62 protein-coding genes and 4 tRNA genes (1 of these 66 cut by a window edge) are annotated in these 54,454 nt (G+C 61.8%); 14 read left to right on the plus strand and 52 right to left on the minus strand.

The annotated features are described in order from the left end of the window. From rplX to rpsL, 17 genes are all read right to left on the minus strand, one after another. Positions 1–117, minus strand: partial view of a 50S ribosomal protein L24 gene (gene rplX / locus O7B34_RS23780; protein WP_006205456.1) — the 5' portion only. Its footprint begins 198 nt before the window's first position; the window shows 117 of its 315 coding nt (coding positions 1–117); its start codon is at positions 115–117; its stop codon lies beyond the left edge, outside the window. A gap of 12 nt (positions 118–129) precedes the next feature. Next, complete coding sequence (gene rplN / locus O7B34_RS23785; RefSeq protein WP_006205457.1) at positions 130–498, minus strand: 50S ribosomal protein L14; 369 nt, start codon at positions 496–498, stop codon at positions 130–132. An 84-nt stretch (positions 499–582) separates the two neighbouring features. Further along, complete coding sequence (gene rpsQ / locus O7B34_RS23790) at positions 583–822, minus strand: 30S ribosomal protein S17 (protein ID WP_010909280.1); 240 nt, start codon at positions 820–822, stop codon at positions 583–585. A gap of 11 nt (positions 823–833) precedes the next feature. Then, positions 834–1,034, minus strand: a complete 201-nt coding sequence (rpmC, locus tag O7B34_RS23795; protein WP_006205459.1) for a 50S ribosomal protein L29 — start codon at positions 1,032–1,034, stop codon at positions 834–836. A 13-nt stretch (positions 1,035–1,047) separates the two neighbouring features. Further along, the gene (gene rplP / locus O7B34_RS23800; protein ID WP_006205460.1) at positions 1,048–1,461 is read right to left on the minus strand and encodes a 50S ribosomal protein L16; all 414 of its coding nucleotides are present in this window, start codon (positions 1,459–1,461) and stop codon (positions 1,048–1,050) included. 27 nt (positions 1,462–1,488) lie between these two features. Beyond that, positions 1,489–2,214 carry a 30S ribosomal protein S3 gene (gene rpsC, locus O7B34_RS23805; RefSeq protein ID WP_013895697.1) on the minus strand — a complete coding sequence of 242 codons (726 nt, stop codon included), beginning with the start codon at positions 2,212–2,214 and terminating at the stop codon, positions 1,489–1,491. After that, the gene (gene rplV, locus O7B34_RS23810) at positions 2,214–2,603 is read right to left on the minus strand and encodes a 50S ribosomal protein L22 (protein WP_006205462.1); all 390 of its coding nucleotides are present in this window, start codon (positions 2,601–2,603) and stop codon (positions 2,214–2,216) included. Before rplV ends, rpsC begins: the two co-directional genes overlap by 1 nt. A 2-nt stretch (positions 2,604–2,605) precedes the next feature. Then, complete coding sequence (rpsS, locus tag O7B34_RS23815; RefSeq protein ID WP_006205463.1) at positions 2,606–2,884, minus strand: 30S ribosomal protein S19; 279 nt, start codon at positions 2,882–2,884, stop codon at positions 2,606–2,608. A gap of 16 nt (positions 2,885–2,900) precedes the next feature. Continuing rightward, entirely contained in the window at positions 2,901–3,734 is an 834-nt protein-coding gene (gene rplB, locus O7B34_RS23820; protein ID WP_027145574.1) for a 50S ribosomal protein L2, read from the minus strand. A gap of 22 nt (positions 3,735–3,756) precedes the next feature. Then, complete coding sequence (locus tag O7B34_RS23825; protein WP_010909275.1) at positions 3,757–4,050, minus strand: 50S ribosomal protein L23; 294 nt, start codon at positions 4,048–4,050, stop codon at positions 3,757–3,759. Then, positions 4,047–4,667 carry a 50S ribosomal protein L4 gene (rplD, locus tag O7B34_RS23830; protein WP_015317984.1) on the minus strand — a complete coding sequence of 207 codons (621 nt, stop codon included), beginning with the start codon at positions 4,665–4,667 and terminating at the stop codon, positions 4,047–4,049. The genes O7B34_RS23825 and rplD overlap by 4 nt, the downstream gene beginning before the upstream one ends. Then, complete coding sequence (gene rplC, locus O7B34_RS23835) at positions 4,667–5,389, minus strand: 50S ribosomal protein L3 (protein ID WP_023757978.1); 723 nt, start codon at positions 5,387–5,389, stop codon at positions 4,667–4,669. Before rplC ends, rplD begins: the two co-directional genes overlap by 1 nt. A gap of 61 nt (positions 5,390–5,450) precedes the next feature. Then, the gene (gene rpsJ / locus O7B34_RS23840; protein WP_010909272.1) at positions 5,451–5,759 is read right to left on the minus strand and encodes a 30S ribosomal protein S10; all 309 of its coding nucleotides are present in this window, start codon (positions 5,757–5,759) and stop codon (positions 5,451–5,453) included. 69 nt (positions 5,760–5,828) lie between these two features. Continuing rightward, positions 5,829–7,004, minus strand: a complete 1,176-nt coding sequence (gene tuf / locus O7B34_RS23845; RefSeq protein ID WP_013895701.1) for an elongation factor Tu — start codon at positions 7,002–7,004, stop codon at positions 5,829–5,831. Between the two features lie 67 nt (positions 7,005–7,071). Then, positions 7,072–9,162: an elongation factor G gene (gene fusA, locus O7B34_RS23850; RefSeq protein ID WP_027146624.1), complete on the minus strand. Its 2,091-nt coding sequence runs from the start codon at positions 9,160–9,162 to the stop codon at positions 7,072–7,074. A gap of 29 nt (positions 9,163–9,191) precedes the next feature. After that, complete coding sequence (rpsG, locus tag O7B34_RS23855) at positions 9,192–9,662, minus strand: 30S ribosomal protein S7 (RefSeq protein ID WP_008875664.1); 471 nt, start codon at positions 9,660–9,662, stop codon at positions 9,192–9,194. A 73-nt stretch (positions 9,663–9,735) separates the two neighbouring features. Next, positions 9,736–10,107 carry a 30S ribosomal protein S12 gene (gene rpsL, locus O7B34_RS23860; protein WP_006333356.1) on the minus strand — a complete coding sequence of 124 codons (372 nt, stop codon included), beginning with the start codon at positions 10,105–10,107 and terminating at the stop codon, positions 9,736–9,738. Positions 10,108–10,572: 465 nt separating this feature from the next. Here rpsL and O7B34_RS23865 point away from each other — a divergent pair, with 465 nt between their 5' ends. Together O7B34_RS23865 and O7B34_RS23870 are read left to right on the plus strand one after the other, a co-directional pair. Beyond that, positions 10,573–10,854: a transcriptional regulator gene (locus tag O7B34_RS23865; RefSeq protein ID WP_127277968.1), complete on the plus strand. Its 282-nt coding sequence runs from the start codon at positions 10,573–10,575 to the stop codon at positions 10,852–10,854. Positions 10,855–10,996: 142 nt separating this feature from the next. Next, positions 10,997–11,920, plus strand: coding sequence for a Gfo/Idh/MocA family protein (locus tag O7B34_RS23870; RefSeq protein ID WP_337148433.1), 924 nt, complete (start codon positions 10,997–10,999; stop codon positions 11,918–11,920). Positions 11,921–11,980: 60 nt separating this feature from the next. On the opposite strand, the gene O7B34_RS23875 is transcribed toward O7B34_RS23870, so the two are convergent. Then, complete coding sequence (locus O7B34_RS23875; protein ID WP_337148362.1) at positions 11,981–12,412, minus strand: chlorophyllide reductase; 432 nt, start codon at positions 12,410–12,412, stop codon at positions 11,981–11,983. 59 nt (positions 12,413–12,471) lie between these two features. Between O7B34_RS23875 and O7B34_RS23880 the strand changes: the two genes are divergently transcribed. Next, positions 12,472–13,044: a DUF2975 domain-containing protein gene (locus tag O7B34_RS23880; protein WP_337148363.1), complete on the plus strand. Its 573-nt coding sequence runs from the start codon at positions 12,472–12,474 to the stop codon at positions 13,042–13,044. Positions 13,045–13,054: 10 nt separating this feature from the next. Then, entirely contained in the window at positions 13,055–13,267 is a 213-nt protein-coding gene (locus tag O7B34_RS23885; RefSeq protein WP_337140605.1) for a helix-turn-helix domain-containing protein, read from the plus strand. Positions 13,268–13,370: 103 nt separating this feature from the next. On the opposite strand, the gene O7B34_RS23890 is transcribed toward O7B34_RS23885, so the two are convergent. From O7B34_RS23890 to tuf (O7B34_RS23950), 13 genes are all read right to left on the minus strand, one after another. After that, on the minus strand, positions 13,371–14,036 hold the full coding sequence (locus tag O7B34_RS23890; RefSeq protein WP_337148364.1) for an O-methyltransferase: 666 nt from the start codon (positions 14,034–14,036) through the stop codon (positions 13,371–13,373). 82 nt (positions 14,037–14,118) lie between these two features. Next, a complete protein-coding gene (gene rpoC / locus O7B34_RS23895; protein WP_027146628.1) occupies positions 14,119–18,315 on the minus strand; it encodes a DNA-directed RNA polymerase subunit beta' in 4,197 nt (1,398 codons plus the stop codon). Between the two features lie 130 nt (positions 18,316–18,445). Beyond that, on the minus strand, positions 18,446–22,582 hold the full coding sequence (gene rpoB / locus O7B34_RS23900; protein WP_027146629.1) for a DNA-directed RNA polymerase subunit beta: 4,137 nt from the start codon (positions 22,580–22,582) through the stop codon (positions 18,446–18,448). A 265-nt stretch (positions 22,583–22,847) separates the two neighbouring features. Then, complete coding sequence (gene rplL, locus O7B34_RS23905; protein ID WP_027146630.1) at positions 22,848–23,225, minus strand: 50S ribosomal protein L7/L12; 378 nt, start codon at positions 23,223–23,225, stop codon at positions 22,848–22,850. A gap of 54 nt (positions 23,226–23,279) precedes the next feature. Beyond that, on the minus strand, positions 23,280–23,798 hold the full coding sequence (gene rplJ / locus O7B34_RS23910) for a 50S ribosomal protein L10 (RefSeq protein ID WP_027146631.1): 519 nt from the start codon (positions 23,796–23,798) through the stop codon (positions 23,280–23,282). A 411-nt stretch (positions 23,799–24,209) separates the two neighbouring features. Then, complete coding sequence (gene rplA, locus O7B34_RS23915; RefSeq protein WP_027146632.1) at positions 24,210–24,908, minus strand: 50S ribosomal protein L1; 699 nt, start codon at positions 24,906–24,908, stop codon at positions 24,210–24,212. 4 nt (positions 24,909–24,912) lie between these two features. Continuing rightward, positions 24,913–25,341, minus strand: coding sequence for a 50S ribosomal protein L11 (rplK, locus tag O7B34_RS23920; RefSeq protein WP_010909262.1), 429 nt, complete (start codon positions 25,339–25,341; stop codon positions 24,913–24,915). A 175-nt stretch (positions 25,342–25,516) separates the two neighbouring features. Next, positions 25,517–26,044, minus strand: coding sequence for a transcription termination/antitermination protein NusG (gene nusG, locus O7B34_RS23925; protein WP_015317996.1), 528 nt, complete (start codon positions 26,042–26,044; stop codon positions 25,517–25,519). A gap of 27 nt (positions 26,045–26,071) precedes the next feature. Then, positions 26,072–26,275, minus strand: a complete 204-nt coding sequence (gene secE, locus O7B34_RS23930; RefSeq protein WP_027146633.1) for a preprotein translocase subunit SecE — start codon at positions 26,273–26,275, stop codon at positions 26,072–26,074. Positions 26,276–26,632: 357 nt separating this feature from the next. After that, positions 26,633–26,708, minus strand: a tRNA-Trp gene (locus O7B34_RS23935). 240 nt (positions 26,709–26,948) lie between these two features. Continuing rightward, entirely contained in the window at positions 26,949–27,431 is a 483-nt protein-coding gene (locus O7B34_RS23940; RefSeq protein ID WP_337148366.1) for a group II truncated hemoglobin, read from the minus strand. A gap of 93 nt (positions 27,432–27,524) precedes the next feature. Further along, positions 27,525–29,177 carry a hypothetical protein gene (locus O7B34_RS23945; RefSeq protein WP_337148369.1) on the minus strand — a complete coding sequence of 551 codons (1,653 nt, stop codon included), beginning with the start codon at positions 29,175–29,177 and terminating at the stop codon, positions 27,525–27,527. Between the two features lie 165 nt (positions 29,178–29,342). Further along, the gene (tuf, locus tag O7B34_RS23950; RefSeq protein WP_013895701.1) at positions 29,343–30,518 is read right to left on the minus strand and encodes an elongation factor Tu; all 1,176 of its coding nucleotides are present in this window, start codon (positions 30,516–30,518) and stop codon (positions 29,343–29,345) included. 294 nt (positions 30,519–30,812) lie between these two features. Here tuf (O7B34_RS23950) and O7B34_RS23955 point away from each other — a divergent pair, with 294 nt between their 5' ends. Continuing rightward, a complete protein-coding gene (locus tag O7B34_RS23955; RefSeq protein ID WP_337107168.1) occupies positions 30,813–31,700 on the plus strand; it encodes a DMT family transporter in 888 nt (295 codons plus the stop codon). Positions 31,701–31,811: 111 nt separating this feature from the next. Here O7B34_RS23955 and O7B34_RS23960 read toward each other — a convergent pair whose 3' ends face one another. After that, entirely contained in the window at positions 31,812–32,069 is a 258-nt protein-coding gene (locus tag O7B34_RS23960; protein WP_015318000.1) for a GlsB/YeaQ/YmgE family stress response membrane protein, read from the minus strand. A 129-nt stretch (positions 32,070–32,198) separates the two neighbouring features. Between O7B34_RS23960 and O7B34_RS23965 the strand changes: the two genes are divergently transcribed. Then, positions 32,199–32,663, plus strand: coding sequence for a YidB family protein (locus O7B34_RS23965; protein WP_337140612.1), 465 nt, complete (start codon positions 32,199–32,201; stop codon positions 32,661–32,663). A gap of 78 nt (positions 32,664–32,741) precedes the next feature. Here O7B34_RS23965 and O7B34_RS23970 read toward each other — a convergent pair. After that, a tRNA-Gly gene (locus O7B34_RS23970) sits at positions 32,742–32,815 on the minus strand. A gap of 123 nt (positions 32,816–32,938) precedes the next feature. On the opposite strand from O7B34_RS23970, the gene O7B34_RS23975 reads away from it, so the two are divergent. Beyond that, positions 32,939–33,358, plus strand: coding sequence for a GNAT family N-acetyltransferase (locus O7B34_RS23975; protein ID WP_337148371.1), 420 nt, complete (start codon positions 32,939–32,941; stop codon positions 33,356–33,358). Positions 33,359–33,480: 122 nt separating this feature from the next. On the opposite strand, the gene O7B34_RS23980 is transcribed toward O7B34_RS23975, so the two are convergent. Genes O7B34_RS23980 through O7B34_RS23990 form a run of 3 tightly spaced genes read right to left on the minus strand, consistent with a single transcriptional unit; the run spans position 33,481 to position 37,405 of the window. Continuing rightward, on the minus strand, positions 33,481–35,760 hold the full coding sequence (locus O7B34_RS23980) for a xanthine dehydrogenase family protein molybdopterin-binding subunit (RefSeq protein ID WP_337148372.1): 2,280 nt from the start codon (positions 35,758–35,760) through the stop codon (positions 33,481–33,483). A 3-nt stretch (positions 35,761–35,763) separates the two neighbouring features. Further along, positions 35,764–36,786 (minus strand): FAD binding domain-containing protein, encoded by a 1,023-nt coding sequence (locus tag O7B34_RS23985; protein WP_337148373.1) that lies wholly within the window; start codon positions 36,784–36,786, stop codon positions 35,764–35,766. A 1-nt stretch (position 36,787) separates the two neighbouring features. Further along, the gene (locus O7B34_RS23990) at positions 36,788–37,405 is read right to left on the minus strand and encodes a (2Fe-2S)-binding protein (protein ID WP_337148375.1); all 618 of its coding nucleotides are present in this window, start codon (positions 37,403–37,405) and stop codon (positions 36,788–36,790) included. Positions 37,406–37,570: 165 nt separating this feature from the next. Here O7B34_RS23990 and O7B34_RS23995 point away from each other — a divergent pair, with 165 nt between their 5' ends. From O7B34_RS23995 to O7B34_RS24005, 3 genes are read left to right on the plus strand one after another with little or no spacing between them, the layout of a single operon-like run. Continuing rightward, positions 37,571–37,753, plus strand: a complete 183-nt coding sequence (locus O7B34_RS23995) for a hypothetical protein (protein WP_337148377.1) — start codon at positions 37,571–37,573, stop codon at positions 37,751–37,753. Positions 37,754–37,779: 26 nt separating this feature from the next. Next, a complete protein-coding gene (locus tag O7B34_RS24000; protein WP_337148379.1) occupies positions 37,780–39,066 on the plus strand; it encodes an HlyD family secretion protein in 1,287 nt (428 codons plus the stop codon). Next, positions 39,063–40,664, plus strand: coding sequence for a DHA2 family efflux MFS transporter permease subunit (locus tag O7B34_RS24005; RefSeq protein WP_337148381.1), 1,602 nt, complete (start codon positions 39,063–39,065; stop codon positions 40,662–40,664). Before O7B34_RS24000 ends, O7B34_RS24005 begins: the two co-directional genes overlap by 4 nt. Positions 40,665–40,763: 99 nt before the next feature. Here O7B34_RS24005 and O7B34_RS24010 read toward each other — a convergent pair whose 3' ends face one another. The 8 genes from O7B34_RS24010 to O7B34_RS24045 form a co-directional block, all read right to left on the minus strand. After that, entirely contained in the window at positions 40,764–41,372 is a 609-nt protein-coding gene (locus tag O7B34_RS24010; protein ID WP_337148383.1) for a cysteine hydrolase family protein, read from the minus strand. 11 nt (positions 41,373–41,383) lie between these two features. Next, the gene (locus O7B34_RS24015) at positions 41,384–41,794 is read right to left on the minus strand and encodes a DUF427 domain-containing protein (RefSeq protein WP_337148384.1); all 411 of its coding nucleotides are present in this window, start codon (positions 41,792–41,794) and stop codon (positions 41,384–41,386) included. A gap of 116 nt (positions 41,795–41,910) precedes the next feature. After that, the gene (locus O7B34_RS24020) at positions 41,911–42,807 is read right to left on the minus strand and encodes an alpha/beta fold hydrolase (RefSeq protein ID WP_337148385.1); all 897 of its coding nucleotides are present in this window, start codon (positions 42,805–42,807) and stop codon (positions 41,911–41,913) included. Next, entirely contained in the window at positions 42,804–42,989 is a 186-nt protein-coding gene (locus tag O7B34_RS24025; protein ID WP_337148386.1) for a hypothetical protein, read from the minus strand. The genes O7B34_RS24020 and O7B34_RS24025 overlap by 4 nt, the downstream gene beginning before the upstream one ends. A gap of 79 nt (positions 42,990–43,068) precedes the next feature. Further along, a complete protein-coding gene (locus O7B34_RS24030) occupies positions 43,069–43,563 on the minus strand; it encodes a DUF1772 domain-containing protein (RefSeq protein WP_337148387.1) in 495 nt (164 codons plus the stop codon). Between the two features lie 205 nt (positions 43,564–43,768). Continuing rightward, a complete protein-coding gene (locus O7B34_RS24035) occupies positions 43,769–44,200 on the minus strand; it encodes a hypothetical protein (RefSeq protein WP_337148388.1) in 432 nt (143 codons plus the stop codon). Positions 44,201–44,423: 223 nt separating this feature from the next. After that, positions 44,424–44,636, minus strand: a complete 213-nt coding sequence (locus O7B34_RS24040; RefSeq protein ID WP_337148389.1) for a hypothetical protein — start codon at positions 44,634–44,636, stop codon at positions 44,424–44,426. 188 nt (positions 44,637–44,824) lie between these two features. Beyond that, positions 44,825–44,909: transfer RNA gene (locus O7B34_RS24045), tRNA-Tyr, on the minus strand. Between the two features lie 199 nt (positions 44,910–45,108). Here O7B34_RS24045 and O7B34_RS24050 point away from each other — a divergent pair. Continuing rightward, positions 45,109–45,957, plus strand: coding sequence for a TrmH family RNA methyltransferase (locus tag O7B34_RS24050; protein WP_337148390.1), 849 nt, complete (start codon positions 45,109–45,111; stop codon positions 45,955–45,957). Between the two features lie 120 nt (positions 45,958–46,077). Here the strand turns inward: O7B34_RS24050 and O7B34_RS24055 are convergent, their stop codons facing one another. Genes O7B34_RS24055 through gcl form a run of 3 tightly spaced genes read right to left on the minus strand, consistent with a single transcriptional unit; the run spans position 46,078 to position 49,667 of the window. After that, a complete protein-coding gene (locus O7B34_RS24055; protein WP_337148391.1) occupies positions 46,078–46,995 on the minus strand; it encodes a 2-hydroxy-3-oxopropionate reductase in 918 nt (305 codons plus the stop codon). Positions 46,996–47,045: 50 nt separating this feature from the next. After that, positions 47,046–47,843 (minus strand): 2-oxo-tetronate isomerase, encoded by a 798-nt coding sequence (otnI, locus tag O7B34_RS24060; RefSeq protein WP_337148392.1) that lies wholly within the window; start codon positions 47,841–47,843, stop codon positions 47,046–47,048. A gap of 42 nt (positions 47,844–47,885) precedes the next feature. Continuing rightward, complete coding sequence (gene gcl, locus O7B34_RS24065) at positions 47,886–49,667, minus strand: glyoxylate carboligase (RefSeq protein WP_337148393.1); 1,782 nt, start codon at positions 49,665–49,667, stop codon at positions 47,886–47,888. Positions 49,668–49,876: 209 nt separating this feature from the next. Here gcl and bhcR point away from each other — a divergent pair, with 209 nt between their 5' ends. Next, the gene (bhcR, locus tag O7B34_RS24070; RefSeq protein WP_337148395.1) at positions 49,877–50,698 is read left to right on the plus strand and encodes an HTH-type transcriptional regulator BhcR; all 822 of its coding nucleotides are present in this window, start codon (positions 49,877–49,879) and stop codon (positions 50,696–50,698) included. A gap of 107 nt (positions 50,699–50,805) precedes the next feature. Continuing rightward, positions 50,806–51,234: a hypothetical protein gene (locus O7B34_RS24075; protein ID WP_337148396.1), complete on the plus strand. Its 429-nt coding sequence runs from the start codon at positions 50,806–50,808 to the stop codon at positions 51,232–51,234. Positions 51,235–51,301: 67 nt separating this feature from the next. Here the strand turns inward: O7B34_RS24075 and O7B34_RS24080 are convergent, their stop codons facing one another. The 3 genes from O7B34_RS24080 to O7B34_RS24090 form a co-directional block, all read right to left on the minus strand. Further along, a complete protein-coding gene (locus O7B34_RS24080; RefSeq protein ID WP_337107188.1) occupies positions 51,302–51,607 on the minus strand; it encodes a BA14K family protein in 306 nt (101 codons plus the stop codon). Positions 51,608–51,894: 287 nt separating this feature from the next. After that, the gene (locus tag O7B34_RS24085; protein ID WP_337148397.1) at positions 51,895–52,116 is read right to left on the minus strand and encodes a hypothetical protein; all 222 of its coding nucleotides are present in this window, start codon (positions 52,114–52,116) and stop codon (positions 51,895–51,897) included. Positions 52,117–52,336: 220 nt separating this feature from the next. Then, positions 52,337–52,507: a hypothetical protein gene (locus O7B34_RS24090; RefSeq protein ID WP_337107190.1), complete on the minus strand. Its 171-nt coding sequence runs from the start codon at positions 52,505–52,507 to the stop codon at positions 52,337–52,339. Positions 52,508–52,660: 153 nt separating this feature from the next. Here O7B34_RS24090 and O7B34_RS24095 point away from each other — a divergent pair. Beyond that, positions 52,661–52,736: transfer RNA gene (locus O7B34_RS24095), tRNA-Thr, on the plus strand. Between the two features lie 99 nt (positions 52,737–52,835). Here the strand turns inward: O7B34_RS24095 and O7B34_RS24100 are convergent. After that, on the minus strand, positions 52,836–53,405 hold the full coding sequence (locus O7B34_RS24100) for a DUF2569 family protein (protein ID WP_337148398.1): 570 nt from the start codon (positions 53,403–53,405) through the stop codon (positions 52,836–52,838). 199 nt (positions 53,406–53,604) lie between these two features. Then, on the minus strand, positions 53,605–53,757 hold the full coding sequence (locus O7B34_RS24105; protein ID WP_337148400.1) for a hypothetical protein: 153 nt from the start codon (positions 53,755–53,757) through the stop codon (positions 53,605–53,607). Positions 53,758–54,454 lie beyond the last annotated feature (697 nt).

Consider the following 54,454-nt stretch of genomic DNA (forward strand, 5'->3'; position numbering starts at 1 on the left):
GACGCCGCGCACCAGTGCGGTGTCATCCTTCGGCTGAACCGAGAGGACTTCGCCCGAACGGCCCTTGTCCTTGCCGGCCAGCACGACGACCTTGTCGCCTTTTCTAATCTTTTGCATTGGTCCGGCTCCTTACAGCACTTCAGGCGCGAGCGAGATGATCTTCATGTGGTTCTTGGCGCGGAGTTCGCGCGGAACCGGTCCGAAGATACGCGTGCCGATCGGCTCTTTCTTGTTGTCGACGAGAACGGCCGCGTTCTTGTCGAAACGGATCACGCTGCCGTCCGGGCGGCGGATGTCCTTGGCCGTGCGAACCACGACCGCCTTCATCACATCGCCCTTCTTAACGCGGCCGCGCGGAATGGCTTCCTTGATCGACACCACGATGATGTCGCCCACGGAAGCGTATTTCCGCTTCGAGCCGCCCAGCACCTTGATGCACATGACACGACGCGCGCCGGAATTATCCGCCACGTCGAGGTTTGTTTGCATCTGAATCATGACTGGCCGCCTTCTTCTTTTCTAACGGGACGGGCTCGAAGCCCCTCCCCGGTCTGTCCAAAATTCGTTGTTTACGCCCGGAGGTCAGGCTTGGTCCGAGGACACGACGATCCAGCGCTTGTCCTTGGAAATCGGCTTCGATTCCTGGATGAACACCTGATCGCCGACCTTGTGGGCGTTGTTCTCGTCGTGCGCCTTGTACTTCTTGGTCATGCGCACGGTCTTCTTCATCACGGGATGCGTGAAGCGCCGTTCGACCTTGACGACAACCGTCTTCTCGTTCTTGTCGCTGACGACGGTGCCCTGCAGAATGCGCTTTGGCATGGTTTTCGTCCTTAAGCCTTCTTGGCCGCGGACTTTTCCGCAGCGATGGTCTTGATACGCGCAATGTCCTTGCGAACCTGCCTCACGCGCGCGGTCTTCTCGAGCTGGCCGGTGGCCTTCTGGAAGCGCAGGTTGAACTGCTCCTTCTTCAGGCTGGCCAGGTCGTCGGTCAGCTGGTCCTGGGTCTTGGTCCGGATGTCTTCGGCTTTCATGATCAGCCCGTCCTTATTCTGCGATGCGCTGTACGAAGCGCGTCCTGACCGAGAGCTTGGCCGCGCCGAGACGCAGCGCCTCACGGGCGGTTTCTTCATTGACGCCGTCGATCTCGAACATGATGCGGCCCGGCTTGACGCGCGCCGCCCAGTAGTCGACCGCGCCCTTGCCCTTGCCCATGCGGACTTCGGTCGGCTTCGACGTGACCGGCACATCCGGGAAAATACGGATCCAGACGCGGCCGGCGCGCTTCATTTCGCGAGTGATCGCGCGGCGGGCCGCCTCGATCTCACGCGCGGTGACACGGTTCGGCTCAAGCGCCTTCAGCCCGAAACCGCCGAAATCCAGGTTGGTGCCGCCCTTTGCGGTACCATGGATACGGCCCTTGAACTGCTTGCGGAACTTTGTGCGCTTTGGCTGCAGCATCGTTCTAACTCCAAATTCCTAAATGTCTCAGGCGTTTTCGCGACGACGACCGCGTTCGCGATCACCACCACCGCCATGCGCAGCATCACCCTCGGTCGCACGACGCTCCGAAGCCATCGGATCGTGCTCGAGGATCTCGCCCTTGAATACCCAGACCTTGACGCCGCAAATGCCGTAGGCCGTATTCGCCTCGGCCGTGCCGTAGTCGACATCGGCGCGCAGCGTATGCAGCGGCACGCGGCCTTCACGGTACCATTCCATGCGCGCGATCTCGGCGCCGCCAAGGCGGCCGGCGCAGTTGATGCGGATGCCTTCGGCACCGAGGCGCATGGCCGACTGCACGGCACGCTTCATGGCGCGGCGGAACGCGATGCGGCGCTCGAGCTGCTGGGCGATCGACTGGGCGACCAGGGTCGCGTCGATTTCCGGCTTGCGCACTTCGACGATGTTGAGGTGCGTCTCGGACTTCGTCATCTCCATCAGCTTCTTGCGAAGCTTCTCGATGTCGGCGCCCTTCTTGCCAATGATCAGGCCCGGGCGCGCGGCATGGATGGTGACACGGCACTTCTTGTGCGGACGCTCGATCACGACCTTCGAGATCGCGGCCTGCTTGAGCTCCTTCTCAAGATACTTGCGGATCTTGATGTCCTCATGCAGCAGCTTGCCGTACTCGCCGGTGTTCGCGAACCAGCGCGAATCCCAGGTGCGGTTGATGCCGAGGCGAAGACCGATCGGATTGACTTTCTGGCCCATTATGCGGCCTCCCCTTTTTCTTCGACTTCACGAACGACGATCGTGAGGTGCGAGAACGGCTTCTCGATACGGCTGGCGCGACCACGTCCACGAGCGTGGAACCGCTTCATGACGATCGACTTGCCGACATAGGCTTCCGCCACGATCAGCGCATCGACGTCGAGGTCGTGGTTGTTTTCCGCGTTGGCGATTGCCGATTCCAGCGTCTTCTTGACCGTGCCGGAAATCCGCTTGGCCGAGAATTCGAGATCGGAAAGCGCTGTCGCGACCTTCTTGCCGCGGATCAGCGCGGCAACCAGGTTCAGCTTCTGCGGGCTGATACGGATCGTGCGCAACACGGCGCGCGCTTCGTTGTCAGCAAGCCTGCGCGGAGCTTTGGCCTTGCCCATGATTATTTCCTCTTCGCCTTCTTATCCGCGCCGTGACCGTAATAGGTCCGCGTCGGAGCGAATTCACCGAACTTGTGACCGACCATGTCCTCGTTCACCGAGACGGGAACGTGCTTCTGGCCGTTGTAGACACCGAAGGTGAAGCCGACGAACTGCGGCAGGATGGTGGAGCGACGGCTCCACATCTTGATCACCTCATTGCGACCACCTTCACGAACCTTGTCCACCTTCTTGAGAAGGTAGCCGTCGATGAAGGGGCCTTTCCAAATAGAACGAGTCACTTGGCGTTACCTCTTCTTAGCTCTTGCGCTGATGGCGCGAGCGCAGGATGAACTTGTCGGTCGCCTTGTTGGACCGCGTCTTCTTGCCTTTGGTCGGCTTGCCCCACGGGCTGACCGGATGGCGGCCACCGGAGGTGCGGCCTTCGCCGCCGCCGTGCGGATGGTCGACCGGGTTCATGGTCACGCCGCGATTGTGCGGACGCTTGCCACGCCAAACCGTGCGGCCGGCCTTGCCATCGTTGATGTTGCCGTGGTCCGGATTGGACACGGCACCGACGGTGGCCATGCAGGAGCCGTGAACGACACGCTGTTCGCCCGAGTTGAGGCGCAGGATCGCCATACCCTGGTCGCGGCCGACCAGCTGGCCGTAACCACCTGCCGAACGGGCGACCTGGGCGCCCTTGCCCGGCTTCAGCTCGATGTTGTGGACGATGGTGCCGACCGGCATCGAGGCCAGCGGCATCGCATTGCCCGGCTTCACGTCGACCGCTTCGCCTGCCACGATCTTGTCGCCGGGAGCCAGACGCTGCGGAGCGATGATGTAGGACAGCTCACCATCATCATACTTGATCAGCGCGATGAAGGCGGTGCGGTTCGGATCATATTCGATGCGCTCGACCGTGCCGACAACGTCGAACTTGCGACGCTTGAAGTCGATGATGCGGTACGAACGCTTATGACCGCCGCCGATGAAGCGGGCCGTGATGCGGCCGTGATTGTTGCGGCCGCCCGATTTGGTCAGGCCTTCGGTCAGGCCCTTGACGGGCTTGCCCTTGTAGAGGCCCGAGCGGTCGACGATGACCAGCTGACGGGTGCTCGGCGTTATCGGGTTGAATTTCTTAAGTGCCATTGTCCTGTCCTCGCGGCCTTGCTCAGAGACCCGTCGCGACGTCGATCGACTGGCCGTCGGCCAGCGTCACGATCGCCTTCTTGACGTCGCTCTGGCGGCCGATCGTGCCGCGGAAGCGCTTGATCTTGCCCTTGCGGACAAGCGTGTTCACGGCCATCACCTTGACGCCGAACAGCGCTTCGACGGCGGCCTTGATTTCCGGCTTCGACGCCTTCTTGGCGACGTTGAAGACGACCTGGTTCTGCTCGGAGGCCATGGTCGACTTTTCGGTGATCGCCGGCGAGACGATCACGTCGTAGTGACGAAGGTCGGTCATTTAAAGCGCTCCTCGAGAGCCTCGACGGCGGCCTTCGAAAGGACCAGCGTGCCGCGGCGCAGAATGTCGTAGACGTTGATGCCCTGGATGGGCAGCACATCGATGTTGGGGATGTTGGTGGCTGCCAGCTTGAAGTTCTTGTCAAGCTCGGCACCGCCAATCACCAGGGCGTTGGTCAGGCCCAGCGTCGCGAAATTCGCGATCAGCGCCTTCGTCTTGGCCTCGGTCAGCTTCAGCTCGTCGATGATGATGATCGACGCGCTCTTGGCCTTGGCCGAGAGAGCATGCTTGAGGCCAAGCGCACGAACCTTCTTGGGCAGTTCATGCTCATGGCTGCGAACGACCGGGCCGTGGGCCTTGCCGCCGCCGCGGAACTGCGGAGCGCGTGCCGAGTGGTGACGGGCGCGGCCCGTACCCTTCTGCTTGTACATCTTGGCGCCGGTGCGCGCGATTTCGGCGCGGCCCTTTGCCTTGTGCGTGCCCTGCTGCTTCTTGGCAAGCTGCCAGCGCACGACGCGCTGCAGGATGTCTTCGCGCGGATCAAGGCCGAAAATTCCATCGGAAAGTTCCACCTTGCCGGCGTCTTTACCGCCGAGCGTTGTGATCTTGAGATCCATTATTCCGCTCCCTCTGTGGCCGGAGCCTCGTTCTTCGCAGCTGCCGCGACAGCGCGGATCGCGGCGGGCTTCGGCGCATTGGCCGGCAGCGCCACCTTGGCCGCGTCGCGGACCAGGATCCAGGCGCCCTTCGATCCAGGAACCGCACCGCGGATCAGGATCAGGCCGCGGTCGGCGTCGGTCGAGACGATCTCGACATTCTGCGTGGTGACGCGGGTGTCGCCCATGTGGCCAGCCATATGCTTGCCCTTGAACACCTTGCCCGGGTCCTGGCGCTGGCCAGTCGAACCGTGAGTACGGTGCGAGACCGAGTTACCGTGCGTCGCACGGCCACCACCCATGTGGTGGCGCTTGATGACGCCCTGGAAACCCTTGCCGATCGTCGTGCCCGTCACATCGACCTTCTGGCCGGCGACAAAGTGCTCGACGGTGATCTCGGCGCCGACATCGATCATGTTGTCGGCGGAGACGCGGAACTCGGCAACCTTCGCCTTCGGCTCGACGGAAGCGGTCGCGAAATGGCCGCGCATCGCCTTCGACGTGTTCTTCACCTTGGCGAGGCCAACGCCGAGCTGAACGGCGGTGTAGCCATTCTTCTCCTGCGTGCGCTGTGCCACGACCTGGCAGTTCTCCATCTGGAGAACGGTGACGGGAACATGTTCCCCGGCATCATTATAGATGCGGGTCATTCCCACCTTCTTTGCAATCACACCTGAACGCATCGGTTCAATTCCTTTAGAGTTCCGGGCCAGGGACACCGCCCCCTACCGCGCTCTCATTCCCTTAGAGCTTGATCTCGACGTCGACGCCGGCGGCCAGATCGAGCTTCATCAAAGCATCGACGGTCTGCGGGGTCGGATCGACGATGTCGAGCAGACGCTTGTGCGTGCGCATCTCGAACTGCTCGCGGCTCTTCTTGTCGACGTGAGGCGACCGGTTGACCGTGAACTTTTCGATCCGCGTCGGCAGCGGAATGGGGCCGCGGACGTTTGCACCAGTGCGCTTGGCCGTCGACACGATTTCCTTCGTCGAGGCGTCGAGCACGCGGTGGTCAAACGCCTTCAGGCGGATGCGGATATTCTGTCCGTTCATGCGTCACTTCCTTGTTCTGGCGCGGCGCGGGCAACTGCGGCGCCCGCGACAGATCGGTTTAAGTCCAAATTACTCTTTGATGGTGACGACGATGCCGGCACCGACGGTGCGGCCGCCTTCACGGATGGCGAAGCGCAGCTTCTCTTCCATGGCGATCGGCACGATCAGCTCGACATCGACCGTGATGTTGTCGCCGGGCATCACCATCTCGGTGCCTTCCGGCAGCGACACGATGCCGGTCACGTCGGTCGTGCGGAAGTAGAACTGCGGACGGTAGTTGGTGAAGAACGGCGTGTGACGGCCACCTTCGTCCTTGGTCAGGATGTAGGCTTCGGCCACGAACTTCTTGTGCGGCTTCACCGTGCCGGGCTTGGCCAGAACCTGGCCGCGCTCGACACCTTCACGGTCGACGCCGCGCAGCAGCGCGCCGATGTTGTCGCCGGCCTGGCCCTGATCGAGCAGCTTGCGGAACATCTCGACGCCCGTGCAGGTCGTCTTGGTCGTCGGACGGATGCCGATGATTTCCAGCTCCTCGCCGACCTTGACCACGCCGCGCTCGACGCGGCCGGTGACGACCGTGCCGCGGCCCGAGATCGAGAACACGTCCTCGATCGGCATCAGGAACGGCTTGTCGAGCGGACGAACCGGCGTCGGGATGTAGGCGTCGACCTGAGCCATCAGCTCGCGGATCGCGTCCTCGCCGATCGTCTTGTTCGAATCCTCGAGCGCCGCCAGCGCCGAACCCTTGACGATCGGAATGTCATCGCCGGGGAATTCGTTCTTCGACAAAAGTTCGCGAACCTCGAGCTCGACCAGTTCGAGCAGCTCGGCGTCGTCGACCTGGTCGACCTTGTTCAGGAACACCACGATCGACGGCACGCCGACCTGACGGGCAAGCAGGATGTGCTCGCGGGTCTGCGGCATCGGGCCGTCGGCGGCCGACACGACCAGGATCGCGCCGTCCATCTGCGCGGCACCGGTGATCATGTTCTTCACATAGTCGGCGTGGCCGGGGCAGTCGACATGCGCGTAGTGGCGGTTGGCCGTCTCGTATTCGACGTGAGCCGTCGAGATCGTGATGCCGCGCGCCTTCTCTTCCGGCGCCGCGTCGATCTGGTCATAGCGCTTGTATTCGCCAAAATACTTGGTGATCGCAGCCGTCAGCGACGTCTTGCCATGGTCGACGTGACCAATCGTGCCGATGTTCACATGAGGCTTAGTGCGCTCGAATTTACCTTTTGCCATGTGATGTCTCCATTTCCTGCTCGCCCATACGGGCTTTGAATTGCGTTACCGCGGCAGCTCTTTCGAGTTACGCGTATTTCTTCTGGACTTCCTGAGCGACCGCGGTCGGGACCGGCTCATAGTGATCGAACTGCATCGTGTAAGCCGCGCGGCCCTGGCTCATCGAGCGCAGGTTGTCGACGTACTTGAACATGTTGGCGAGCGGCACCATCGCGTTGATGACGACGGCCACGCCGCGCGCTTCCTGGCCCTGGATCTGGCCGCGACGGCCGTTCAGGTCACCGATGACGCTGCCGACGTAATCTTCCGGCGTCACCACCTCGACCTTCATGATCGGCTCGAGCAACTGCACGCCAAGCTTGGGAGCAGCTTCACGGAAGCAAGCACGGGACGCGATTTCGAAGGCAAGAACCGAGGAGTCGACATCGTGGTAGGCGCCGTCGATGAGCGTTGCCCTGACGCCGATCATCGGGAAGCCGGCGAACGGACCAGCGCCCATGACGCTCTGGATGCCCTTTTCAACGCCCGGAATGTATTCCTTCGGCACCGCGCCGCCGACGATCTTGGACTCGAATACGAAGTCCTCGCTCTCGGAATTCGGCTCGAACACAACCTTGACGCGCGCGAACTGGCCGGTACCGCCGGTCTGCTTCTTGTGCGTGTAGTCCTGCTCGTGCTTGCGGGTGATCGTCTCGCGATAAGCCACCTGCGGCGCGCCGACATTGGCTTCGACCTTGAACTCGCGACGCATGCGGTCGACGATGATGTCGAGGTGCAGTTCGCCCATGCCGGAGATGATGGTCTGGCCGCTTTCCTCGTCCGTCTTGACGCGGAAGGACGGGTCCTCGGCAGCCAGGCGGTGAAGGGCGAGGCCCATCTTTTCCTGGTCGTTCTTGGTCTTCGGCTCGATGGCGATCTGGATAACCGGATCGGGGAATTCCATGCGCTCGAGGATGACCGGGTGCAGCGGATCGCACAGCGTGTCGCCGGTGGTGGTGTCCTTGAGGCCGGCCAGGGCGACGATGTCGCCGGCGAAAGCCTCTTCGACGTCGGCGCGCGAATTCGCATGCATCTGCAGCATGCGGCCGATGCGCTCTTTCTTGCCCTTCACGGTGTTGTCGACAGAGACGCCCTTGGTGAGCTTGCCCGAATAAATGCGGGCAAAGGTCAGCGAACCAACGAACGGGTCGTTCATGATCTTGAAGGCGAGCATCGACAGCGGCTCGTTGTCATCCGCATGACGCTCGATCTCGGCGTCGGTCTTGGCATCGACACCCTTGATGGCCGGAACGTCGGCCGGCGACGGCAGGTATTCGACAACGGCGTCGAGCAGCGGCTGCACGCCCTTGTTCTTGAAGGCCGAGCCGCAGAACATCGGGTAGAACTTGACCGCGATCGTGCCCTTGCGGATCAGCGAACGGATCTCGTCATTCGACGGCATCTTGCCTTCGAGGTAGTTCTCGAGCGCCGTCTCGTCCATTTCGACGGCGGCTTCGATCATCTTCTCGCGATATTCCTCGGCACGCGCCTTGAGGTCGGCCGGGATCTCGACGACGTCCCAGGCAGCGCCCAGGGTTTCGTCGCGCCAGACGAGCGCGTTCATCTCGACGAGGTCGACGACGCCCTTGAATTCGGTCTCGGCGCCGATCGGCAGCTGCATGACGACAGCCTGCGCACCGAGGCGCGAGCCGATCATCTCGACCGAGCGGTAGAAGTCCGCGCCGATCTTGTCCATCTTGTTGCAGAAGATCATGCGCGGCACGCGGTACTTATCGGCCTGGCGCCAGACGGTTTCCGTCTGCGGCTCGACACCGGCATTGGCATCGAGCAACGCAATGGCGCCGTCGAGCACACGCAGCGAACGCTCGACCTCGATGGTGAAGTCGACGTGTCCGGGGGTGTCGATGATGTTGAAGCGGTGCATCTTGCCGTCACGAGCCTTCCAGAAGGTCGTGGTCGCGGCGGACGTGATGGTGATGCCGCGCTCCTGCTCCTGCTCCATCCAGTCCATGGTGGCAGCGCCGTCGTGCACTTCGCCGATCTTGTGCGACTTGCCCGTGTAATAGAGGACGCGCTCGGTAGTCGTCGTCTTGCCGGCGTCGATATGCGCCATGATACCGAAATTGCGGTAGTCTTCGATTTTGTATTCGCGGGCCATCGTAGCTGCCTCTCAGTCCTGTTCGCGCTTTACCAGCGGTAGTGTGCGAAAGCGCGGTTGGCTTCAGCCATCTTGTGGGTGTCTTCACGCTTCTTCACGGCAGTGCCGCGGTTGTTGGCCGCGTCCATCAGCTCGCCGGAGAGGCGGTCGACCATGGTGGTCTCGTTGCGGTTGCGGGCCGCGGCAATCAGCCAGCGGATCGCCAGCGCCTGGCGGCGCTCGGGGCGCACGTCGACCGGAACCTGGTAGGTGGCGCCGCCGACGCGACGCGAACGCACTTCCACATGCGGCGCGACATTGTCGAGCGCCTGGTGGAAGACGGTGACCGGCTCCTGCTTGGTCTTCGACTGGACCTGGTCCAGCGCGCCGTAGACGATGGTCTCGGCGACCGACTTCTTGCCGTCATACATGACGGCGTTCATGAACTTGGTGACGATCAGATCGCCGAACTTGGGATCCGGGTTGATCTCACGCTTTTCTGCACTGTGACGACGCGACATGGCTTTTGTCTCTCAATCTCGTAGCCTTGCGCCGGAAAGCGACAAGGCCGGAAAATCCTACTTCGGACGCCCCTTACTTCGGACGCTTGGCGCCGTACTTCGAACGGCGCTGCTTGCGGTTCTTCACGCCCTGCGTGTCGAGCACGCCGCGGATGATGTGATAGCGCACGCCCGGAAGATCCTTGACGCGGCCGCCGCGGATCATGACCACGGAGTGTTCCTGAAGGTTGTGACCTTCGCCGGGGATGTAACCGATCACTTCAAAACCATTGGTCAGGCGGATCTTGGCCACCTTGCGCAGCGCTGAGTTCGGCTTCTTCGGCGTCGTCGTATAGACGCGCGTGCAGACGCCCCGCTTTTGCGGGTTCTGCTGCATGGCCGGGACCTTGTTGCGCTTCACCGGCGCAATGCGCGGCTTGCGGATCAGCTGGTTGACGGTAGGCATTAAACCCTCTTGTCTCTCAATTCCGTGTCTCGTGCCGGTCAAGGCTCGCTCAAAGCGTCATTTCCATACGCAAATTCGGGCCACAAACCGCGCCTTGCGGTCTTGCCCGAACAAATCGCAGAGGAAGCGGAAACCGCTTCGTGCACGCCGGAGATGTCTTTTCGCTCGTAAAACGAACCCTGTTTGAGGCAAACTCCAAAGCGTGTCGCTTCGGAAGCAAGAGCCTCACATCGGTTCTGACTGGGCGGCTTCTACTCGTAAGCCCGCGAACCGTCAAGCCCGCAGTGGCAAATATTGCATTGAAGGCGGGGCTTGGCAGCAATGCGAAAACCGCAAGTAATTTTCTTTCGCCGTTTTGCAAGGGCGAGGAAGAAAGTGACCGGCATTTGGCTGTTGCGGGGCCTTGCTTCATGCGAAAAAGGCCGCATGAACACTGACAATCCCTCGCCGCGGAGGAATCGGCCCGTGAACGACAATGAAGAACGCCCGGTCACCATCATCACCGGCCGGGTGTGGAAGAAGAAAGGCGGCAAGCCGGAAGGCGTGCATGTCATGCTGGTGGCGCCCGATGACGATTCGGCGGTGCGCCGCGCGCTCGAATCGCTTGCGGCGGAAGGCTATGCCGAAGCCGAACTCGACCAGATCGGCGATATGGAAGGCGAGCCCGACGATGAGCCGCATCTTTCGGCCTTTCAGGGCGCGCTCGAAGGCGAAGTGTCGATCGTGACCTTCGACGTTCCGATCTGATCGCAAGCGTGATGCCCCTCACCTGCCCTGCGCGATGGCGCCAATTCGTTGAGACGAGGCCCGGCCGGTGCTTGCCCGTCATGTCCGATCTGCTAAGAGACGCGCAGTCGTCCAAACCCGGCGGAGCCTCATGTCCTCATCCATCTCGCCCATAAGAATCGGCATAGTCGGCGTCGGCAAGATCGTCCGCGACCAACACCTTCCGGCACTGGCCAAGGATCGGGACTACCAGCTGATCGCGGCGGCCAGCCGGCACGGCAAGGTCGACGGCATCGCGAATTTCCCCGATATTGAGACGATGCTTGGCGCGGTTCCCGAACTCGACGCCGTGTCGCTGTGCATGCCGCCGCAGTTCCGCTATGACACCGCGCGCAAGGCGCTCGAGGCCGGAAAGCACGTCTTCCTGGAAAAGCCGCCGGGTGCCACGGTCAGCGAAGTCGAGGACCTGAAGGCGTTCGCGACGAAACAAGGCATCTCTTTGTTCGCCAGCTGGCACTCGCGATACGCGCCGGCGGTCGAAGCCGCACGGACATTCCTGGCTTCGACCAAAATCAAATCGGCGGCGATCGTCTGGAAGGAAGATGTACGGCGCTGGCATCCGAATCAGGACTGGATCTGGCAGCCTGGCGGCTTTGGCGTCTTCGATCCCGGCATCAACGCGCTGTCGATCGCAACCTACATCCTGCCGGCCATGTACATCACTTCGGCCGTGCTCGATTTTCCGGAGAACCGTGATGCACCGATCGCGGCCCAGGTCGCCTTCCGCGCGGCGAACGGATCTGATGTGACGATGGATCTCGACTGGTTGCAGACCGGACCGCAGAGCTGGGACATCCTGGCCGACACGGATGCTGGACAGATGGTGCTCTCGGGTGGCGGCTCGAAGCTCGCGGTCGACGGCAATGTCGTACACCAGGAGCCGGAAGCGGAATATCCGATGCTCTACCGGCGTTTTGCCGAGATCGTGCACGCCGGCGTATCGGATGTGGATCTGGCGCCGCTCCAGCACGTGGCCGACGCGTTCATGCTGGGCAAGCGCAATGTAGTGGAAGCGTTTTTCGACTGAGCTGATCGTGGCACCCCGAACGTCGCGCGGTCACATGACCGCGCGACGATATCCGGTGGATCAGTCCTTGGCCCGGCAGCCGGCACGCTTGACCATATCGGCGACGATCAGTGGCGTCGCCGGCGTCCGCGACCAACTGGCCTGACGGGGCGCACCCGCTTCAAGCGCGGCGCGTAGCGACCCCGTGTCCAGAGTGAAAGATTTCCGGCAGGAGACGGTGCGCGAGCCGTCATCGCCGATCATGTCGACTATCGCGCCAGCGGTTTCACCGACCCCTGAGACGTAAGCGACGAGCGTTTGCCGGGCGATCGGGCTGGTATCGGCCTTTTCGATCATTTCCATCACCTGCCCCACCGATATGTGGCCTGTTTCAGTCGACGGAAGAGCAGCGGCTGCGAAAGGCGTCATGGACGCCGCGACGGTGGCAAGAACGATTTTGCGTTTGAACGAAGGCATGGGTTCTCCTGTTGAGAGGGCGTTGACAAGGATCATCATTGCGCATAAATAAATTATTGTAAAACGATAATTTCTTATCGCAAATGGGGCTATCGATGACTTTACCCGCCGTATCGGTCCTTGATCCCAATCGCCAGGCACGATTGGACCGCATCCGTTTCTTCAGCATGATCCTGGCACGAGGTTGCGTCCTCCTGGCCGGGCTGCTGACGGCAGCATTGCTGCTTTATTGGTTCGGCGCCCCCTCTGCCTCGATCGCCAAGGATGCCCAGATCCCCGAGGGCTGGCTGACGGATATTGGTCCTGGTCGAAGAGCACTGGCGTTTGGCATTTCGTTCGTGCCGCTCGGCTGCCTGATTCTAGCCCTGCTTGCCGCCAGGCGCTGCTTCAACGCCTTTGCGGCAGGGACTTTCTTCAGCCGGGAACCGGCCCGGGGTTTGCGCGACTTTGCCCTTGGCCTACTTGCATCCGCATTGCTCAAGCCATTTTCGATGGCAGCGATGTCCGTATTGTTGACCCTTGATGCACCCGCCGGCCAGCACCGGCTGACCCTGAGCTTCGGCAGCGACACGGTCCTGATGCTGTTGGCCGCCGGCACCATTGCGGTAATTGCCTGGGTTATGACCGAGGCGGCGGCGCTGGCCGAAGAAAACCAGCAGTTCGTTTGAGGATCCGCGCATGCCGATCAAAGTCAGGCTCAATGTCGTCCTCGCCGAACGAAACGTGAAGTCGAAGGACCTCGCCGAACATGTCGGCATCACGGAGGCTAACCTTTCCCTGCTGAAACAGGGAAAGGTGAAAGGCATCCGTTTCGACACGCTTGAACGAATCTGCGGCTACCTCGAGTGTCAACCCGGAGACCTACTTCGCTTCGAGACGCAGTCCGAATAAGCGAAAAGAGCCGCCGGATTGCCCCGACGGCTTCCATGCCTCAGACTCTTGCCGACCTCTTGCCGGTTCCCCGCATGGTTCTGGCGACGCCTCAGCCGTCAGTTCAGTCGACGATCGCGATGGCAAAGCCGTCATAGCCCTTGGCGCCCACGGTCTGGATGGCGGTGCCGTCCAGCCGTTTGTCGTCGCCGATGAAGGAAAACGCCGCGCGTGCGCCTTCGACATTGGCGTCGCGACCATCCTCATCCAGCACGGCGCCGTCACGGATGACGTTGTCGCAGATGATGACCGTTCCGGAGCGCGACAGCCGCAAGGCCCAGGACAGATAGTTCGGGTTGTTCGGCTTGTCGGCATCGATGAAGATGAGGTCGAACGGACCGGCGTTCTCGCCACCCAGTGCTGCAAGCGATTGGAGCGCCGGGCCGACGCGCAATTCCACGCGGTCCGCGACATCGGCCCGCTCGAAATTCGAACGCGCGACGCTGGCATGGTGCGGATCGAGTTCGAGCGTCACGACCTTGCCGTTAGCAGGCAATCCCCGCGCCATCCAGACGGTCGAATAGCCGCCCAGCGTGCCGATCTCGAGCACCTTCTTCGCGCCGCTGATGCGCACCAGCAGCGAGAGCAGTTTTCCTTGCGCCGCCGAGACGTCGATCGCCGGCAGGCCGTTATCACGGTTGGCCGCCAGAACCGCGTCGAGAACGGGATCCGCCTCGAAGAGCGAGGAGACGATGTAATTATCGACAGCCGTCCAGATCTTCGTGCTCATCTGCTTTCCTCCGATCGTAAAAAAGAAAAAGCCGCCGGGTTGCCCCGACGGCTTCTGTTACCTGAGATTTTTGCCGCCTCGCTTACTGCGCGGCGGTTGTCATGTCCGCCAGCATCGGCTCGGCGACTTCCACACCGGAGGCCTTGCGGCGCTCGTCGATGATGAGTTCGTCGCGCGAGGTGGCGATGCGCCGGATCTGGCTCATCGTGCCGCCGGTACCGGCCGGGATCAGCCGGCCGACGATGACGTTTTCCTTCAAGCCCTGCAGCATGTCGGTCTTGCCGGCAACCGCGGCTTCCGTCAGCACCCTGGTCGTCTCCTGGAAGGAGGCGGCCGAGATGAAGGACGGCGTCTGCAGCGATGCCTTGGTGATGCCGAGCAGCACCGGCTGGCCCTCGGCCGGCTTCTTGCCGTCCTCGACCAGACGCTCGTTGACCTCTTCCAGTTCGATCACGTCGACATGATCGCCCGGGATGTAGGTCGAGTCGCCCTGCACCGTGATCTCGACCTTCTGCAGCATCTGGCGAACGATCACCTCGATGTGCTTGTCGTTGATCGACACGCCCTGCAGGCGGTAGACTTCCTGGATCTCGTTGACGAGGTAGGAAGCAAGTGCCTCCACGCCCTTGATCGCCAGGATGTCGTGCGGCGCCGGATTGCCGTCGAGGATGTAGTCGCCCTTCTCGATGACGTCGCCGTCCTGGAGATGGAACGGCTTGCCCTTCGGGATCAGGTACTCGACCGGCTCAAGCGTCGAGTCGTGCGGTTCGATGATGATGCGGCGCTTGTTCTTGTAGTCGCGGCCGAAGCGGATCGTGCCATCGATCTCGGCGATGATGGCGTGATCCTTCGGACGACGTGCCTCGAACAGTTCGGCGACACGCGGCAGACCGCCGGTGATGTCCTTGGTCTTGGCGCTTTCCATCGGGATACGCGCCAGGACGTCGCCGGGGCGAACCTGGGAACCGGGCTCGACCGAGAGAATGGCCTCGACCGAGAGCAGGAAGCGGGCATCGCCGCCCTTCGACAGCTTGCCGACCTTGCCCTTGGAGTCCAGGATGGCAATCGCAGGCTTGAGGTCGTTGCCGCGCGGCGTCGACCGCCAGTCGATGACCTCACGCTTGGTGATGCCGGTCGACTCGTCGGCCGTTTCCTGAACGGAAATGCCGTCGACCAGATCCTCATACGACACCTTGCCCTCGATTTCAGTAAGGACAGGACGGGTATAGGGATCCCACTCGGCAATACGCTGACCGCGCTTCACCTTGTCGCCATCGTCCACGAAGATGCGTGAACCATAGGTGACACGGTGCGTCGCGCGCTCCTTGCCGGCTTCGTCGAGGATCAGCACCGCCATGTTGCGGCCCATGACCATCTGCTGGCCGTCCGAGTTGCGCACCACGTTGCGGTTGCGGATCTCGACCTTGCCCTCATAGGAGGCTTCAAGGAACGAGCTGTCCACCACCTGCGCGGTACCGCCCATGTGGAAGGTGCGCATGGTGAGCTGCGTGCCCGGCTCGCCGATCGACTGCGCCGCGATCACGCCGACGGCTTCGCCCTGGTTGACCGGGGTGCCGCGGGCCAGATCGCGTCCGTAGCAGACCGCGCAGACGCCGATCCTGACTTCACAGGTCAGGGCCGAGCGGATGCGGACCGACTGCACGCCGGCCTTTTCGATCTGCTCGACGTCACGCTCGTCCATGAGCGTTCCGGCCTTGACCAGAACCTCGCCCGACACCGGATGGGTGATATCGTCGAGCGATGTACGGCCCAGCACGCGCTGGCCGACAGAAGCGACGACCTGACCGGCATCGACGATCGGCTGCATGGTGAGGCCCTTGTCGGTGCCGCAATCCACGGAGTTGACGATGCAGTCCTGCGCCACGTCGACCAGACGACGGGTGAGGTAACCCGAGTTCGCCGTCTTCAAGGCGGTGTCGGCCAGACCCTTGCGGGCACCGTGGGTCGAGTTGAAGTACTCGAGCACGGTCAGGCCTTCCTTGAAGTTCGAGATGATCGGCGTCTCGATGATTTCCCCCGACGGCTTGGCCATCAGGCCGCGCATGCCGGCAAGCTGGCGCATCTGGGTGGGCGAGCCACGCGCACCGGAGTGCGACATCATGTAGATCGAGTTCATCGGCTTCTGACGGCCATTGTCTTCGAACTCGACCGCCTTGATGCGGGCCATCATTTCGTCGGCGACCTTTTCCGAGCACTTGGCCCAGGCGTCGACGACCTTGTTGTACTTTTCGCCCTGCGTGATCAGGCCGTCATTGTACTGCTGCTCGTACTCCTTGGCCAAGGCCTCGGTGTCCGACACCAGCTTGATCTTGGTGTCCGGGATCAGCATGTCGTCCTTGCCGAACGAGATGCCGGCACGGCACGCATGAGCAAAGCCGAGCGCCATGATGCGATCGCAGAAAATGACCGTCTCCTTCTGACCGCAATGGCGGTAGACGGTGTCGATCATCTTGGAGATGTTCTTCTTGGTCATCTCCTGGTTGGCGGTCTCGTAAGGCACATTGACGTTCTTCGGCAAAAGCTCGCCGATGATCATGCGGCCAGGCGTGGTGTCATGGATCTTCGACACGACCTTGCCTTCGGCGTCGACCGTGCGGAAGCGGCCCTTGATCTTGGCGTGCAAGGTCACGGCCTTGGTCTCGAGCGCGTGCTGGAGTTCGCCCATATCGGCAAACACCATGCCCTCGCCCGGCTCGTTCTGGTTGACGATCGAGAGGTAGTAGAGACCCAGAACCATGTCCTGCGACGGCACGATGATCGGCGCGCCGGAGGCCGGGTGCAGGATGTTGTTGGTCGACATCATCAGCACGCGGGCTTCCAACTGCGCTTCAAGCGACAGCGGCACGTGAACGGCCATCTGGTCACCATCGAAATCGGCGTTGAAGGCCGTGCAGACCAGCGGGTGAAGCTGGATCGCCTTGCCTTCGATCAGGATCGGCTCGAACGCCTGGATGCCGAGGCGGTGCAGCGTCGGCGCGCGGTTCAAGAGAACCGGATGCTCGCGGATGACCTCGTCGAGGATATCCCAGACTTCCGGACGCTCCTTCTCGACCAGCTTCTTCGCCTGCTTGACCGTCGAGGAGTAACCCTTGGCGTCGAGACGGGCGTAGATGAAGGGCTTGAACAGTTCGAGCGCCATCTTCTTCGGCAGGCCGCACTGATGCAGCTTGAGCTCCGGACCGGTGACGATGACCGAGCGGCCGGAATAGTCGACGCGCTTGCCGAGCAGGTTCTGACGGAACCGGCCCTGCTTGCCCTTGAGCATGTCGGACAGCGACTTCAGCGGACGCTTGTTGGCGCCGGTGATGACGCGGCCGCGACGGCCGTTGTCGAACAGCGCATCGACGGCTTCCTGCAGCATGCGCTTTTCATTGCGCACGATGATGCCCGGCGCCCGCAGCTCGATCAGCCGCTTCAGGCGGTTGTTGCGGTTGATGACGCGGCGATAGAGATCGTTCAGGTCGGACGTCGCGAAGCGTCCACCATCCAGGGGAACCAGCGGGCGCAGGTCCGGCGGGATCACCGGAACGACCTTCATGATCATCCATTCCGGACGGTTGCCGGATTCCATGAAGTTCTCGACGACCTTGAGCCGCTTCAGGTACTTCTTCTGCTTCAGCTCGGACGTGGTCGAAGCCAGTTCCGAACGCAGGTCGCCGGCGATCTTCTCTAGGTCCATGCCGGCCAGAAGGTCATGAATGGCCTCGGCGCCGATCATGGCGGTGAACGAATCCTCGCCATACTCGTCGACGGCGATCATGTACTCTTCCTCGCTGAGCAACTGGTGCTCCTTCAGCGCGGTGAGGCCAGGCTCGGTGACGATGTAGTTCTCGAAGTAGAGGACGCGCTCGATGTCCTTCAGCGTCATGTCGAGCAGCGTGCCGATGCGCGAGGGCAGCGACTTCAGGAACCAGATATGGGCGACCGGTGCCGCCAGCTCGATATGGCCCATGCGCTCGCGGCGAACGCGCGATAGCGTGACTTCGACGCCGCACTTCTCGCAGATGACGCCCTTGTACTTCATGCGCTTGTACTTGCCGCACAGGCATTCGTAGTCCTTGATCGGGCCAAAAATGCGCGCGCAGAACAGACCGTCACGCTCCGGCTTGAAGGTGCGGTAGTTGATGGTCTCCGGCTTCTTGATCTCGCCGAACGACCAGGACAGAATCTTCTCAGGGCTGGCAAGCGAAATCCGGATGGAATCGAACACCTGCGCAGGCGCCTGCGGATTGAAGAGATTCATGACCTCTTGGTTCATGCCGTTCTCCTTTTCGGGGTCCTAGAAAACCCCTTGCATCTAACGCGGGCCGAATGCCCGCTGAGTGGTCGGCCCACCGGCCGTCGAATTTCGTGGACGCGCCGCGGCATTCCGCGACGCGCCGTAGCCGTTACTCGGCTGCGTCCGGCAGTCGAACCGGAGCTTCGTCGAGCTTGGTGTTCTCCAGCTCGACATTGAGGCCAAGCGACCGCATTTCCTTGACGAGCACGTTGAAGCTCTCGGGAATGCCTGCCTCGAACGTGTCGTCGCCACGCACGATCGCCTCGTAGACCTTGGTGCGGCCGGCGACGTCGTCCGACTTCACCGTCAGCATTTCCTGCAGCGTGTAGGCGGCGCCGTAGGCTTCCAGCGCCCAGACCTCCATTTCGCCGAAGCGCTGGCCACCGAACTGCGCCTTGCCGCCCAGCGGCTGCTGGGTGACGAGCGAGTACGGGCCGATCGAACGCGCGTGGATCTTGTCGTCCACCAGGTGGTGAAGCTTGAGCATGTAGATATAGCCCATCGTCACCTTGCGATCGAACGGCTCGCCGGTGCGGCCGTCATAGAGCTGCGACTGACCGCTGGTGTGCAGGCCCGCCTGCTCCAGCATGATGTTGATGTCAGCCTCATGCGCGCCGTCGAACACCGGGGTCGCGATGGAGACGCCGCGGCGCATCTGCTCGCTGAGGCGAACGATGCTCTCGTCGTCATACTCGCGGACCGGCTCGTTGCGGTCGTTGGCCGGCATGAAGCTTTCCAACGTCTTGCGCAGCGGCTTGATATCGCCGGCAGCTTTATACGTGTCGATCAGCTCGCCGATCTTCCTGCCCATGCCGGCACAAGCCCAGCCCAGATGCGTTTCCAGGATCTGGCCGACATTCATGCGGCTCGGCACACCCAGCGGGTTGAGCACGATATCGGCATGCGTGCCGTCCTCGAGGAAAGGCATATCCTCGACCGGAACGATGCGCGACACGACACCCTTGTTGCCGTGACGGCCGGCCATCTTGTCGCCGGGCTGCATCTTGCGCTTCACCGCCACGAAGACCTTGACCATCTTCATGACGCCTGGAGGCATTTCGTCGCCGCGCTGCACCTTTTCGACCTTGTCCATGAAGCGCTGCTCAAGCGCCTTCTTGGAATCGTCGTACTGGCCACGCAGGGCTTCCAGTTCGCTCTGGAGCTTTTCGTTCTCCACCGCAAACTGCCACCACTGCGAACGCGGATACTCGTCGAGCGTGTCCTTGGACAGCGTTGAGCCCTTCTTGAAGCCCTTCGGTCCAGCGATCGCTTCCTTGCCGACGAGAACGTCGGAAAGACGCGCATAGACGTTGCGATCCAGGATCGCCTGCTCGTCGTCACGGTCCTTGGCGAGGCGTTCGATCTCCTCGCGCTCGATCGCCATGGCGCGCTCGTCCTTCTCCACACCGTGGCGGTTGAACACGCGCACCTCGACGACGGTGCCGAAGGTGCCCGGAGGCATGCGCATCGAAGTGTCGCGCACGTCGGAAGCCTTTTCACCGAAGATGGCGCGCAGAAGCTTCTCTTCCGGCGTCATCGGGCTTTCACCTTTCGGCGTGATCTTGCCGACCAGGATATCACCAGGCTGAACTTCCGCACCGATATAGACGATGCCGGCTTCGTCGAGGTTCTTCAGCGCTTCTTCCGAGACGTTGGGAATGTCGCGCGTGATTTCCTCCGGACCGAGCTTGGTGTCGCGGGCCATGACCTCGAATTCCTCGATGTGGATCGAGGTGAAGACGTCGTCGGCCACGATACGCTCGGAGAGCAGGATCGAGTCCTCGTAGTTGTAGCCGTTCCACGGCATGAACGCGACCAGCACGTTGCGGCCGAGCGCCAGATCACCGAGCTCGGTCGACGGACCGTCGGCGATGATGTCGCCCTTGTTGACCCGGTCGCCCATACGCACCAGCGGACGCTGGTTGATGCAGGTGTTCTGGTTCGAACGCTGGAACTTCATCAGCCGGTAGATGTCGACGCCGGACTTGCCCGGGTCGAGATCCTCGGTGGCGCGGATAACGATACGCGTCGCGTCCACCTGGTCTACGATGCCGCCACGACGGGCGCCGATGGCGGCGCCTGAGTCACGGGCGACGATCGGCTCCATGCCGGTGCCGACGAACGGCGCCTCGGCGCGCACCAGCGGCACGGCCTGACGCTGCATGTTCGAGCCCATCAGAGCGCGGTTGGCGTCATCGTTCTCGAGGAACGGGATGAGCGCCGCGGCAACGGACACCATCTGCTTGGGCGACACGTCCATCAGGTCGACGTTTTCGCGCGGCGCCATCATCACTTCGCCGGCGCTGCGGCAAATGACGAACTCGTCGACGAAGCCGCCGTTCTTGTCGAGCTCGGCGTTGGCCTGCGCGACATGGTGCTTGGCCTCTTCCATCGCCGAGAGATAGACGACGTCATTGGTCAGCTTGCCGTCGACGATCTTGCGGTACGGGCTTTCGATGAAGCCGTACTTGTTGACGCGCGCGAAGGTCGCCAGCGAGTTGATCAGACCGATATTCGGGCCTTCCGGCGTCTCGATCGGGCAGATGCGGCCGTAATGCGTCGGGTGCACGTCGCGCACTTCGAAGCCGGCGCGCTCGCGGGTCAGACCGCCCGGTCCAAGCGCCGACAGGCGACGCTTGTGGGTGATCTCCGACAACGGATTGGTCTGGTCCATGAACTGCGACAGCTGCGAAGAACCGAAGAACTCGCGCACGGCGGCCGCCGCCGGCTTGGCGTTGATCAGGTCCTGCGGCATGACCGTGTCGATCTCGATCGAGGACATGCGTTCCTTGATCGCGCGCTCCATACGAAGCAGGCCAACGCGGTACTGGTTCTCCATCAGCTCGCCGACCGAACGCACGCGGCGGTTGCCGAGATTGTCGATGTCGTCGATCTCGCCCTTGCCGTCACGCAGTTCGACCAGCGTCCTGACCACGGCCAGGATGTCGTCCTTGCGCAGCACGCGCACGGTGTCCTCGGCCTTGAGCTCGAGACGCATGTTCATCTTGACACGGCCGACGGCAGACAGGTCGTAGCGCTCGCTGTCGAAGAACAGCGAGTTGAACATGGCTTCGGCGGTCTCGAGCGTCGGCGGCTCGCCCGGGCGCATGACACGGTAGATGTCGAACAGCGCGTCCTGGCGGCTCTCGTTCTTGTCGACGGCGAGCGTGTTGCGGATATAGGCGCCGACATTGACATGGTCGATGTCGAGGACCTGGATCTCCTGCTCGCCGGTGCCGAGCAGCACCTTGAGCGTCTTGTCGTCGATCTCGTCGCCGGCCTCGAGGAAAATCTCGCCGGTGGCGTAGTTGACGATGTCCTCGGCAAGGTAGTTGCCGAGCAGATCCTCGTCGGTCGCCTTGATCGCCTTGAGACCCTTCTCGCCGAGCTGACGTGCCTGGCGGGCGGTGATCTTCTTGCCCGCCTCGACGACGATCTCGCCGGTGTCGGCGTCGACCAGGTCGCCGACGGCCTTGAGGCCGCGGAAACGCTCGACGTTGAACGGAATGCGCCAATGGTCGCCGGCGCGCTTATAGGTGATCTTGTTGTAGAAGGTCGACAGGATCTCCTCGCCGTCCATGCCGAGCGCCATCAGCAGCGACGTCACGGGGATCTTGCGGCGGCGGTCGATACGGGCGTGCACGACGTCCTTGGAATCGAACTCGATGTCGAGCCACGAGCCACGGTAGGGAATGACGCGGGCGGCAAACAGAAGCTTGCCCGACGAGTGCGACTTGCCCTTGTCATGGTCGAAGAAGACGCCCGGCGAGCGGTGCATCTGCGAGACGATGACGCGTTCGGTGCCGTTGACGATGAAGGTGCCGTTGAGCGTCATGAGCGGCATGTCGCCCATATAGACGTCCTGCTCCTTGATGTCCTTGATCGACTTGGCACCGGTATCCTCGTCGATATCGAACACGATGAGGCGCAGCGTCACCTTCAGCGGCGCGGCATAGGTCAGGTCGCGCTGACGGCATTCGTCAACGTCGAATTTCGGCCCTTCGAACTCGTACTTCACGAACTCCAGCATGGAGGAGCCGGAAAAATCGGAGATCGGGAAGACCGACTTGAAAACAGCCTGCAGCCCTTCGTCGGGACGTCCGCCCTTGGGCTCGTCCACCATCAGGAACTGGTCATAGGACGCCTTCTGAACCTCGATGAGGTTCGGCATCTCCGCAACTTCCGGGATCTTTCCGAAGAATTTGCGTACGCGTCTGCGGCCATTGAAAGTCTGGGTCTGGGCCATCGTCGCTCCTTAGCTCTAAACTCGGGACGAACCTCGCCGCGGTTCGTCTTGCATACTGAGCCACCTGGCCGGCGGCTCTCTGTCTGTTCTCCGGCCGCCTTTCCAATTGCTTGGCGGCTACCGGCTAAAACGGGAGAAAACCCGTTTCCTGAAGGCCGGTTTCGGCCCTCAGGAAAGAGGTTTTCGTACATCTCGCGTCACGCAGCCTCCCCTGGTCACCCAAGGGAGTGGCGGACGGCGCGAGGCCGCCCGCCGCTTGATACTCTTACTTCAGCTCGACCTTGGCGCCGGCTGCTTCCAGCTGGGCCTTGAACTTGTCGGCGTCGGCCTTGGAAACGGCTTCCTTGACCGGCTTCGGAGCCGCTTCGACCAGGTCCTTGGCTTCCTTGAGGCCAAGACCGGTGATGGCGCGGACTTCCTTGATGACGTTGATCTTCTGAGCGCCGGCGTCGGTGAGGACGACGTCGAATTCCGTCTTTTCCTCGACGGGAGCAGCAGCAGCGGCAGCACCGCCGGCAGCGGCAACCGCGACCGGAGCAGCAGCCGAAACGCCCCACTTTTCTTCCAGAAGCTTCGACAACTCAGCCGCCTCGAGGACGGTCAGCTTCGAAAGGTCGTCTACGATCTTTGCGAGATCAGCCATTGTTGTATTCCTTCGTTAGGTTCGAACGTGTGTTTTTGATAGCGAGGAACGGCCTCATGCCGCCTCGTCCTTCCGGGCGTAAGCGCCGATGACGCGCGCGACCGAGGCCGCTGGCGCATTGACGATCTGGGCGATCCGGGTTGCCGGCGTGGCGATCATGCCAACCAGCCTGGCGCGCAGCTCATCGAGCGACGGAAGTGTGGCGAGTGCCTTCACACCGTCGGCGTTGAGCGAGGTGGTGCCCATTGCGCCGCCGAGAATGACAAGCTTGTCATTCCCCTTGGCGAAATCGGACGCGACCTTCGGCGCCGCAATCGGATCCTCCGAATAGGCGATCAGCGTCTGTCCCTTGAACAGGTCGATGATCGATGCGGAGTCCGTGCCCTGAAGAGCGATTTTGGCGAGACGGTTCTTCGCGACTTTAACGGTGCCACCGGCGGCGCGCATTTTCGACCGAAGGTCGTTCATTTGCGCGACGGTGATACCGGCATAGTGGGCCACGACGACTGAACCTGCGCCCGAAAACGCATCATTCAGGCCCGTGACGAGTTCGCGTTTTTCCGCTCTGTCCACTGCCTATCTCCAGTTGACCCCAGTCCCGTTGATGGGAACATTCCCATTTTCGAGGACAGGCGTCGGGTTGCCTTTTGCCGGCCGGGCCATCCAGTAACGGATCTCCCGAACGACGCTCGAGGATCCTGCCCCCTTTCGCCACATCGACGGCCAAGCCGGCGATGCGCAGACAAAAGGCAAACACGGTTCGAACCTTTCATTGGAGCTTGCTGCTCCGTTGTCCGGTTTTCACCCGTCTCATGCAGGCCCACATGAATTAAGGCCCTCCTCTTGAATCAAGGTTCGGGCCGCCCGCAATCTCGGACAGGATGTCCGGAAGCCTTCCGGCTTCCGGTACCGGGCCCAGGATCAATCCAAGGCCCGGAATTCAGTCACGGACCGGCCTTCGAGAGGCCGATCCAAATGGTCCAATCAGGACGCAGCGAGCGTCGAGACGTCGAGCTTGAGGCCCGGGCCCATCGTCGAGGTGACAGACACCTTCTTGACGTAGTTGCCCTTGGCGCCTGTCGGCTTTGCCTTGGTCACCGCATCGGCGAAGGCGCGGATGTTCTCTTCCAGCGCCTTGACGTCGAACGAGACCTTGCCGACGCCGGCATGAACGATGCCGGCCTTCTCGACGCGGAACTCGACAGCGCCGCCCTTCGATGCCTTGACGGCCGCGGCGACGTCGGTGGTGACGGTGCCGACCTTCGGGTTCGGCATCATGCCGCGCGGGCCAAGCACCTTGCCGAGACGGCCGACGAGCGGCATCATGTCCGGCGTGGCGATGCAGCGATCGAAATCGATCGTGCCCTTCTGGACGATGTCGACCAGATCCTCGGCACCGACGATGTCGGCACCGGCGGCCTTGGCCTCTTCGGCCTTGTCGCCACGGGCGAACACGGCAACACGGACCGAGCGGCCGGTGCCGTTCGGCAGGTTGACCACGCCGCGGACCATCTGGTCCGCGTGACGCGGGTCGACGCCGAGGTTCATGGCGACTTCGACGGTCTCGTCGAACTTGACCGAGGAGCGATCCTTGAGCAACTTCAGCGCATCACCGAGCGCGTAAGCCTTGTTGGGATCGATGCCTTCACGGGTCTTCGATACACGCTTTGCAATCTTTGCCATGATCTTAGCCCACCACTTCCAGACCCATCGAGCGGGCGGAGCCCTCGACCATACGCATGGCCGCTTCGACGTCGTTCGCGTTCAGATCCTTCATCTTGGCGGTCGCGATTTCGCGAACCTTGTCGCGCGAAACGGTGCCAGCCTTGACCTTGCCCGGCTCCTTCGAGCCCGACTTCAGGTTCGCGGCCTTCTTCAGGAAGTAGCTCACCGGAGGCGTCTTCATGACGAAGGTGAACGACTTGTCCTGGTAATAGGTGATGACGACCGGAACCGGCGATCCCTTTTCCATTTCCTGGGTCTGCGCGTTGAACGCCTTGCAGAACTCCATGATGTTGATGCCACGCTGACCAAGCGCCGGGCCGATCGGGGGCGACGGCGTAGCCGATCCCGCGGAGACCTGGAGCTTGAGCTGGCCTGCAATTTTCTTAGCCATCTCTTTTCCTGCCTTTGTCTATGCCGGCCCCACGATCTGGGAAACACCGGCGGTTGCAGTCTGGTGGTGCGGTTCTTGCGGCCGGCTAAAGCCGCCTTCGCCTCCCACCGTTCTCAAGGCCGCGCGTTGCCGCACCGCCTCCCCTGATCGCCAGACCGGCATCAGGGATTTCGGATCAGCCCTTTTCGACCTGCCCGAATTCCAGATCGACAGGCACGGCGCGCCCGAAGATCGAAACTTCCACCTTGAGCCGCGCCCGCTCCTCGTCCACTTCCTGGACGAAACCGTTGAACGACGCGAAGGGACCATCCGAAACGCGGATCGCCTCGCCGATCTCGAAGGTGACCGAGGGCTTCGGCCGCTCGACGCCTTCCTGCACCTGGTTCAGGATGCGCTGCGCTTCCGCCTCGGTGATCGGCACCGGCTTGGAGTCGCCGAGGAAACCGGTAACCTTCGGCGTGTTCTTGACCAGCGAGAACACGGCGTCGGTCAGGTTAGCCTTCAAGAGCACGTAGCCCGGGAAGAACTTGCGCTCGGCGTCGACCTTACGGCCGCGACGAACCTCGACGACCTTCTCGGTCGGCACCACGATCTGCTCGATATCGGCGGACAGACCCTTCTGCTTGGCCTTGTTCTCGATGTCCTCGGCGACCTTCTTCTCGAAGTTCGAATAGGCGTGGACGATGTACCAGCGCGTAGCCATTTTTACGACTTCTCCTAATCGCCGGACTTAGCGTCCAATGCCCAGAATCTGCTCGACCGCGAGGCCCATGAGCTGATCGGCGGTGAAGAAGAAGATCATCGCGATCACAGCGAAGGCCAGGACCATGATCGTCGAGATCATCGTCTCGCGGCGCGACGGCCAAGTCACCTTGGCTGTCTCCGCGCGTACCTGCTGGAGAAAGACGAAAGGATTTGTGGTTTTCGAAGCCATATGCCGCCTGTCTTCAAGACCCGTTGGCCGGGTCCCCTGGATGATCCCGCTGGCCGGGACGTGCCGCCTGAGCCCAATCTCGCGCAGAATCAGCGCGATCATTTCGCCCATGCAAATCAGACGCGTAAAGCCGGCTTCCCAGCTTCACGCGTCGCGTGTCTGTTTCGTCTACATAAAACCGATTCTTGATCCACGCAAGTGGCAAGTGTCCGCTTTATGACCAAACGCCGCCTCGGAACCATCCAGTCGTTCCGTTCCGGCTATGGCACCTTTATGCCCCAACGGGCCTAATATGGCAAGCGGGTCACCGATTTTCAAAGGCCGCCTGCAAAATCGTTGTGATGCCATCTCTAGAAATGGCACGGGCAGCAGGGCTCGAACCTACGACCTGCGGTTTTGGAGACCGCCGCTCTACCAACTGAGCTATGCCCGTACACGTGCGCCTCGGCGCAGGCGCTTCCTAAAAGCTTCCGCACGCTCTGTAAAGAGCGGTTTGCAAGCAAACATGCCTTAACCCCTGCGCCAGAAATGGGGATCGTCGGCAACTCAGCCAGGAACCGCCCCGCCTGCCCCCGCAGCACAAGATGTTCGAAGCCCGGTCCATCCCACTCGCGCCGGCGCACGATCTTGGCATCTTGCGGCACCGGCCATCCACCTCCCCGGCAACCGGAAGCTATTTTTCGTCCGGCACCCGGTAGGGCCCGCCGGGCACGCCCCAGCCCCAGGCCGGCATCGGCTCGGTCTCGGGATCGCAGGTCTCGCCGAGATTGGAATTCATCTTGGCCAGCCGCGATCCCCATTCGATGTAGCCCATGAAGGCGGAACGGAATTCGGGATCGTCCGGCAAACCAACCTCATCCGCCGCGTCGGCGAGAAGATTGATCCAGCGGCGGCGCTGCTCCCCGGTCAAATGCTTGCCCAGATGATGCATGACCATTTCGCGATGGCCGCCAAAGTCTTGGCTGTAGGTTTTCGGTCCGCCGAAGACCTCGCCGATGAAGGCGGCGACATGGGCGGGGTGATCCGGCGACATATGTTTGAACACCGGGCCAACGACCGGGTCTTGTGCCACCTTGTCATAGAAGGTTTGCGTCAGCCGGTTTAGCGCCTCGGCGCCGCCGGCCCATTCGTAGAGTGTCGGAACGTCCTGGCTCATTCTTGATCCTTCGCCGGCCCCGCGGCCGCGACGATAGCGGAAATCGGATATGGCTCAACCTGCCTCGATGGGCAGTTTCGACGTCGCCGTGCTCTACAGCCTGGCAGGTGCGTCGGCCTGTGCATTGGCGGCTGGCAGGCCCCGGCAATTGTCGGGCTTGGCAACGGCCTTGCAAATCGTGGAGCCGGTCAACGCGTCGACCGATTGCGGTCCCGTTGTCAGTCCAACCCTGCGCATCATGTCTGCGTCAAGTTGCCCCTCGGCCGAGCGTCGCTCGACCGCGGCGAACAGAGCGGGACCGATCGCCATTTCGTCGAGATACGCCTTGACCACCAGCTTCTGTCCCATCGGATACAGGCTGAGCCGCGCCCGGGGACCGACAAGCCGTCTGGCGCCGCCGGCAACCACGAGCGCACAGGCAGAATCGCACTCCGCCCCCGCATCGATGCTCAATCCGGCATAGGCTCCTTCGGTGGCGAGGCAATTCCACACGCCGGGGTCGCAGTCGACGAAATCTGTCCGGGCAACGGCTATGTCGAGCTTTCTTTCATGGACAAGTCGTCCCATTGCGAGAGCGCTGGACAGGTCGCCTCCGCGTGAACTGATGACGATAGGCAGCCGCCGATTGCCAAGCGTGGCCAGCAACTGCCGCAGCTTCTGCGGCGTCTGGCCGGTGATCGCGCCTTCCGCCGATATCCATTCCGGACAATCGGGGTTGCACAGCGGATTGCTGCCGCGAACCACGACAAAGCGCATGTCCCCGCCGGCCTTCGCGGCGTCCGGTTGAACCGGTACGGCAGTCATCGGCTTGAGGGCGGCCGATGGCGTCGTCTTGTTTGCAGGTCCAGCTATTTCCCGGCAGTTCGTGGCCGGCTGCCCAAGCCCGCAGAGGCTTGCCGTGGTCAACAGATCCACTGCGTCCCGGCTGGTGACCAGCTTCATCGTCAACATGGCGTCGAGCGGAATCTGACGAATCTCGCTGGCCGGCGTAGCCTTCATGATTTCCAGCACGCCGTCGCCTATCCCCATTTCCCTCAGATACGCCGAAAGCGTCTTCTCGACGGCCCTGCTCATCTCGTAGGTTTTGTAGCTGCCTGCGCTTTTACGGCTGACCACCTTGGTGCTGATGATCTTCTTCTTGCCGTTCACGATTCGGTACGTGGTCCGGTAGAGCAGTTTTTCCCGGTGATATGTGGTGGTGATCTGGTGGACGCCGAGATAGCCGAAATCTCCGATCACCCGGCGGACACCGCCGGAAAACATCAGCGGACAGGCCGAATTGCACATGGCTCCGTCGTCATGGACTATCCCGAAATAGTCGGCGCTCTTGCCCTTGTTGTCGTTGCAGTTTTCAATTTCCGGCTGACAATCGGAAAGAACCGTCACGCCGACGGCGACATCGAGCTTGTTCTTGCGGATCATCCGGCCAAGTGCCAGCGCCGCATCGACATTACCGCCGGGCGAATTGACGACCACCGGCAATTGCCTTCCCTTGAGCGCCTTGAGCGTGCGTTTGAGGAGCGCCGGCGTGCCCGCGGCGATGGTGCCGTCCGCCGATATCCACTCAGGACAGTTGGGTTCGCATCCCGGAGCGTTGCTGCGCACGACGACGAAGCGCATGGGCGGGATGTCGGGAGGCCCATCCTCCGCTCGCGCTGCCAGAACAGGCAGCAGCATAACGACGACGAGGCAAACCAGTGCCCACAACCGCCATGCCTTCCCATCAAAACAGCGCCTTGGAACCACTGTTGGCAAAGCTCCCTCAGTGCAACCTATACTAGTTGCAGCCATGGCGCTTGCAACAGCTTTGAACCAACCCTGGCAATACTTGCGCTGCCAAGCGCAAGTAAACGAAAAAGGGCGGCCCGAAGACCGCCCTTTCCTTGTCGAACCGGCAGAAGCCGGTCTCGATTATTCCTTGATGGTGACGACGATGCCGGCACCGACGGTGCGGCCGCCTTCACGGATGGCGAAGCGCAGCTTCTCTTCCATGGCGATCGGCACGATCAGCTCGACATCGACCGTGATGTTGTCGCCGGGCATCACCATCTCGGTGCCTTCCGGCAGCGACACGATGCCGGTCACGTCGGTCGTGCGGAAGTAGAACTGCGGACGGTAGTTGGTGAAGAACGGCGTGTGACGGCCACCTTCGTCCTTGGTCAGGATGTAGGCTTCGGCCACGAACTTCTTGTGCGGCTTCACCGTGCCGGGCTTGGCCAGAACCTGGCCGCGCTCGACACCTTCACGGTCGACGCCGCGCAGCAGCGCGCCGATGTTGTCGCCGGCCTGGCCCTGATCGAGCAGCTTGCGGAACATCTCGACGCCCGTGCAGGTCGTCTTGGTCGTCGGACGGATGCCGATGATTTCCAGCTCCTCGCCGACCTTGACCACGCCGCGCTCGACGCGGCCGGTGACGACCGTGCCGCGGCCCGAGATCGAGAACACGTCCTCGATCGGCATCAGGAACGGCTTGTCGAGCGGACGAACCGGCGTCGGGATGTAGGCGTCGACCTGAGCCATCAGCTCGCGGATCGCGTCCTCGCCGATCGTCTTGTTCGAATCCTCGAGCGCCGCCAGCGCCGAACCCTTGACGATCGGAATGTCATCGCCGGGGAATTCGTTCTTCGACAAAAGTTCGCGAACCTCGAGCTCGACCAGTTCGAGCAGCTCGGCGTCGTCGACCTGGTCGACCTTGTTCAGGAACACCACGATCGACGGCACGCCGACCTGACGGGCAAGCAGGATGTGCTCGCGGGTCTGCGGCATCGGGCCGTCGGCGGCCGACACGACCAGGATCGCGCCGTCCATCTGCGCGGCACCGGTGATCATGTTCTTCACATAGTCGGCGTGGCCGGGGCAGTCGACATGCGCGTAGTGGCGGTTGGCCGTCTCGTATTCGACGTGAGCCGTCGAGATCGTGATGCCGCGCGCCTTCTCTTCCGGCGCCGCGTCGATCTGGTCATAGCGCTTGTATTCGCCAAAATACTTGGTGATCGCAGCCGTCAGCGACGTCTTGCCATGGTCGACGTGACCAATCGTGCCGATGTTCACATGAGGCTTAGTGCGCTCGAATTTACCTTTTGCCATAGTCTCTTTCCTTGGACGGCCTGGACCTTCAGTTCAGTCGAATGCGGGGCGATTAGCGAGAAAGGCCAAAAAACACAAGCGTCTTTTGCCCGGACGCCATCTCACTCGGCCAGAACCCTTGATCCGATTGCGGGGATATGGCGCTGATATAGGGACCCGCCGTTGAAAAGGGAATGGGCGAAGGTCCGACGGAACAATCGGTGGATTCCGCAGGCCTGCGTATCTGTCGCTGTCGGATCTGCCGGCGGTTCATGGCCCATTGCGGCGGCGATCCTGGTCTGATTTCCTGCGCCGATGCATTTCATCCCGACTGCCATTCGCGGCCCGCTGTTCATGATCGTCTCGACCGGGTCATATCTGGTCAACGACACGATGATGAAGCTCGCCACTACGGGCTTGCCGTCCTACGAAGTGCTGTTCCTGCGTGGAGCCGCGGCAACGCTGTGGGGCCTTCCGCTGCTGTTTGCGCTCGGCTACGGCAAGCAGATCCCGCTGATCTTCGACAAGCGGGTGCTGCGCAGGAACCTGCTCGAACTGGCGGCGATCCTCTGTTACGTCGTCGCGCTCGCCAACATGCAGATCGCCGATTCCACCGCGCTGGGGCAGATCACGCCGCTGCTGATGCTGGTCGGATCCTCGATCCTGTTTGGCGAGCGCATCGGCGGCCAGCGCATGGCGCTGATCGGGCTGGGCTTCATCGGCGCGCTGATGGTGGCCCAGCCGACCATGCAAGGCATTTCGGTCTACGCCTTGCTGGCGCTGGGCAATGCGACATTCGCCGCCGCCCGCGATCTGGCCGGCCGCAAGATCACCGCCGAAGTGCCAGGAATGATCGTGGCGATCTCGGCGGTCGTCGTGGTCCTGATCGGCGCCGGCGCCGCGCATCTGGTTTCCGAGCGCTGGGTAGCGCCGGAGGCGCACCACCTGCTGCTGATGGCGGGAGCCGGTTTCTTCCTGATCTTCGGCCACTTCTTCATCTTCATGGCCTATCGCGTCGGGCCGACCGGAGCGGTAGCGCCGTTCTACTACTGCTTCACGGTCTGGGCCGTCATTTCGGGCCTGCTGGTGTTCGGGCAATTCCCCAATGCACTGGCGGTCTGCGGCATCCTGCTGGTCGTCTGCAGTGGGTTGACCATCGTGTCGCTGGACCAGCGCAAGCGTAGGCTAGCCGTGGTCGCCTGATCCGCGGCGGCGCACCGGCATTGTAGGTTCCAACACCGTGAGTGCAGGCAGCACCGACGGCGGACTATCGCAATTCAGGATTCGGCAGAACTGACAATCTGCCGATCACGTCTAAATGGTGCGCTTGCCCGCGAACTGATGGTAGGCCCACAACACCACGACGGCGCCCACGACCGCGACGATCAGGCTGTAGATGTTGAGGCCGGTGACGCCCGAAGCACCGAAGGCACTGAAGATCAGGCCCCCAACGATGGCACCGACAATGCCGAGCACGATATCCATGATCATGCCCTGACCGGTCTTGTTGACGATCTTGCTGCCGATGAAGCCGGCGATGACGCCGAGAATGATCCAGCTGATGATACCCATTTTTCCTCTCCATCCCTCCGCCAACCGGACATTTTCATATGAATGTCAAAACCACAAGCCAGGTTGAAATTCCGCCCGATTGCGTCATTGTTGACGATGGGCCGGGCTTGGCTAGATGGAGGATCCACTATGGGACTTTTTGACAACGCCGTTCCCGGCGGCAACATCACCAAACCGCTGATGATCGCGCTCGGTGCCCTGCTGGTCGGAAAGATGCTGAGCGGCAGAAGTGCCGAACAGCCGGAGCAGCCTCAAGCTCCCGCGCCGGCCGATCCCACACCCGTCGGAACCGCGTCAGGTGACGGCGGCCTGCTCGGCGGACTGGGCGGCCTGCTCGACAAGCTCAAGAACGCTGGCCATGGCAATGTCGCCGACTCCTGGGTCGGCACAGGGCAGAACCAGTCGATCAACGCCAATGAGCTGGGCAACGCGATCGGACCGCAGGTCATTCGCGAAATCGCCCAACGGACAGGGCTCGACGAGCAGGAACTGCTCAAGCAACTATCCGCGGCCCTGCCCGGCATCGTCGACAAGCTGACGCCGAACGGCCAGGTGCCGCAACAGCACCAGGTCGCGTCAGCGTTCAACAGCTAGCGCGGCGCACACCAATGCCTGAAGCGCTGCGCGCCTGCCGCGCAGTGTTTCGGCTTGCCGACGGTGTCGCTGGAAATCTGGAGCGGGTAGCGGGAATCGAACCCGCACCAAGAGCTTGGAAGGCTCATGTGATACCATTTCACCATACCCGCGCACGCATGCCCTAGCTATTCGACAAGGTTCCGAAGGTCAAGGAGCCTCTCGCGACCGAGCCGAAATTACAGGCCAGGATCCGATCCGACATCGGTCTCGAGGCTGCGGCCATGGAATACCAAATGCCAGACGTCCACGTTCATCTGGTCAGGGGGAATGGGCGCGCCAAGGCGGAGGCGGGCGCCGCCCTCTATCGCTACAATGTGGCCAAAACCGGCGTTGACGACCGCGTGCCGATCGGCGCCGTATTGCGCGACAGCTCGGGAACCATCCTTGGCGGCCTGTGGGGCAGGACCGAACTCGGTTTGCTGTTCCTCGACATGTTCTTCGTGCCTGAAAGCATTCGAGGCAGATCACATGGCAGCCGCCTGCTCTCTGCCGTGGAGGCGGAAGCGAGGAAGCGCGGCTGCCAACGTGCGGTGGTCGAGACCAGCAGCTTCCAGGCGCCTGGCTTCTATGTTCGTCACCGCTACGAGGAATTTGGCAGAGTTGAGTTCGGCCTTCACGACGCCGCCCGCATCTTCCTGAGCAAAACCCTCTGATGCTGGCGCAAGAGGCCGCGATACCCGTGATCAGCAGGCATGCGCGCGACGAGGGACACCCTTGAAAAGCCGCAGGATCTTTGCGCGTGTCATGCGCGTCAGCCCCTGTCGCGCCTTGATCGTCAGCTTATCAAATGGTCTATTCTGATCGGCAAGTCTCGAATGCGTTTGCCCGTGGCATGGTACACCGCGCTCGCCACGGCCGCCGCGGTCCCGACATTGCCAAGCTCCCCCAAGCCTTTGACGCCGGCCGGATTGACGTCCAGGTCGACCTCGGGAACAAGGATGACGTCGACCTGTTTGATGTCGGCGTTGACCGGCACCAGATAGTCCTGCAGGTCACGATTGACGTAACGGGCGTTGCGCCGGTCGATTTCCGTCGCCTCGTGGAGGGCTTGGCCGATACCCCAGATCATGCCGCCCATCAGTTGGCTGCGCGCGGTGCGCGTGTTCATGATGCGGCCGGCGGCAAAGGCACCGACCACGCGCGGCACCCGGATTTCGCGTGTGTAGCTGTTGACGCGCACTTCGACGAATTCAGCGCCAAAGGCGTATTTCACGGAGTCCTTGTCCTGATCGCCGCCGTGGAACTCCGCTTGCCCGGCATAGAGCTTCTTCAGTGCTTCCGGCGTCGAACCCTTTGGCGCGAACTCGGCATATTCCTCTATCGCGCCGATCTGCATCGCCTTGAAGACATCCGACAGCTTGGCGGATTTGCCGCCGCTTGCCACGATCTTCTCCTGCTCCATCTCCAGCTTGGCATTGCCGGAACCGGCCAGCGGCCCGTCTCCAGCGACAGCTGCCGCGAAAAGTTTGGCACGCACCGCGTCACAGGCCTTCAGAACCGCCGAGCAGACGCTCGCTGTCGAAATCGAGCCGCCCGAGACCGGCGCCGGCGGCAGGGCGCTGTCGCCCATCTCGACGCTGATCTTGTCCATCCCTATCCCCAGACGTTCGGCGGCCATCTGCCCGGCGATGGTGCGCACACCGGTGCCGATCTCATGCGAGCCGCACTGAACGCGAACTTGTCCATCGGCGGTCAGGCGAACACGGGCCGCGCATGGCGCGCTTGCCGTGGGATAGATTGCGGTCGCGCACCCCATGCCGACCAGCCAGTCGCCCTCCCGCATCGATCCGACCGCGGCATCACGCTTCGACCAGCCGAAGGCCTCCGCAGCCTGGTCGTAGCATTTGACCAGCGACCGGCTGGAGAATGGCTTGCCGCCGATAGGCTCTTTTTCAGGCTCGTTGATGCGCCGAAACTCGACGGGATCCATGCCCAGCGCCACAGCCATTTCGTCCATGGCGTTCTCGAGCGCGTAGACGTAGGGCGTCTCCGGCGGTGAGCGCATGTAGCCCGGTGTGTTGCGGTCGGCATGGACGACCGAAACATGAGTGAGCACCGAACCGTAATTGTACATGCGGCCGGTGGCGGACGTGCCGCCGACGACATAAGGGTCAGGGCGTGACGTCACCTCCCAGCCCTCATGTCCGAACGCCGTGATGCGGCCGTCCTTGCTGGCGCCTATGCGGATTCGGTGCCTGGTCTCGGCGCGATAGGTCTGGGTGTTGAAGGCCTGCATGCGGCTGACGACGCAGCGTACCGGCCGCCCAAAACGGCGCGCGGCAACAGCGACAATTGCCGTGCGAGCCGTCATCGGTCCCTTGGAACCGAAGGCGCCCCCGACATAAGGGCTGACAATCCGCACATTGGCAGGGTCGACCTTCAACTGCCGGGCAAGTTCGATTTTCCAGCCGGTGACATTCTGGCTTGGCTCATGGACGGTGAGTTGATCGCCTTGCCACATCGCCGTGGTCGAGAACAGTTCGATCGGATTGTGATGCTGGGTCGGCGTGGAGTATTTTTGGTCGATCTTGACGGCAGCGGATGCATAGGCAGCGTCGAAGTCGCCTGCTTTGACATCCTCCTGCAACATCGGGCTTTTGCCGGCCGCCGGTTCCACTTTCACGCCTTTGGAATCGAAGCTGGCGCTGGGCGGTTCGTCTTCGTAGTCGGCGCGGATCAACATCGACGCTTCCTCCGCCGCCTCGAATGTCTCGGCAACGACCAGAGCGATGATCTGGCCGTCGTGGAAAATCGTCTTGTCATGCAGGGGTGCGATAGAGCTCGCACCGGTGTTGCCAAATTTCGGAGTGTCCGTCTGATCCATGTCGCCATAGGTGATGATGTCCAGCACTCCGGGCACGGCCCTGGCGTCACTGGTATGGAGTTTGGAAACCTTGCCCCGAGCGATGCTGCTTGTGGCAAGAGCGCCATAAGCGACATTGGCCGTGGCGATGTCGGCCGGATAGCTGGCTTGTCCGGTAACCTTCAGCCTGCCGTCGATGCGGACAACCGGTTGGCCTTGGTTTTCCTTTGGAACTGGCGCGGCTTGATTCATGGCTCAGACCTTCATGTCACGGGTTTCGAGCAGCGCTCGCACCAGCGTGCGCTTTCCCAGCGGTATCTTGAATGCGTTGTGTTCTCGTGGCCTGGCATCGGCGAATGCGGCTTCGGCGGCAGCTGCCGCGGTCTTGTCGTCGAGGGCATTGCCGCGCAGCGCGTCCTCCGCCGTCCTCGCGCGCCACGGCACCGTCGCGACGCCGCCGAGCGCTATGCGCGCTTGCCCGACCGTGTTTCCATCCATCTCCAGCGCTACCGCCGCCGAAGCCAGCGCGAATGCGTAGGATTCGCGGTCGCGTATCTTCAGGTAGCGCGAGCGACGGCTCCATGCGCCAAGCGGAACATCGATGGCGACGATGACTTCATCGGCGGCCAGATCCGTCTCGATATTGGGCGTGTCGCCGGGAAGCCGGTGCAGCCCGGCGAACGGGATCTTGCGCTGGCCACGCCGCCCTTCCACTTCAACGACCGCGTCGAGCGCGATCAGCGCCTGCGCGAAATCACCGTGATAGGTAGCGATGCAGGCATCGCTGACGCCGAGCACGGCATGCTGGCGGTTTACCCCTTCCATCGCCGCACAGCCGGAGCCGGGCTCCCGCTTGTTGCACGGCCAGGAGGTTTCGCGAAAATACTCGCACCGCGTTCGCTGCAGGATATTGCCGGCGAGGCTGGCCATATTGCGAAGCTGGCCGCTGGCGGCGAATTTCAGACTGTCGGCAAGGAGCGGGCAGCGGCGCCTGACGTCACTGTTATCGGCTGCCTCACCCATGCGAACCAGCGCACCGAAACGGATGGTGTCGTCGTTCGTTTCGATCTGCCGCAAAGCAGGCTCGGCAAGCTCGTTAAGGTCGAGCAACCGCTCCGGCTGCGCGACACCCAGCTTCATGTAGTCGGCCAGATTGGTGCCGCCGGCGATGAACTGGGTGTTGGCCTGTGTTGGCGCAACACGCCTGGCCTCGAGATGAGACGCCATGGCGATCGCCGCCGAGACGCTCGTTGGTCTTTCATAGAGGAAGGGACGCATCCTAGGCTCTCCTGATCTCGTCGCGTGCCTGGATGATCGCCGCAACGATGTTGGGATAGGCCGCGCACCGGCACAGATTGCCGCTCATATATTCGCGGATGTCATCCTCCGAACCGGCATGGCCTTCATCGATGCAACCGATGGCGGACATGATCTGGCCCGGCGTGCAGTAGCCACATTGAAAGGCATCATGGTCCACGAACGCCTGCTGTACCGGGTGCAGTTCGCCGCCGGCCGAAGCCAGGCCTTCGACAGTCGTGACCTCGCGTCCCTGGTTCATGACGGCGAAGCTCAGGCAGGATAGCACCCGCTTCCCATCGACAAGAACGGTGCAGGCGCCGCACTGGCCGTGGTCGCAACCCTTCTTGGTACCGGTCAGGCCAACATGATCACGCAGGGCGTCAAGCAGGCTCGTGCGATTGTCGAGTGCTAGGGTGTAGGCCTGCTTGTTGATCCGAAGCGAGATCGTCGACAGGTCGCGCGGTTCGACCGCTCTGGCGGGCGATGGCTCGGCGGCTCTTGGCGAGGTTGCCATGAGAGGCACTGCGGCTGCCGCCGTAACAGAACCCGTCATGAAGGTGCGTCTGCTCAGGCCGCTGGGATTTGTGGAATTGGACATGGCTGGCTTTCCGGCTGGCTGGAGTCTCAAGCGGACCAAACTGCTCGTGGGAGGCAAAGTTCCCTCCTCACACCGCTGTGATCGTTTCTTTTGCAGGACGGCCGTGCGGAACTTAAGCCGCAAGGCCGTGGTTGTCCTCGACAGGTTTCCAGGAAGGAGGCGATCATGAGCAATGATCCGAGCGATCGGCGCAGCGATCGAAATGGTGACGAAGGCCCTGTCTTTTCGGCTGAACAGGCGCGGCAAGGTGAGATCATCCTGCGCACCCGCACACGCCGGATCATCTTCATCGCAGGACTGGTCGGCATCGTGATCCTCATCGCGGTGATCAGATTTGCCATCCGTTGAATGGCTTTGGAGGTGATCCCCGACGAATGCCGCCCAGCCTGTTCGTCAGGAACTTTTGTGAAGAGCTGTCGTTTAATCGGTCGTTAAAGCGGTCAGCGCCATCCTTGAAAGTTCTCCCCGTGGACGCAAAAACCGAGACTGAAGAACCAGACAAAATCAGGAATGCGCGCGGCGCTTCGAGCAAGGCCGGACCGGATGCGTCGCCAAAACGCATGGGCGATGTGGCGCAGCCTATCGCTCCGGAGCGCGAAACACGGGGCAAGGAGGCGGATGAACAAAAGCCCAGCCTCCTAGGTTTTCCCCGGCGGCATCCTTATGCGTCCATCGCAATCCTGATCGTGCTGCTGCTGGCCGCGGTGGGGCTGGCCATGTGGTGGCTGAATGCCCGCCAGTATGAATCGACCGACGACGCTTTTATCGACGCCCGCACGATAACGGTCAGCGCCGAGATATCAGGACGGATCACTGACCTTGCGGTGACCGACAACCAGCCGGTCAAGGCGGGCGACGTCCTGTTGCGCATCGATGACAGCGACTATCAGGCCAGCCTCAAGCAGGCCGATGCCGGGGTAGCCTCGGCACAGGCCGACATTGTCGACGTAGGGGCTCAGATCGCAGCTCAAAACGCAAAGATCGATGAAGCGCGGAAGCAGATGGCGCAAGCGCAGGCCGCCCTCGATTTTGCCAAAGCCGAGGACCAGCGGAACCGTGAACTTCTTGCCAAGGGCACGGCCACCCAACAGCAGGCGCAGCAGGCCGCTTCCACGCTGCGCCAGGACCAGGCCGCTCTCGACAGCGCCCAAGCCAATGTGGATGCCGCCAAGAGCCAGGTCGCTGTTTTGCAGGCGCAGACCAAGAGCGCCGAAGCCAAGCTCGATCAGGCCAAGGCCAGCCAGAACCAGGCGAGTACGATGCTGTCCCGCACAACCATCACCGCACCGGTCGCCGGGCGGGCAACCAGCATTTCGGTAGCCAACGGCACCTATGCCCAGCCGGGCCAGGTTCTGATGATGTTTGTTCCCGACGAAGTCTGGGTGAAGGCCAACTTCAAGGAGACACAGCTCGATCTGATGCGGCCGGGACAGCCGGTCGACATCGACATCGACGCCTATCCGGAAAGATCTTTTCATGGCCGCGTCGACAGCATCCAGGCGGGTAGCGGCACCGCCTTCAGCCTGCTGCCGGCCGAAAACGCCACCGGCAACTTCGTCAAGGTGGTGCAGCGCGTGCCGGTGAAGATCGTCTTCGACAAAGCGCCCGGCGTGCTGCTGGGGCCGGGTCTGTCGGTGGTGCCGACGGTCAAGGTGCGATGACTGGCGAAATCTCCAGCGACCAAAGCGAAAGCCGGTCCGCCGCCGGCGGGCGCAACCCGTGGCTGATCGCCATCGTCGTCTCCATCGCCACCTTCATGCTGGTGCTGGATACCTCGATCGCCAACGTGGCCCTGCGCAACATCGCCGGCAGCCTGGCTGCCGGGATGGACGAGAGCACCTGGGTGATCACTACCTATCTGGTCGCGAATTCCGTAATCATCCCGGTCAGCGGCTGGTTGGCCAGCGTGATCGGGCGCAAGCGCTACTACATGCTTTGCGTGGCAACGTTCACCATTGCATCGCTGTTGTGCGGCCTCGCGCCCAATCTGGAAATGCTTATTTTCTTCAGGATCCTGCAGGGTCTCGGCGGCGGCGGCATGGCGCCGAGCGAACAGTCCATCCTTGCCGATACCTTTCCGCCCGAGAAGCGTTCCCAGGCTTTTGCCCTTTATGGCATCGCCGTCATCGTCGCACCGACAGTCGGGCCGACCCTCGGCGGCTGGCTGACCGACCATTTCTCCTGGCACTGGATATTCTTCATCAACGTGCCGTTCGGCATCATGTCGCTTGCCTTGGTGCAGTGGCTGCTTGTCGAGCCGGAGGTGATCGAGCGCGAACGTCAGGAGCGGCTGAAGGGCGGCCTCAGAATAGATTGGGTCGGGTTCATCCTGGTCGCCACCGCTCTTGGCTGCCTGGAAATCTTCCTCGACGAGGGTCAGCGCAACGACTGGTTCGCATCGGGTTTCATCACGACTTTTGCCGTGATTTCGGCGATCTCGTTCCTGCTGCTCATCCCATGGGAGTTTAGTCACCGCGATCCGATCGTCGATATACGCCTGCTCTTCAGCCGCCAGTTCGGGACGTCGTTCCTGGTGATGATGGCGGTCGGCGCCGTGTTGTTCAGCACCACGCAGTTGATCCCGCAGCTGCAACAGACCGCCTTCGACTATACGGCCACCCTGTCGGGCCTTTCGATGATGCCCGGCGGCATCGCCATGCTGATCCTGATGCCGATTTCCGGATTTGCCGCCGGATTGGTGCAGCCCAAATATCTGATTGTGATGGGCATGTCCGTTGTCGTGGTCGCCTTGTGGCACATGACGTCACTCACCCCGGATGCCAGCTTCCACTTCTTTGCCTTCGCGCGCATCTTCCTGATGATCGGCCTGCCGTTCCTGTTCATTCCCATTTCGACAGCGGCCTATGTCGGCCTCGCTCCGCAGAAGACCAACCAGGCGTCGGCGCTGATCAACGTCGCCCGCAACATCGGCGGGAGCATCGGCGTGTCATTGTCGAACACCGTGATCGCGCAAAACGCGCAGCTGCATCAATCGAACCTTGTCAGCCATACCGCGCAATCGTCGTCGGCCTATCAGCAGTTGCTGCGTCAGGTGACGGATCACTTTGTCGCCCAGGGCTCGAACATGCTTGAGGCCAAGCAGCAAGCCGTCGGCTGGCTCGGGCAGTTGATCGCGCGCCAGGCCTCGCTGCTCGCCTACATCGACGTTTTTCGCTACTGCGCCATCGCGACGGCACTGTTTGTTCCCCTCGCCTTGCTGCTGCGGTCTCCAAAACCCGACAAGCGCCAGCCGAAATAACCGGCGCCCCGCCGACCTGTTCCAGAACTTCTGCCGCCTGCGTTTTCTCGGCACTTATTGCAAGTCGCCGGCATTGAATGTGGCGAATGACCGGCGACGTCAGATCCAGTTCGAGAGAACCGTCTCCATCTCGACCGTCTCCACCTGCTGTGCGAACCGTTGGTGATAAACGGTCAGCAGCGCGTCATGCGTTGCGTCGGAAGAACTGCACAGCGCGTCGGTAACGAGAACCACGCGATAGCCGAAATCGATCGCTCCGAGCACCGTAGCCAGAACGCACACGTCGGTTTCGCCGCCGGTGATGACCAGCGTGTCGATGTCGCTTTCGTTCAGAAAGGCCCTGAGGTGACCTTCGAACCAGGGCGAGTATATGTGTTTGTCGATGATTGCCGCTGGCGGGCAGTAAGCGGCTAATGCCGGCAACAGGCCGACCATTTCGGGACCAATATTTTCGATCGCCATCGAGGCCCAGCGCTCATAATAGCGCTTCCACGTACCAACGCCCTGCCCCGGCTTTTGCGCGGGCAGGAAGCGCGTGAAGACGGTCTGTGGCGCCCGTCTTTCGACCAGCCTCTCGATTTGAGGAAGGACACGGGTGATCCAGGGGGTCGCCCACTGCGATGGCTCGGCAAACAGCTTTTGCATATCGACACAAACATGCATGCATCGGTGCCCCAACGGACCATATGCCAAGCCCGGCATCGACATCGAGGATGGTCCTATTCCATGACATGCGGGGTGTGCCGTTTGTCCTCTACCGGGTCGACATCGATGCGCGCCTTTTGCGGATCGAAGGTGCCATGACCTGCGATGGCCCGCGCTGCCGTATCGGGCGTCTCGTATGCCCACATGAAGTCGTCGGCCGAGCTACCGACAGCGTGGACCCGCCAATAGCTCGCGGTTCCCTTGACCGGTGAGCTGCTTGTGGTGTTGGTCTTTTCGAAAAGGTCGAAATAGATGTCCTCGAAAGGAATAAAGAACTTCGGCTCCTGCCCCTCTTCCCTGACTACCTTCGCGTGCTCCGTGGCTGCGACCACAGCATCGGAAAATCGCACGGTCACCGTTCCGGCAAACGGCTCTATGGTCAGTGGGCGAAAGTCGGGTTCTGAAGTTGCGACTGAAGTTTGCATCCGAATTCTCCCTGGCTATCGATTGATCACCGATCCATCAATGAAAACGAAATGCGCGGCGATGCATCAGGTTCCAGCTTGTGCGGCAAAGCCAAATGGACCGCCGAGCCCAGCGATTATCGGCTACCGAAACTGTCGAGAAAGCTCGCCAACAGCCGCGAAACCTCGTGTGGAGCCTCACGTGTCGGGAAGTGCCCGACCGCGTCCAGGACCACTCGTTTGTAGGGCGCCGTGAAATGCTCCTCCAGTCCTTCCGACGATGGGGGCAGTACAACACGGTCGTCGCCACCATGAAGCGTCAAGGTCGGCACCGTGATGATCTTGACCGATGTTTGCCGGCGGGCCAGCTCCGCGTAGCGCGGATCGGGCTCCGCCTCACCCCAGCGAACCCGATAGGAATGCAACGTCACGTCCGGCCAATCCGGATTGTCGAAGGATGCAGCCACTTTATCGAAAATGGTGTCGTCGAACCACCCCAACGGGCTCCAGCTGTCCCATTGGAATCTGGCAAATTCCTTGCGGTTCTTTCGCACGAACTCGGCGCCGCGCGCTGTTGCCATGAACCATTGATACCAAAACGCTTTCGCCTGTTCAGGCGCCGGCGTTGCCGGTTTGCCGGGTTGCCAGCCAAGCGATAGCGCAGCGCAGCAACTGATGCGATCGGGAAAGATCGAGGCCAGGAGGTAGGCGATCCGTGCTCCCCAGTCGTGACCGACGATCGCAAAGCGGCTGAGGCCAAGCGCATCGGCAAAGTCCAGCACGTCCTGCGCCATTGCGGCAATTTCGCCGGATCGCATGGTTTCTTTCGACAGGAACGACGTTTGTCCAAAACCTCGCAACCACGGCGAAAACGTCCGAAAGCCGACCTCGTGAAGGACCGGCGAAATGCGTGCGTAAGTGGTCGCGTCGTCCGGCCAGCCATGCAGCAGGACGATCGGCGGACCGTCTTGCGGCCCACCATCGAGATAGGCGATGCGCAGCAGTGGTGTATCGCAAAATGAGACAGGGTTCATTTGCTCTCCGGCGCTGTAACCGGCTGGTCGCCGCCAGTCGTCGACTTGGGTCTGGCATCCTGGTCAACCTGCGGATTCTTGTTGATGGCGTCGGTGTTGGCTTTCGTCGGTTGGGTGCTGTCATCACAGGCACCGAGCGCGAGGGCAGCGGCCAACACCAGAAGCAACAAGGATTTCTTCATCGAAACCTCCTCTGGCTGGTGTTCGACAACGAGGCTCCGCGAATTTGGTTGCCCGGCTTGCCGCCGGGGCGCCCGCCGATCAGCCATCCGCAAAAAGCGTTGCCGCAACGGCGATTGAGGTCAGGCTCGTCATTGCAAGGCATGCTCTGATGACGTGCGACATCTCCCAGATATTCCGGAAATCTCTCCAATCACCATCTTGCTTCCGAGCGAACATGGAGAAAAACGCCACGCCCGATCTCGGCATGGCGACGTCCTGCACCCAGAAATTATTGACGGGATGTGTGACCAACCAATAGGTCGCGTGTTGCGCCGCCAGGAAGAATAGCGACGCGAGCGTCCACCAGAAACGAGTACTTGCAGAAGGCGTCGAATAGAGCAGGATGGCGAGCGCTAGGATGCCTCCGATTTCGGCAAAACCGCCGATCGTGAAGCCGGGGTAGTAGATCGTCTGCACTGCCTTGTAGGTCGCCTCTTTCAGGCGCATTTTGCCCGGTAGCTCCAACGCATGTGCAAGCGAGAGCGCTGTTGCGATTGCAACAAGCAGGAGCGTGAAAACCATCAAGGCGCGCATGCTCTTACTTTTTAACCGTGCCCTTTCGCAACCGGCATAGAGTGGCGGTTAGCCACCGCGGTAGCCGGTGGAACGCAGAGAAGTCATCGTGCAGCCGTTCGGCTATGCCACGAGCACAGGGACTGATCGACAAGACGGGTCAGGTGGGGTCGCACCGCACGCGGTTGCGAACAGGAGACGATCCTCACCTAAGCCGCCCGGCGCGTCAGAACATGATCCTTTGCCTCAACCAGGTAAGAAACCTGTTGCCGCCAATTGTCGCGCGGACCCGAGCCGCAGCCCACCGCGCTTTCATGGTAGCGCCTACATGACAATCGCAAACGATGTCATGCAGTTGCCAGTCGTTCAGTTCGAAGAAGCGCTTGGCCTCGCCATAAGTGTCATCCCTTAGACCCGACGCGCGCAGCATCGGGTCTTCGAAGGCAACAGTAATTGCCGATCCTTCGCCTCGTGCCATGGAGCGTACCTCCGGATGCATATGTTCGGTACCTGTAAACGCGCCAAGGCATCGCTCGGGGTTCTGATCGAGAAGTTCGGCCCATCGCGCGATGCGCTCATCTCGCGTCATTTCCGAATGCGGCGCCGAGGGTTCAATCCTGGCGACGGCCTGCAGTTGGTCGAGTGTCTGGTGTTTCATGGTCAGCTCCTGTCGTGGAGGGAGAAGTGCCCACGCCTTCAAGGGAATTACCGCGCGGCGGTGCTTCGACAAGGGCGCAAAACCGGAGAATTCGGCCCCCACCAAAAGCGGCTGGCCGGATCATAAACGCGCTGACAGCGTTTACCGAATGGAGCGGTTTTCCATAAGCTCTGCCGACAGAGGAGCGGTCCCATGGCGACCCAGCACCCCGCAGCAACGCATTCTACTTCTTGATAATGTTGCCATCGCGCAGGTCGAATGCCTCGGCGTCGCGAGCCTGGCGGTAGAAATCGTCCTGCAATTCACCCCATTCGCCGAGAAAAGCACCGCAATTGCTGCAATAAATTGGCGTCGACTCCGTGGCGTCGTCGGGAATGTCCATCTGGATCGTCCCGCAAGCCTTGCAATCGAGTTTGTCGTCCAATTTGCGTGCCATTTTCCAATGATCGCGCATTTTCACACAGGAGCCAATTGTCGATTTCGTACGGAGCGGTGCCTACGATCACCCTCTGCTTCGTTTTGATCCGGTCCAAGATGCGGATCAAGCGACGGCAGGCGAGCGGCTCAGACGGCAAGCTGACGTCGGTCCGCTGTTTTTCGCGTTCAGGGCTTCCGGGCCGGCAGTGGTGGAGAGGGTTGGATTCGAACCAACGTAAGCTAAGCTAACGGATTTACAGTCCGTCCCCTTTAACCACTCGGGCACCTCTCCAATCTGCCGCCGGAGCCATGCAACGAGGCATTCGCGCCAATTTCGGACCCGAGTTGTGTCTTCTCCGAAACCAGCGAAGCGCCTTATGGCGGCAAGGCCAGTGGGTGTCAACCGCGCAGGAAGGGTTTTTCGATGTTGTTCGCCGGCTGCGGCGACAGGGCATATCCTTGGCGGGAGGAGACGGCTATAGAAGCCGGCCATGAGCAACAATTCCAATACCCCGAAAGACACCCACTACGCCAAGCTGCGCCGCGCCTTTCGCGACGAGAAAAGCGGCGGCGCGCCGGCGTTCAAGCCCCGGCAACCCGTGCCACCAGGCGAAAACGCGGCCGACGGGCTGGTGCGGCTCTACGGCCTGCATACGGTGCGTGCGGCACTCGACAATCCGCGCCGCCGGATCAAGAAAATGCTGGTGACGCGCAATGCGGCCGAGCGCCTTGAGATAGCCGATCTCGCCGCCTTGCCCTTCAAGGCGGAACTGGTCGAACCCAGGGACATCGACAAAGTCACCGGCTCGGACGCCGTGCATCAGGGCGTACTGATCGAGGCGGAGCCGCTGAAGCCCAAGCGCCTCGACGCACTCGGCGACACCAGGCTGGTGCTGGTACTCGACCAGGTCACCGATCCGCACAATGTCGGCGCGATCCTGCGTTCGGCGGTGGCTTTCGGCGCCGGCGCGTTGATTACCACGGCCCGCCATAGTCCGCAGGAATCCGGCGTGTTGGCAAAATCCGCCTCCGGCGCGCTGGAGCATGTCGATCAGATCGAGGTCAAGAACCTCGCCGATGCGCTGGGCCAGTTGCACGAGGCCGGCTTCCAGACCATCGGGCTTGATTCGGACGGGCCGGCGGAACTCGAAATCAGCTTTGCCGGAGACCGGATAGCGCTGGTGCTCGGCGCCGAAGGCAAGGGCCTGCGCCAGAAGACGCGCGAGACCGTGACGACGTTGGCCCGCCTCGACATGCCCGGCGCTATCCGCTCGCTCAACGTGTCGAACGCCGCGGCGGTCAGCCTTTATGCGGCGCGGGCATTTCTGAAGCGCGGCTGACTGGGAGCGGCAAGCCTCTCGCCAGGAATCAAAACGGGTTCCCGCGACGCTTGCCGGAACCCGTTCCTGGGTTAGGACAAAAGTTGACGGCTTGGGAACGTTATGCCGCCCTCTCCCGACCTATGCCGCTTTGCCTTTCACTTCGGCTGGCTCGCCACCGACCTCGAAATTCGCCATCCGCTCCAGCGCCCTCACCAGCGCGGAATGATCTTCCTTCGCGCCGCCATTGGCCGCACAGGAATTGAACAACTGCTGGGTGGTCGAGGTGTTGGGCAGTGACACACCGAGCGCCTTCGCACCCTCCAGTGCCAGGTTGAGATCCTTCTGGTGCAGCTCGATGCGGAAGCCCGGAGCGAAGGTGCGCTTTACCATGCGCTCGCCATGCACTTCGAGGATGCGTGACGCTGCCAGCCCGCCCATCAGCGCCTGCCTGACTTTGGCCGGATCGGCGCCGGCTTTCGATGCAAAAACAAGTGCTTCGGCGACGGCTTCAATGGTTAGCGCGACGACGATCTGGTTGGCGACCTTGGTGGTCTGGCCGACACCGTTCGGCCCGACCAGCGTGATGTTCTTGCCCATCTTTTCGAAAACCGGTTTCGCACGCTCGAAGGTCTTTTCGTCGCCGCCGACCATGATGGTGAGGGATGCCGCCTTGGCGCCGACCTCACCGCCCGAAACCGGCGCATCGAGATAGGCGCAACCGAGATCGTTGATCCTTTTTGCGAATTCCTTTGTCTCGATCGGCGAGATCGAACTCATGTCGATGACGAGTTTGTCCTTGGTCAGGCCGGACGCGACGCCGTTCTGACCGAACAGCACCTCGGCCACCTGTGGGGTATCCGGCACCATGGTGATGATGATCTCGGCGGCCTTGGCCACGGCGGCATGGCCGGTAACCGTTTTCAGGCCCTTGGCAATGAGATCGGCCGGCGGCTTGGAGCGGTGGTCGCTGGCGATGACGCTGTAGCCGGCGTCGAGCAGATGCCCCGCCATAGGCGCGCCCATGATGCCGAGGCCGATGAAGCCGATGATTTCCATTGTTTCTCTCCGTCTCTGTCAGGGCAGCGTGCCGTGACGCAACATTCCCACTACGCCGCCGCGCTTCCCCGCCCGGTCAGTTCCCTGAACCACCCCAGTCCGGCTTCCGTCCCCGCCTTCGGCTTGTATTCCGCCCCCACCCAGCCGGAATAGCCAATCCGATCGATATGGTCGTAGAGAAAAGGATAGTTGATCTCGCCCGTCCCCGGCTCGTGACGGCCGGGATTGTCCGCAAGCTGGATATGCGCGATGCGGCCGAGGTTTGCCTCGATTTTACGGGCGAGATCCCCCTCCATGATCTGCATGTGATAGATGTCGTATTGCAGGTACAGGTTCTTCGAGCCGACGCGGTCGATCAGGGCCAGCGCCTGGTCGGAATAGTTCAGGAAGAAGCCGGGAATATCGCGCGTATTGATTGGTTCGATCAGCAGCTTGATGCCGGCCTGCTCCAGCTTCTCCGCCGCGAAGGCGAGATTTCCGGCAAAAACATTTCCAAGCGTATCCCGTGCAATGCCCTGCGGCGCGATGCCGGCGAGGCAGTTGACCTGCCCGCAGCCAAGCGCCTGCGCATAGGTGATCGCCTTGGCAATGCCCTGGCGGAATTCCGGCACGCGATCCGGCAGCACGGCGATGCCGCGCTCGCCCTTGGCCCAGTCGCCCGCCGGCAGGTTGAACAGCACTTGCGTCAGGCCGTTCTTCTTCAGTCGTGCGGCCACCACATCGGGCGCGTGATCATAAGGGCCGATATATTCGACACCCTTGAAGCCGGCGCGGGCGGCGGCATCGAAACGGTCGAGGAAATCATGCTCGCCAAAGAGCATCGACAGATTGGCTGAAAAACGCGGCATTCTTTTTCTCCCTGGAGCATCGGACCCGATGCTCAAACAAAATTAGTCGAGCATCACGATCGCGGTCGGCGCGTCTTCCTGACGTTCGGCAAGGTCCTCGAATTCGGTGATCTTGTCGATCTCGGTGCCCATCGAGATGTTGGTGACCCGTTCGAGAATGAATTCGAGCACGACCGGAACCTGGTGTTCCTTCATCAATCGCTCCGCTTGTTTGAAAGCGCCGGCGAATTCCTCCGGCTTGCGCACCCTGACCGCCTTGCAGCCCATCGCCTCGGCGACGGCGACATGGTCGACGCCGTAACCGGCCTCGGGATCGCCGGTACGGTTGATGTTCTCGAAGGCGAGGCTGACCTCATAATCCATCGAGAAGCCGCGCTGGGCCTGGCGGATCAGGCCGAGATAGGCATTGTTCACGACGACGTGGATGTAGGGCAGCTTGTGCTGCGCGCCGACCGCCAGTTCCTCGATCATGAACTGGAAATCATAGTCGCCAGACAGCGCCACGATGGTGCGTTCGGGATCGGCAGCGCGGACCCCAAGTGCTGCCGGCAGCGTCCAGCCGAGCGGACCGGCCTGGCCGCAATTGATCCAGTTGCGCGGCTTGTAGACATGCAGGAACTGCGCCCCGGCAATCTGCGACAGGCCGATGGTGGTGACATAGGTGACGTCACGGCCGAACGCCTTGTTCATCTCCTCGTAGACACGCTGCGGCTTCAGCGGCACCTGGTCGAAATGCGTCTTGCGCTTCATCGTCTTCTTGCGGCCCTGGCATTCCTTGGCCCAGCCCGACCAGTCGCGCAGCCTGCCCGTCGTCTTCCACTCGGTGGCGACGTCGAGCAGCATCTTCAGCGCCGCGCCTGCATCGGAGACGACGCCGAGATCAGGCGCGAAGACACGGCCTATTTGAGTGGGCTCGATGTCGACATGGATGAATTTTTTTCCCTTTGTATAAACATCGACCGAGCCGGTGTGGCGGTTGGCCCAGCGGTTGCCGATGCCGAAGACGAAATCGGCCTCCAGCATCGTCGCATTGCCGTAGCGGTGCGAGGTCTGCAGCCCGCACATGCCGGCCATCAGCCGGTGGTCGTCGGGGATCGCGCCCCAGCCCATCAGCGTCGGGATCACCGGAACGCCCGTGATCTCGGCAAATTCGATCAGCAGGTCGGAGGCGTCGGCATTGATGATGCCGCCGCCGGCGACGATCAGCGGCTTCTCGGCCGCGTTGAGCATCGCCAGCGCCTTTTCGGCCTGGGCACGTGTCATCGCCGGCTTGAATGGCGCCAGCGGCTCATAGGCATCGATGTCGAACTCGATCTCGGCCAACTGGACGTCGACCGGCAGGTCGATCAGCACCGGACCCGGCCGCGACGAGCGCATCAGATGGAACGCCTTCTGCAGAGCCATTGGCACCAGATAGGGCTCCATGACCGTCACCGCCCATTTGGCGACGGGCGCGGCGATGGCAGCGATGTCGACAGCCTGGAAGTCCTCCTTGTTCAGCCGCGCGCGCGGCGCCTGTCCGGTGATGCACAGGATCGGAATGGAATCGGCCGTGGCCGAATAGAGCCCGGTGATCATGTCGGTGCCGGCCGGCCCCGAAGTGCCTATGCAGAGGCCGATATTGCCTGCCTTGGCGCGGGTATAGCCTTCGGCCATATGCGAGGCGCCTTCGACGTGGCGGGCAAGGACATGGCGGATTGTGCCCCTCGCCTTCATCGCCGAGTACAGCGGGTTGATCGCCGCGCCCGGCACGCCGAAGGCACAGGAAATGCCTTCCTTTTCGAGAACGAGAACAGCGGCATCGACAGCGCGCATCGTGGCCATTTCCAGCCTCCACGAGATGATTGTTGGATGGCTAAGGATGTCACCGGGCCGGCGATTTTTCAATTTTTCCAGAATATTTTTTCATTTCGAGAGAACAGCGATTATCGACTGATTTCGTTCGCTTTTCTCTTTTCCAGGAATTTGCGCTCTGGAATTTCTTGAAAAACTTTTTCATTGCATCTTGGGAGAAACGGCCGAGAATGCCGACCATGGAAACGAACGAAAAACGTCAGCGCGGGCGCCCGCGCTCCTTCAATGGTCCGGCCGAAGCTGCCTCGGTGCAGTCGCTCGACCGTGCCTTGCGCATCCTGGCCATTGTCGCGGAAGGCAGCGGCCTGTCGCTCAGTGAGATATCGGCGCAAAGCGGGCTCGCCGCCTCTACCGCCTACCGCATGCTGACGACGCTCGAAAACCACGGCATGGTCGAATTCGACACGTCAGACCAGCTCTGGTCGATCGGCGTCGAGACCTACCGCATGGGCGCGGCGTTCCTGCGCCGCCGCAAGCTTGTGGACCGTGCCCGCATCGTCATGCAGGAACTGATGGAGAAGACCGGCGAGACCGCCAATCTCGGCGTCGCCGAGGACGACTGCGTGGTCTTCGTCAGCCAGGTCGAGACGCATCAGGCGATCCGCGCCTTCTTCCGGCCGGGCACGCGCAGTCCCTTCCATGCCTCGGGCATCGGCAAGGCGGTGCTGGCGCATCTCGAACCGGAGCGCGTCGGAGCCATCCTGCGCAAGGCGGGCCTGCAGCGCTATACGGACAAGACCCTTTCCGACATCTCCGCGCTCGCCCATGATCTGGCGGCCACCAAGCATCGCGGCTGGTCGGTCGACGACGAGGAGCGCCACCCCGGCATGCGTTGTGTCGCCGCCGCCATCTTCAACGAGTATGGCGAACCGATCGGCGGCGTTTCCGTTTCGGGACCGACGGTACGGGTCACGCCCGACCGACTGGCCGAGATCGGCCCGCTTGTGCGCGACGCCGCGATCCAGGTGACCAGGATGATAGGCGGCGTGGCGGTCAGTTGATCACCAAGCGCATGGCAAGGTGTTTGGAGCTGCATGTCCGACATGGCGCGCGCTGAATAAAGTTGGCCGTCTTGCCGTGGCGCCCGAATGCATGCGACAGGGCGCGAATGAGGACAATAGTTCAGCTTCTGCTTGCCGCTTCGCTTTGCGGATGCGTGGCGACGACGCCACGACCCGATACCGGCGGCCAGCGGGTCAATCCCATCCCGATCTCACTAGCGCTGGAAGAGATCATCACGACCGGTGTCCGCCAGCGCCTGCTGGATCCGGCCTCCGCCAGGTTCGGGACCATGCTCGCCGGCGAGCGAACGCTTGATAGCCGCCAGGAGATCGTGGTCTGTGGTACCGTCAACGCCAAGACCTCGCCTGGCGTCGATGGCGGCGACAAGCCATTCATCGCCAAAGTCTATCCGCAAGCCGCAAGCAGCTTTGAACTGGTCGCGATGGGCGACGATACGGAGGCTGCCCGGCTTCAAATTGGCGGCTCCTGCCGCGCGGCCGGTTTGCCGATCCTCGACCCGAAGACGCACCTCTAGGAAGGCGATCTTCAAACGACGAAGAGGGGCTGCCTCGCAACCCCTCTTTCCTGTCGTCCGCCTCCCCTCAGAGTCGGCAGTAGTGGCTGTAGCCGTCATGGCCGATATAGGTATCGGAATCCGGGTCGTAGCTCGCGTAACGCGCGAAGCAGCGGCGGACGTGCCAGGAACCGCCATCTTCGTCGACGTAGACCGTGCGGGGTTGCTGCTGGGCAAGCAGGCTGCCGAGGACGAAACCGCCAACGCCGGCGGCGATGCCGATGCCGAGGTCGTGGTGATGCGAGTGAGCCGCCGATGGCTGGACGGTGCCGACCAAAGCGGTGGCGGCGACGGTGGTGGCGATGAGGCCGGAAACGAATGTGCGCTTGAACATGATGATCTCCTTGCTTCGTTGACCGAGGCGATCCATCCGCCTCTTGATCATCTGTCGCCGCGGCATTGAAAAAGGTTCGACGGGGTTTGATTTTTTTTCGAGGAAGCTGGGATCCGCTGTCTGAAGGCCGGCGGCGCTCGCCGGCGTTGATCATCCAGATTCCGGCGCTTCAGGCACCTTGCGCCCAATCGCGTCATCGTCCGTAACGGCGACAGATCGATGCAAAAAGGGCGGCCGAAGCCGCCCTTTCCTGGACTGGTTTCTTCAATCACGCCGTCAGGCTGCGCTCAGTAGATGATGATGCGGTGGTGGTGATGACGGTGATGATGATGGCCATAGACCCACCAGTAATCCGGGTAGTCCGGGTAATCCTGGTAGTAGAGGTAGTCGTCGAAATGACGATGATGGTGATGCATGCCATGAGCCGACGAAGACTGGACGGTGCCGGCGAGCGCGCCGGTTGCAACGACGATGGCGACGAAGCCGGAAACGAAACTGCGCTTAAGCATAGTGATCTCCTGGATCCTTTGATCGAGGCGACCATTCGCCCCTGAACCTCAGTCGGCGCGGGCCGGCAAAAGGTTCGACAGGTCCGGAGATTTTTAGGGGGTGGATGGTGGGTGGTAGTGAGTAGTGAGTAGTGAGTAGTGAAATGAAACCACGCCGGACGGCTCACTACCGACTACCGACTACCGACTACCGACTACTGACTACCGACTACTCACTCTCTCACCAGCCCATGCCGGTGATGTGGCGCAGCCAGAAGGCGAGCGCGATGAAGCCGATGATGGTTGTGACGCCCGTCCAGTCGACATTGGCCTTCTTCACATCGTTGATGATCTTCACCAGCAGCATCCAACTGACGAAGATGATGGGGAGAATGATGACAAACCTGACCATGCGAGCCTCGCCCGAGCGATTGCATCCTCATCCTCATGTAGGAAGCGCGTTTGCGGATTTCAGCACGGGCCATGGCATCATCCACCACGGCTGACGCCCAAAAACGGAGTTTTGTCTTTACTGGCGCAACAAATATGCTAACCGGAGCGCCGTGCCCTTGTAGCTCAGCTGGTAGAGCAGCGGTTTTGTAAACCGAAGGTCGGCGGTTCGATTCCGTCCGGGGGCACCACCATTCGCTCTTCGAGCTCCGGGTGGCGGGCCACCCCAAGCCCCTTAGACGCAGGTCCTCCGAAACCCAGTGTGGAGCGATTACGAGCGCCGCCACTCTCTATGAGGCGCTCGCGATTTGGGCCGACACGTTCGTCCTGGTGAACGTATTCCTCACCCTCACAGATTTGTAGACATAAGCAGCCCAGATGCCGACCCCCACAAAAGACGCCAGGGGTGCCACCAGCGCATCTCCTGCAAGCACCTGGTTCACCGGAACGCCCAGAACTGACGAAGTCCAGATCGTATCCAGGACAAAAACGACAGGGATCGCAAGGCACTGAAGCAGAAACAATTGCGGGAACCGGCGGCTTCGCCGCAGCATCGAAACCAGCACAACCAGTTGAAGCGCCAGAAATGCGAGATTGAGGGCAACCTCCCCATACACCGCCAGCGGCCCATTTGGGAGAGTCATGAGTTGCCGGTAGCCGTCGGCCGAATTGGCGAAGTCGGCGATCGTGCGCAGCGGTGACAATGTCTGACCGATCGCCAGCAGCATCAGCCAGCCACCGAAGCCCACAAGAGCCTCAGGATTCTGTGACGGCTTCGCGGCTGATCGAACAGCGAAGAAAACAGGCACGCCGATCAGCAGCAGCACGATCGCCCAATGCCAGATGGAAAACGTCCCCATTTATTCCCCCTCCTTTTTATACCCTTTTAAGTTGTATCAGATTTCAAATTCAACTCAAGGGCTGAATTTTTCGTAGACAACGATACCGAAGCGACGATTTCTCCTGCCTGTTCCCTCACACCCCGATCGCCGCCACCAATATCCTGCTCTGTCCCGGAAGCGGCCGGCTGCCATCTGCGGGAACACTCCTGAGAAACGGCTAGCGCATCAAGTCAAAATGCCGTGGAAAGGCCTGGTACAGCAGCAGCAGCAGCATGGTCTTGCGCAGCACGTCGGTGTCGCGGCCGGACGGGTTGAGGTGATCCCAGTACCACGCCCCGTGAACGAGGTAATTCTGTCGGCAGGAAAACAAAAACGATGTGCACCAGGCGATCGGCGCCCCCTCAACCCAGAAATCTGCCGGTCAATGCGGCGCAGCGCTCGTTTCCCAGGGCAAGGGAAACGGGATCCATTTCAGATCCGAAGCCTTCCATCGGTGCTTTTATCGACGCCGCAGTTGCAACGATCGACCTTGTCCGGCCTCACGCCGCCGGATGAGCGGCAAGCGCCGCCGGGCGTCGGCGAAGACTCGCTTGGTGCTGGATCGATGAGCCTATCTTGGCGGCCTACAGCGCTCTTTGGGGGCAAGGCATCCCGGCGGCATCACCGCAGCGTGAGGCCGTGGGGACCGGTCTGGCGCTCATTTGTTCCGACTGGCGCACCAGTTCGGCGAAGACAAGCGCGAAACTTCCCAACATGACAAAGACGATGATCAGGCGTGCTACCGGCAATATGTCGGCCTCGTCTGGCTGGCGCATGTCCGCTGGCATCAGGATCCGCGGGATCACGCGCACAAATCTAAAGTGCCGCAGCGTCCTTTGCGTCCCGAAGGATAAGGTAGATGCTGCGGGCGCCCCACGCCACCCATGCCGGCTAACATGATCGGTCCGGCTTTACGAGACCTTAAGCCCGGCCTTAACCATCACATTCGGTCGCGCCACGACATCAACCGCGACCGCCCCGTGCGGCGGCACTGCCGCACCGTCGCTTCGTGAACCGGCAGAGGCTCT

The sequence above is a fragment of the Mesorhizobium sp. Cs1299R1N3 genome (genome assembly GCF_037179625.1).
In the GTDB taxonomy this organism is placed as follows: Bacteria; Pseudomonadota; Alphaproteobacteria; order Rhizobiales; family Rhizobiaceae; genus Mesorhizobium; species Mesorhizobium salmacidum.

Excerpts from the sequence above, each read along its gene's own strand:
- rplN (WP_006205457.1), bottom strand. The coding sequence starts at position 498 with ATGATTCAGATGCAAACAAACCTCGACGTGGCGGATAATTCCGGCGCG.
- rpsQ (WP_010909280.1), bottom strand. The coding sequence starts at position 822 with ATGCCAAAGCGCATTCTGCAGGGCACCGTCGTCAGCGACAAGAACGAG.
- rpmC (WP_006205459.1), bottom strand. The coding sequence starts at position 1,034 with ATGAAAGCCGAAGACATCCGGACCAAGACCCAGGACCAGCTGACCGAC.
- rplP (WP_006205460.1), bottom strand. The coding sequence starts at position 1,461 with ATGCTGCAGCCAAAGCGCACAAAGTTCCGCAAGCAGTTCAAGGGCCGT.
- rpsC (WP_013895697.1), bottom strand. The coding sequence starts at position 2,214 with ATGGGCCAGAAAGTCAATCCGATCGGTCTTCGCCTCGGCATCAACCGC.
- rplV (WP_006205462.1), bottom strand. The coding sequence starts at position 2,603 with ATGGGCAAGGCCAAAGCTCCGCGCAGGCTTGCTGACAACGAAGCGCGC.
- rplB (WP_027145574.1), bottom strand. The coding sequence starts at position 3,734 with ATGGCACTTAAGAAATTCAACCCGATAACGCCGAGCACCCGTCAGCTG.
- O7B34_RS23825 (WP_010909275.1), bottom strand. The coding sequence starts at position 4,050 with ATGACCGACCTTCGTCACTACGACGTGATCGTCTCGCCGGCGATCACC.
- rplD (WP_015317984.1), bottom strand. The coding sequence starts at position 4,667 with ATGGATCTCAAGATCACAACGCTCGGCGGTAAAGACGCCGGCAAGGTG.
- rplC (WP_023757978.1), bottom strand. The coding sequence starts at position 5,389 with ATGCGTTCAGGTGTGATTGCAAAGAAGGTGGGAATGACCCGCATCTAT.
- rpsJ (WP_010909272.1), bottom strand. The coding sequence starts at position 5,759 with ATGAACGGACAGAATATCCGCATCCGCCTGAAGGCGTTTGACCACCGC.
- tuf (WP_013895701.1), bottom strand. The coding sequence starts at position 7,004 with ATGGCAAAAGGTAAATTCGAGCGCACTAAGCCTCATGTGAACATCGGC.
- fusA (WP_027146624.1), bottom strand. The coding sequence starts at position 9,162 with ATGGCCCGCGAATACAAAATCGAAGACTACCGCAATTTCGGTATCATG.
- rpsG (WP_008875664.1), bottom strand. The coding sequence starts at position 9,662 with ATGTCGCGTCGTCACAGTGCAGAAAAGCGTGAGATCAACCCGGATCCC.
- rpsL (WP_006333356.1), bottom strand. The coding sequence starts at position 10,107 with ATGCCTACCGTCAACCAGCTGATCCGCAAGCCGCGCATTGCGCCGGTG.
- O7B34_RS23875 (WP_337148362.1), bottom strand. The coding sequence starts at position 12,412 with ATGATCCTTGTCAACGCCCTCTCAACAGGAGAACCCATGCCTTCGTTC.
- O7B34_RS23880 (WP_337148363.1), top strand. The coding sequence starts at position 12,472 with ATGACTTTACCCGCCGTATCGGTCCTTGATCCCAATCGCCAGGCACGA.
- O7B34_RS23885 (WP_337140605.1), top strand. The coding sequence starts at position 13,055 with ATGCCGATCAAAGTCAGGCTCAATGTCGTCCTCGCCGAACGAAACGTG.
- O7B34_RS23890 (WP_337148364.1), bottom strand. The coding sequence starts at position 14,036 with ATGAGCACGAAGATCTGGACGGCTGTCGATAATTACATCGTCTCCTCG.
- rpoC (WP_027146628.1), bottom strand. The coding sequence starts at position 18,315 with ATGAACCAAGAGGTCATGAATCTCTTCAATCCGCAGGCGCCTGCGCAG.
- rpoB (WP_027146629.1), bottom strand. The coding sequence starts at position 22,582 with ATGGCCCAGACCCAGACTTTCAATGGCCGCAGACGCGTACGCAAATTC.
- rplL (WP_027146630.1), bottom strand. The coding sequence starts at position 23,225 with ATGGCTGATCTCGCAAAGATCGTAGACGACCTTTCGAAGCTGACCGTC.
- rplA (WP_027146632.1), bottom strand. The coding sequence starts at position 24,908 with ATGGCAAAGATTGCAAAGCGTGTATCGAAGACCCGTGAAGGCATCGAT.
- rplK (WP_010909262.1), bottom strand. The coding sequence starts at position 25,341 with ATGGCTAAGAAAATTGCAGGCCAGCTCAAGCTCCAGGTCTCCGCGGGA.
- nusG (WP_015317996.1), bottom strand. The coding sequence starts at position 26,044 with ATGGCTACGCGCTGGTACATCGTCCACGCCTATTCGAACTTCGAGAAG.
- secE (WP_027146633.1), bottom strand. The coding sequence starts at position 26,275 with ATGGCTTCGAAAACCACAAATCCTTTCGTCTTTCTCCAGCAGGTACGC.
- O7B34_RS23940 (WP_337148366.1), bottom strand. The coding sequence starts at position 27,431 with ATGAGCCAGGACGTTCCGACACTCTACGAATGGGCCGGCGGCGCCGAG.
- tuf (WP_013895701.1), bottom strand. The coding sequence starts at position 30,518 with ATGGCAAAAGGTAAATTCGAGCGCACTAAGCCTCATGTGAACATCGGC.
- O7B34_RS23955 (WP_337107168.1), top strand. The coding sequence starts at position 30,813 with ATGCATTTCATCCCGACTGCCATTCGCGGCCCGCTGTTCATGATCGTC.
- O7B34_RS23960 (WP_015318000.1), bottom strand. The coding sequence starts at position 32,069 with ATGGGTATCATCAGCTGGATCATTCTCGGCGTCATCGCCGGCTTCATC.
- O7B34_RS23965 (WP_337140612.1), top strand. The coding sequence starts at position 32,199 with ATGGGACTTTTTGACAACGCCGTTCCCGGCGGCAACATCACCAAACCG.
- O7B34_RS23975 (WP_337148371.1), top strand. The coding sequence starts at position 32,939 with ATGCCAGACGTCCACGTTCATCTGGTCAGGGGGAATGGGCGCGCCAAG.
- O7B34_RS23980 (WP_337148372.1), bottom strand. The coding sequence starts at position 35,760 with ATGAATCAAGCCGCGCCAGTTCCAAAGGAAAACCAAGGCCAACCGGTT.
- O7B34_RS23985 (WP_337148373.1), bottom strand. The coding sequence starts at position 36,786 with ATGCGTCCCTTCCTCTATGAAAGACCAACGAGCGTCTCGGCGGCGATC.
- O7B34_RS23990 (WP_337148375.1), bottom strand. The coding sequence starts at position 37,405 with ATGTCCAATTCCACAAATCCCAGCGGCCTGAGCAGACGCACCTTCATG.
- O7B34_RS23995 (WP_337148377.1), top strand. The coding sequence starts at position 37,571 with ATGAGCAATGATCCGAGCGATCGGCGCAGCGATCGAAATGGTGACGAA.
- O7B34_RS24000 (WP_337148379.1), top strand. The coding sequence starts at position 37,780 with ATGCCGCCCAGCCTGTTCGTCAGGAACTTTTGTGAAGAGCTGTCGTTT.
- O7B34_RS24005 (WP_337148381.1), top strand. The coding sequence starts at position 39,063 with ATGACTGGCGAAATCTCCAGCGACCAAAGCGAAAGCCGGTCCGCCGCC.
- O7B34_RS24010 (WP_337148383.1), bottom strand. The coding sequence starts at position 41,372 with ATGTCGATGCCGGGCTTGGCATATGGTCCGTTGGGGCACCGATGCATG.
- O7B34_RS24015 (WP_337148384.1), bottom strand. The coding sequence starts at position 41,794 with ATGCAAACTTCAGTCGCAACTTCAGAACCCGACTTTCGCCCACTGACC.
- O7B34_RS24020 (WP_337148385.1), bottom strand. The coding sequence starts at position 42,807 with ATGAACCCTGTCTCATTTTGCGATACACCACTGCTGCGCATCGCCTAT.
- O7B34_RS24025 (WP_337148386.1), bottom strand. The coding sequence starts at position 42,989 with ATGAAGAAATCCTTGTTGCTTCTGGTGTTGGCCGCTGCCCTCGCGCTC.
- O7B34_RS24030 (WP_337148387.1), bottom strand. The coding sequence starts at position 43,563 with ATGCGCGCCTTGATGGTTTTCACGCTCCTGCTTGTTGCAATCGCAACA.
- O7B34_RS24035 (WP_337148388.1), bottom strand. The coding sequence starts at position 44,200 with ATGAAACACCAGACACTCGACCAACTGCAGGCCGTCGCCAGGATTGAA.
- O7B34_RS24040 (WP_337148389.1), bottom strand. The coding sequence starts at position 44,636 with ATGGCACGCAAATTGGACGACAAACTCGATTGCAAGGCTTGCGGGACG.
- O7B34_RS24050 (WP_337148390.1), top strand. The coding sequence starts at position 45,109 with ATGAGCAACAATTCCAATACCCCGAAAGACACCCACTACGCCAAGCTG.
- O7B34_RS24055 (WP_337148391.1), bottom strand. The coding sequence starts at position 46,995 with ATGGAAATCATCGGCTTCATCGGCCTCGGCATCATGGGCGCGCCTATG.
- otnI (WP_337148392.1), bottom strand. The coding sequence starts at position 47,843 with ATGCCGCGTTTTTCAGCCAATCTGTCGATGCTCTTTGGCGAGCATGAT.
- gcl (WP_337148393.1), bottom strand. The coding sequence starts at position 49,667 with ATGGCCACGATGCGCGCTGTCGATGCCGCTGTTCTCGTTCTCGAAAAG.
- bhcR (WP_337148395.1), top strand. The coding sequence starts at position 49,877 with ATGGAAACGAACGAAAAACGTCAGCGCGGGCGCCCGCGCTCCTTCAAT.
- O7B34_RS24075 (WP_337148396.1), top strand. The coding sequence starts at position 50,806 with ATGAGGACAATAGTTCAGCTTCTGCTTGCCGCTTCGCTTTGCGGATGC.
- O7B34_RS24080 (WP_337107188.1), bottom strand. The coding sequence starts at position 51,607 with ATGTTCAAGCGCACATTCGTTTCCGGCCTCATCGCCACCACCGTCGCC.
- O7B34_RS24085 (WP_337148397.1), bottom strand. The coding sequence starts at position 52,116 with ATGCTTAAGCGCAGTTTCGTTTCCGGCTTCGTCGCCATCGTCGTTGCA.
- O7B34_RS24090 (WP_337107190.1), bottom strand. The coding sequence starts at position 52,507 with ATGGTCAGGTTTGTCATCATTCTCCCCATCATCTTCGTCAGTTGGATG.
- O7B34_RS24100 (WP_337148398.1), bottom strand. The coding sequence starts at position 53,405 with ATGGGGACGTTTTCCATCTGGCATTGGGCGATCGTGCTGCTGCTGATC.